Here is a 48,241-nt window from a genome sequence, read left to right as displayed (position 1 = left end):
CCCCGACGGAGTCCCTGCCCGGAGCGATGCCACCTTCCTCTGGCGTCCCTCAACCACATCCACCCACAAAACCTCAAAAACCCCACCGACTGCATCCACTCCCCGGACCGATGCCACCTCCCTCTGGCGTCCCTCTCCATCCCAACAAAAAAAACGGCACCCGGCAGTTCCAACACTGCCAGACACCGGAACCAAAATACCCGTCAAACAGACATATACAATATATAATCAACATTCGCTATCCGCTCAACTCAATTACCACCAGAAAGTTCTCTCAGCAACTCAAGATCGCTGGCCTGCACTTTAATATTCGTAGTCAGCTTCTCACCCTCAGGGCTAATATACGTCACCTCAAGAATGCTCCCCTCACGAATCCCACGCCGGGAAACCGCACTACAAAATGCCGGAAACTTCGGATGATTCTGTTTAAATGTATTCCATGCATTCATAACCTTCATCATATTTCCAATATTTCCAATATTTCCAATACCCATAACCAACACCAGCCTTTCCCTTACTATCATCTATGTTTTTTATCTATTAACCCAAACACAGCCGCCGTACAAACCATACAGCGGCTGACCACATGATCCTATTCAAAATAACCTGCCGGAAACTCACAACCCTCTGATAAAAGAAATCGCATCCCGGATCCCAGCCACATAAACCAATTTAATTCCTTTAATACTCTCTGTAGCCGTCCGGTTCACCTCAGGAAGTATCACCGTCTCAAATCCAAGCTTTTTCGCTTCCTGCACACGCTGTCCGGCCATACTCACTGCACGAACCTCGCCACTCAGACCAATTTCACCAAACGCCATCACAGAATCCGGGATCACGATCTCCTTCGCACTGGAAATAATAGCAAGACAAATACCCAGATCGATCGCCGGCTCTGTCATCTTCATGCCACCCGCAATATTCACATAAGCATCCGAAGCAGCAAGATGAACTCCCGCCTTCTTCTCCAGAACCGCCATCAAAAGATTCACACGATTAAAATCCGTACCAACTGCTGTTCTTCTCGGAATTCCAAAATTACTCTGACACACCAGAGCCTGGATCTCCACCAAAATCGGTCTCGTCCCCTCCATAGAACATGCAACAACAGACCCCGAAGCATTCTCCGGTCTTCCATTCAAAAGGAACTCGGAAGGATTCTTCACTTCTTCAAGTCCGGAATTCTGCATCTCAAAAACACCAATTTCATTGGTAGAACCAAAACGATTTTTCACCGCACGCAGGATCCGGTAAGAAGCATGCCTGTCTCCCTCAAAGTAAAGCACAGTATCTACCATATGTTCCAGTACACGAGGACCTGCCACATTTCCCTCCTTGGTCACATGACCCACGATAAAAATGGACACTCCCATACCCTTAGCGATCTGCATCAGTACATTGGTAGATTCCCTCACCTGAGAAACACTTCCCGGTGCAGACGAAATATCTTCATGAAACATCGTCTGGATAGAATCCACAACAGCTACATCTGGTTTCGTCCGCTCAATGATCTCCCGGATATTTTCAAGATTCGTCTCACAGAGCAGTTTCAATTTATCATTAAACGTTCCAAGCCGATCTGCCCGGAGCTTGATCTGTCTAAGAGACTCCTCACCAGAAATATACAAAACAGAAATCCCCTGTGAAGATAAATTTCTGCACACCTGCAACAACAATGTAGACTTGCCAATACCAGGATCTCCACCTACCAAAACAAGGGAGCCGGGGACGATTCCGCCTCCCAGCACCCTGTCAAGTTCACCGATTCCGCAGCTCTGACGTTCATCTGAAGAAAGACTGATATCTTTCAGAACTACAGGCTCCGTTTTCTTTTGTGTAGTTTTAATACTCCCTGAGGAAGATTTTTTGGAAGAAACCGTTTCCTCCACAAAAGTATTCCATGCCTTGCATGCCGGGCACTGCCCCATCCACTTGGCTGATTCATACCCGCATTCCTGACAAAAATAAACCGTTTTTTTATTTTTTAGCATTTTACAATTTTAACTTCTGCTTTGGTGTTCGCATCCAGTTCAACACTGAAAGAAAGCTTGCCGCCCAGGTTTGTGGTCATTGTACCTGTACTTACATCATCAATAAATACCTGATACTCTGTCTCAGCTTCCAGTTCAACAGTAATCTGAGAATCCTCAAAGCCCTGAACCTCAAAACTCATTGCTGTTCCATCCTGCTGAAGATGGAACACACTGGTTCCCGGAACAGACTCATATACGAACATTCCATTACGCTCAAGTTTGGTGATCTCCTTATATGTTTTTACTTTATACATATCTCCCTGATACTGATAATCCGACAATTTGGATTTCTGATTTAATTCATAATCTCCAAAACTGATAGTCCCATTATCTTCTGTGCGGATCAATTCCTGTACCACTGCCATGATCTTATGTCCTCCTGAAATCTTTCGTTGTATAGTTTTAATTTTGTTAATTATAACTTATTTCTGTTTTTTTGGCTATAGAAAGTAATAAAATTCTTACGCTTTCTCCGCATCTTTTACTTCAAAGTAGATTTTCTTGTCTTTGACCTTCACCTGTACGGTATCACCGGCTTTGATCCGACCTTCAAGGATTTCTGTTGCCATCTCATCCTCAATCTTTGTCTGGATCGCACGACGCAACGGTCTTGCACCGTATTTACTGTCAAAGCCTGCATCTGCGATAAGATCTTTAGCTGCTCCGGTAACTTTCAGTATGATATCCAGCTGTTCCTGACAGCGTTTTTCCAGGTTTTTCAAAAGAATAGTAACGATCTTCCTGATATTTTCTTTATTCAGAGAATGGAATACCATGATCTCATCGATCCGGTTCAGAAATTCCGGTTTAAACATCCGCCGCACTTCTTCCATCACTCCGGACTTCATACGTTCATAATCACGCTTTTCCGTATCTCCGGACATAAATCCAAGATGTTTCGGTTCCATGATCATCTGCGCACCTGCGTTGGAAGTCATGATAATGATCGTCTGCTTAAAATCCACTTTTCTGCCTTGAGCATCTGTAATATGACCATCATCAAGTACCTGCAGAAGAATATTAAACACATCCGGATGAGCCTTTTCAATCTCGTCAAAAAGAATGACACTGTATGGATTTCTGCGCACTTTTTCGCTGAGCTGTCCACCTTCTTCATAGCCTACATATCCGGGCGGCGATCCGATCATTTTAGAAACACTATGTTTTTCCATATATTCGGACATATCTACACGGATCATTGCCTGCTCACTTCCAAATACAGCTTCCGCCAGCGCTTTGGAAAGCTCCGTTTTTCCCACTCCGGTAGGTCCCAGGAATAAGAAAGAACCTATAGGCCTTGCCGGATCCTTTAATCCTACTCTTCCCCTTTTTACCGCCCGGGCAACTGCAGAAACTGCCTCATCCTGTCCGATCACACGTTTTTTCAGAACCTTTTCCAAATTTGCAAGCCTACGGGATTCCCCCTCTGTCAGACGCTGTACAGGTATTTTTGTCCAGTCAGACACAATACCGGCAACTGCCTCTTCATCAACTGTAAATGGATTTTTCCGATTTTTCCGCTCCGCCTTTCTTCGGATCTTTTCCAATTCTGCTTCCGCCTCATTTTGCTTTGCCTGTGCTGCTTTTGCACCTTCAAGATCTGCATTTATGACTGCCTGTTCTTTTTGTTTCAGAATATCGTGGATCTCTCTTTCCAGTGCTTCTGCTTTCGGAGACGGACGATATCCCGCCAGCTGTACTTTCGACGCTGCTTCATCAATAATGTCAATGGCTTTATCCGGAAGAAACCGGTCATTGATATAACGAACGGACATTTTTACAGCCGCCTCAAGGGCCTCATCCAGAATCTCTACACCATGATGTTTTTCATAATATGGGCGCAGCCCCTTCAGGATTTCAACAGCCTCCTCTTCTGTAGGCTCTTCCACGATGATAGGCTGAAAACGCCGTTCAAGCGCTGCATCCTTTTCAATGTATTTCCGATATTCTTCCAGTGTCGTTGCTCCGATCAGCTGGATCTCTCCACGGGAAAGAGACGGTTTCAGGATATTGGAAGCATCCAGTGCACCTTCCGCTCCACCTGCTCCGATGATCGTATGGATCTCATCAATAAAGAGCAATATTCCCTGCTGTTCGCTTACCTCATCGATCACATTTCGGATACGTTCTTCAAACTCACCGCGATATTTACTTCCTGCGACCATTCCGGAAAGATCCAGAACTACAACCCTCTTATCCTTCACAGTATCCGGTACCATTCCTGTGACGATCCGCTGTGCAAGTCCCTCTACGATAGCCGTTTTTCCTACTCCCGGCTCTCCAGTCAGGCAGGGATTGTTCTTTGTTCTTCTGCTCAGGATCTGGATCAGTCTGGCAATCTCTTTATCCCTTCCCACTACAGGATCCAGCTTACCTTCTTCTGCCATGGCCGTCAGATCTCGGCTATACTGATCCAGAGTTGGTGTTACACTGCTGTTTCTTCCCTTTGAAGCTTTTACAGCCTGGAATTCTTCCGCAATGGCATCGCTGTCCATTCCCATAGCTGTCAGCACTGCCGCATAAAGCTTCTGGATATTGGCACCCATTGTGTACAGCAGTCTGGTACCCACACAGTCTGTTTCTTTCAACATTGCCAGCAGAATATGTTCTGTCCCGACTTCCTCAAAACGCATGGATTCTGCTTCTGCATATGCACCCTCCAGAACTCTTCTGGTTCTCGGACTGAATCCCGGTCTCTGTGAAACAGCCGTATTTCCCGGAGGTGCGATCAGTTTATCGATCAGAGCCATCGCTTTATCAGCCTGGATCCCAAACTCCTCCAGAACTCTTCCTGCTGTGCCCTCCTTTTCTTCTACAAGCCCGACCAGCAGATGCTCCGTGCCGATATAACTATGTCCGCAGGAGCTGGCTGCCTCTTTTGCCAGAGCAAGAACATTCTCTGCCTGTTTTGTATATCGTTCCTGCATGATGTCTCCTCCTATCTGTCTGTGTCATACTCGTCAAAAATCTCGTCCACCAGCTGATGGACTTCTTCTCTTGTTACATTTTTACAGCATCCCCATGCCATTGCTACTGTCAGATTCTGTTTCATTTCTTCCAGTGCTCTGACCTTATCTGCATCTATGGAGATCACCGCTCCCTTTCGCCTGTCAATAGTCACAAAGCCTTCCTGACGAAGCAGCGCATATGCCTTATTCACAGTATGCATATTGATTCCTGCAATGCTTGCAAGCTGCCGTACAGAAGGCAGAGTATCCCCTTCATGAAGCCTTGATGTAGCGATCCCCATTATGATCTGATTGGTGATCTGCATATAGATTGCCTCATCACTGTTAAAATCGATTTCTATCACCATAGGGTAATCTCTCCTCTACAACAGCAAAAGGCTGCACAGTTTCATCCTGGCAGCCTGCTGTGATTTTTGTTTTTATTTACTGATCCCTGCAATCTTCTCTATCTGTTCTTTGTTAAGAACCAGATTAAATCCCATTGGATTTACCACATAAGCGTTTGCCTGCGGAATCATCAGGCTCGGAAGTTTGTCTATAGTCACTTTCGCAACACGGAGATTCTTGCCTCTTCCAAATTTCTCAAATTCCATAACATCTGTAAACACAGGCTGCATGATCTTATCCTCTTTATTTTTCAGATACGGAATATGGAGCTTTCCATCTTCTTCCTGCTCTGCATTGATCGCGATCAGGAATTCTGCCTTACGCAGGTTAGCTATCAGCTCTTCTTCCAGCTCACGGATATTTTTGTGCTCTTCCTGTTTTACCGGACGACGCAATTCCTGCATAAAATAGATTCCGGAAAGTTCAAGAGACGGGTTCAGAAGCGGTCTCTTTGACGGCTCGATCTTACTCATATCTCTCTGGTTTGCGATCTTTCCGATCTCAATCTCGATCTTCTCTTCTCCGTCGATCCAGATCACACTGTTCACTCCGATCGCGTACAGCGTACCATACAGTCTTGGATAGTCTTTTTTCTCATATTTCATGCCCATAAGAAGGATCTTATCCTCAAGGAGCTGTTTACCATATTCTTTGATCTCTTCTTCTGTGGCAAAAATCCTTGCCTGGTCATTAAATGTTTCTTCATCACAGGTCACATATGGAAGTCTGGTTGCCTGTGAATATGCAACAAATACTTCCTCCCTGTTTCTGAGCTCATGGATTGCTTCTTCTACACTGATTCCCATTTTTCTGTCCTCTCTGCCTCATCACTTGGATGCGACACCTCATCAAGGAAAATGGTTGGTTCCTGTTGTGCCCTGTCAGCATCCAGCTTTTCATGTTCGTAACTACTCACTGTGTTTCATAGTTGTTACTATTGTACAATGAAATCCCTGTTTTCGTCAAGCTGTGCCTGTGAAAAATGACCAACTTAAGCCTCGTCGATAGCTTTTCCGATATCGTGACGCATATACTTATTTGCAAAGCTGATCCACTCTGTAGCAGCATATGCATTCTTTCTGGCTTCTTTTAATGTCTCTCCTTTGGCAGTGATGCCAAGAACACGCCCACCGTTCGTAACGATTTCTCCATCTTTAAATTTGGTTCCCGCATGGAAACAGTAGTATCCGTCTTTGTCCTTAAAATTCTCAAATCCATGGATCGGGATACCTTTTTCGTATTTTACCGGATATCCATCACTTGCAAGAACAACACAAACTGCTGCATTGTCCTCAAATTTCAGATCGATCTGATCAAGTTTGCCGTCTACACAGGCTTCCATTACTTCAATGATATCATTCTCCATACGCGGAAGAACAACCTGTGCCTCCGGATCCCCAAATCTTGCATTATATTCCAGAACCTTCGGGCCATCTGCAGTAAGCATCAGTCCGAAGAAAATGATTCCCTTAAACGGACGTCCCTCTGCTGCCATGGCATCTACTGTTTTCTGATAAACATATTTCTTACAGAATTCATCTACTTCCGGAGTATAGAACGGACTTGGAGAAAATGTTCCCATTCCGCCTGTATTCAGTCCCTGATCCCCATCCTTCGCACGCTTGTGATCCTGCGCGGATGTCATGGTACGGATCGTCTTTCCATCTACAAAAGAAAGTACGGAAACCTCACGGCCAGTCATAAATTCTTCAATTACCATGGTATTTCCGGCATTTCCGAATTTTTTGTCTTCCATGATCTCTTTTACGCCAGCTTCTGCCTCTGCAAGATCCTGACAGATCAGAACTCCTTTTCCAAGAGCAAGACCATCTGCCTTCAAAACGATCGGGAATTTTGCCTCGGTCCTTAAATATTCCAGAGCTTTTTCCGGATCATCAAAATTCTCATAAGCAGCTGTAGGAATGTCGTATTTTTTCATAAGATCCTTGGAAAAAGCCTTGGAGCCTTCCAGAATAGCAGCATTTTTGCGCGGTCCGAACACACGCAGTCCCTCTGCCTCAAATACATCTACGATTCCGCCCACAAGAGGATCATCCATTCCCACGATAGTAAGATCGATTTCTTTTTCTTTGGCAAAGACTGCCAGTTTTTCAAATTCCATTGCTCCGATATCTGCACATTCCGCATACTCTGCGATTCCTGCATTTCCAGGTGCGCAGTAGATCTTGTCAACTTTCGGGCTTTTTGCAACACTCCATGCAATTGCATGTTCTCTTCCGCCGCTTCCTACGATTAATACTTTCATCTGTTTACTCCTTTGTTTCATCTGTCTGCTGATTACTTTAAAGAAACAATTCCATCTGTCACTGTGATCTTGTCATTGGCGATAAGATTGATTGCTTCCGGAAGGATCTTCCACTCTGCTTTTTCCATTACACGTCTCTGAAGCTCCTTGGATGTATCTCCGTCTTTTACCTTTACTGCCTTCTGAAGGATGATCGGACCTGTATCCGTTCCGGCATCTACGAAATGAACCGTAGCGCCTGTTACTTTCACGCCTCTTGCAAGAACTGCATCATGGACCTTAAGTCCATAAAAACCTTTTCCGCAGAAAGACGGGATCAGAGATGGATGGATATTGATGATCTTGTTGGGATACGCTTCCACCATCATCGGAGGGATTGCAACCAGATATCCTGCAAGAACGATCAGATCCACCTCTTTTTCCTGAAGCTTCGCCAGTAATGCTTTATGGAAAGCTTCTCGGTCCGGATAGTCTTTCGGTGCGATGCATACCGCCTCTATATCATGCTTTCTGGCTCTTTCCAGAGCATAAGCGGAGGCATTATTACTGATCACAATATCCACTTTTGCATTTGTGATCTCTCCTGCATCAATAGCATCCAGGATCGCCTGAAGATTCGTTCCCCCACCGGAAACAAGAACACCGATCTTTAACATAAGGTCACTCCCTTTTCTCCCTCTTCAATGGATCCTACCACATATGGCTTATCGCCGGTTTTGCGGATAGCTTCCATTGTTTTGTCAACATCTGCAGGATCTACTGCCAGGATCATTCCAAGACCCATATTATATGTATTATACATCATATGCTCATCAATATTTCCTTTTTCAGCAAGGAGCTTGAAGATCGGAAGTACCGGATAGCTGTCTTTTTTGACAACAGCTCTGGTTCCCTCTTTCAGCATACGCGGGATATTCTCATAAAATCCACCACCTGTGATATGGCTGCATGCATGGATCTTCACGCCAGACTCTCGGATGCTCTTCAGCGCTTTTACATAGATTCTGGTCGGTGCGATCAGTGCCTCTCCCAGAGTTGTTCCAAGCTCTTCATAATAAGTATCCAGAGACTCTTTTGTCATGTCAAATACTTTACGTACAAGAGAAAATCCATTACTGTGAACTCCTGTGGAAGCCATACCGATCAGGACATCTCCTGGTTTCAGGGCCTCTCCTGTAAGAAGATCTTTTTTGTCAACGACTCCTACTGCAAATCCGGCAAGGTCGTACTCATCTTCCGGCATAAGTCCAGGATGCTCTGCTGTCTCACCACCGATCAGAGCTGCCTCAGACTGTACACAGCCCTCTGCAACACCTTTTACGATCTCTGCGATCTTTTCCGGATAATTTTTGCCGCAAGCAATGTAGTCCAGGAAAAACAATGGCTCGCCGCCTGCACATGCAATATCATTTACACACATGGCTACAGCATCGATTCCGATGGTATCATGCTTGTCCATAACCATGGCTACCTTAACCTTGGTTCCACATCCGTCTGTTCCGGAAACCAGAGTAGGCTCTTCCATATCTTTGAATTTCTCCATGGAAAATGCACCTGAGAATCCACCGATTCCTCCAAGTACCTCCGGTCTCATTGTCTTGGCAATGTGCTTTTTCATCAGCTCTACTGATTTGTATCCTGCCTCAATATCTACGCCTGAAGTCTTGTAATCCATAATGTCCTCCTTATGACAACACCTTTTTATTTTTATGGTAAAAGATTTATTTAGTAATTTTTGTATCCAACTTCCTGAAGCCTTGCGTCTTTCTTCTCAACCTGCTCCTTCAGATCCTGACTGTAGGCTTTCAGTCTGGAAAGAAGCTCTGCGTCGGAAGTTGCAAGGATCTTGGCAGCAAGAAGTCCCGCATTGGCGCCACCATTGATCGCTACTGTAGCAACCGGGATACCGCTTGGCATCTGTACGATTGAGTAAAGGGAATCTCTTCCTCCCAGAGAGGTTGTATGCATCGGAATACCGATCACCGGCATTGGAAAGATCGCTGCGCACATTCCCGGAAGATGAGCTGCCATTCCTGCGCCTGCGATGATAACTTTGAAGCCTTTTTCTTCTGCTGTCTTTGCATACTCGAAAAATACATCCGGTTCTCTGTGTGCGGAAATGATCTTCATTTCATAATCAATCCCCAGTTTCTCCAGGATATCTGCTGCTTTGCTCATAACCGGCATATCCGAATCACTACCCATTACAATTCCTACTTTTGCCATTGTGTTCTCCTTTCATGGTACACTAACTGAATATTAGCCTGTGTCCTTTGACTATTGTTATGGTTATTCTACGTATATTCTCACTTTCTGTCAATACGATCGGAAAAACTGTAAATTTACTAATTAACTTATATTATTATTTAATGGAAGATTCTCAAAAGGACGGTTTAATTCCTCTGTTCCCGGAAGAACAAACCTTCCGTTTTCGATAATGGAAAGCATTTCTCCCTCATCATCGATCACACGGATACTTCCAAGCTCATCATAGGGAATGGTAATATCTGTATGACAGCCATAATAAGCAAGGCTTACGTCATCTTTTCGCATCTCGGAAATCTCATTATCCCTGGCGATGATCTCTTTTCCATCCGGATTATATACCGGTGTATCCTCTGCCCAGCTGTAACAGGTATCGCCCACAGCAAAATGCGGTCCCATTTTTTCTGCGATCAGGATCGGAAACTTATCCGCAATTCCGTATTTCAGCGCCGCCACATAAGCTGTGGTATTTGTACCGATGGCAAACTCTCCCATGGGGATCTTCGGATGGTGGTGGAGGATATTATCTTCAATATATTTCCGGTTCTCTTCTTCGGTTTTAAAATTCGAGCAGGTGTAATCAATAACCTGGCCGCAGTCAAATACCAGCTTCAGATCCCGGAACTGAAGACCGTTCAGATATACTTTTTTCACATGAAGGATTCCGCCTGTGCCTGCCAGCTGCGGAGATGTAAAGACTTCGCCCACCGGAATGTTCACATCTGCCACGCAGTTCTCAAAATTTGTCTGTTTCTTCGGATCTGTCAGTTCATGAAGATGGATCAGAAGATCCGTCTCATTGTCTCCACGTCCTTTGACTTCCACCCACTCACAGGTATCCAGGGTATTGATGATCGTCTGCTGGATTTCCTGATAGAGATGGTAATCCAATGTATTGATCTTTACGATCTCACGGAAAATTTCCTCATAATTTCCACCAATCTCAGGAACCGGATATGCAATGATCGTAAAACTTCTCTCATCACCTTTGATGTATCGGTTTACGATCTGTCCGGATTCATTGTCAAGTTCTGTCTGAAGCTTCTGCTGTGTCTCGCTTAATGCATAAGCTTCCGGTTTACTTATCGGAGAGAAAGGATTTTCTCCAAATGTATCAATGCAGGCCGGACCGCCATGTACTTCTGCCAGTTCTCTGTACTTCTCATAGGAGGTCTGCATAGCACGAAGTTTTCGCTGAACAAAATCCCCATCCAGGAACAATGCACTGTCCTGACGATGATCGTAATCGTACTGCGGATTGGCAACGCCGCCTGTATAGCCTACTCTCACGGCGCCTCTCTTATTTACCACATGCGTTGCATGGCGATAGATCACCGGCTTCAGACCCATTTTTTCAAACTGGAGGATCGCTGCTTTTACCATCCGTTCAAAACCAAGACTATATCGGATATTTACTGTTTTCTTTTTTGTGATATCCTTCCGTCCGGTGATAAATCCGATCCGATAGCCTTCTGTATAGGTAGAAGCCATCTTATCGATCTCTTCCTGAGAAAGGGAGTTCAGAAACTCTGCAACTCCTGTTTCATTCTCTGAAACAAACTCGCCATAGCGATACAGATATCTCAGATCCGAAAGATCCGAATTCATGATGATATCTGCTGCAAAGTCAAGCTCCGGATCTACACCTTCCCGTATCCTCTGCTCCATCATATCCTGGCAGTAATCATTTACATAGGAACGGAGAATCCCCTCCACTGTTGCCGCCTCCGGAAGTTCTTCCTCACAAAATGCAGAATATACTTCCAGAAACAGTTCCATGGATACAGTCATATCCCACAGCCTTTTCTCATGAGCATAAGCTACAGTTCCTGCGATCTCTGCATACAGAAAACTGAAGGCTTTTCCATATTCTCCCATCTGCTGTACTGCATACGCCGGATTTCCATAGCTGCTTTCATAATTTTCCGGGAGGATATCCTGATAAAAGCAATGATTTCTCTCTTTCAACACCTCCATCGTAAGCTCTGCTGCGCTCTCATCCATCACATCTGCTGCCATGGAAAGAAACTTTGCCCTGTTTCTGAAAAAATCTCCAAACGGTTTTTTTACGGTTTCTTCTGTTATGATCTCACGGATCCGTTCCTTCGCAAGTCCATAACGTTCTTTCATGCATTCTTCCAAGACTTCATCTCCCATCTTTTTCATCATCGATCACATGCCCCAGGGCAATGTGTTTGTCAACGAGTTCTTTCATATATTCCCAGATCACTTCAGAACCCTCTCCTGTTTTCCGGTTTCTCTTATAAATCTGACTTTTCTTCACCTGATGCTCTTCCCAGCTTTTTCCGTTGGAAGCATCATTTAGAAACAATGGCTGACAATTATCTAGCACATGGGCAAATTTCGCCTCCGGGGTTTCGTAAGCCTCAAACTCCTCCCATAATGCTTTTAACCACTGTCCCTGATCTTCCGGCAATAGTCCATAGATCCGTTCTGCTGCCTGCTTCTCCCTGTATTCCTTGGTTGTCGCTCCTTTTTCATCATATGCATAGGTATCACCTGCATCGATTTCTACCAGATCATGCGCCAGTACCATAGGAATCACCTTCGAAAGATCCACTTCCTCATTGGAATATTCCTTTAAAAGCACCGCCATCAACGCCAGATGCCAGGAATGCTCCGCATCATTCTCTTTCCGCTTTCCGTCTGCAAGATATGTCTGTCGGAAAATATTCTTGACTTTATCTATCTCCATAATAAAGTCCAGCTGTTTTTTTAAGCGTTCTTTTTTATCCATCTGTTATACCCCCGATAAAAAAAGTCCCAGCCAGATAACCAGGATCACTCCGTTCAAAATAGACCCGACCATGCTCGTCCTGTGTTTCCGGTTTTCTTCCGAAAAGCTGGAAAGCCCCAGTGTAAAGCCATATGCAGAAAGCAGCATGGCAAAAAGCCCGGTTCCGCCGATCAGGCCCCCGAGCTTTCCATCAAAAAAGAGTGCAAGCACAACTGCCGCGATAAACAGCACGAGGGAAGCCGCCGCAAGTCCTACAGACCATTTTCCCTTGGAAGCTTCTCTTTTTTTTGCAAATGCATATCTATATCTTCTTGCCATTAATTTTTCTCCTAATCCTGTCGCAGACTGCATAAATCCCATATCCAAGCGCTGCGCCCAGAGTATTCAATATCATATCATCCACATCAAAGCAGCCAACTTTTGTAAGCAGCTGGATCACTTCTATCGTCAGACTGATAAAAAAGCCGGATAATATGATAAAAAAGCCATTTCGCATTTTTCCGGTTATTACCGGAAGAATAAATCCGTATGGCACAAATCCCAGCACATTTCCAAAAACATTTGTGAAAAGCGCAAATGTACCCACTATTTTTCGATAAGTCCAGAAACGCCTGATCTCCACAAACGGAACAAGATTGTAACGGTATTCTCTTTCTGCATCCGCCACTCTTCCGTATCCTTCGGAAAAGAACAGAAGATACACAAGAACAAGAACATACAATACAAAAAAAGCTGTCCCGAGTTTTTTTACTCTGCGTTTTGTCCCTTTTTCCAATATTCTCCCCTGCTTAAATAGTCCGAAAAGCCACACGGAACAACGTGCGGCTTTTCAGATCATATTAGATTAATATCTCTGATTTTCTTCTGAGCAGTCTCGCACCGTTCACGATCATCAGAATTCCTGTGACAAGTCCCGTCACCAGAACGACAATACCGAGTGCAAGGCTTCCCGCCCCGCTGCTCGCCATAGTTTTATAAATTTTTTCATTCATAAGGCTGCGTCCTCCCAGTAAAAGCGGACCTTCGGAATCCGCCGCTCTTTTATGACCTTTTATAACAATATTATTCTGCGCCGTACTGGTCATAATATGCATCAATGGCAGCTTTCAGCTTATCATCGATCACAACACGGCCTTTGTATTCTTTGTTGTAGAGATGCTCAACAACCTCCGCCATAGTTACAATAGCTGTAGTCTGAAGGCCGTAGGTTTCCTCGATCTCTTTGAGCGCACTCTTTGTTCCCTGGCCGCGTTCCATACGGTCAACAGAAACCACAAGACCTATCGGATTTACATCTCCCTGCGCTTTGATGATCGGAAGTGTTTCTTTAATGGATGTTCCTGCAGTCGTAACATCCTCAATGATCACTACCTTATCCCCATCCTGGATCGGGCTGCCAAGAAGAATTCCTTTATCTCCGTGGTCTTTCACTTCCTTACGGTTGGAACAGTAACGGATATCCTTTCCGTACATTTCACTGATCTCCATAGTTGCTGCTACAGAAAGCGGAATTCCTTTGTATGCCGGTCCAAACAGCACATCAAAATCCAGTCCGAATTTGCTTTCTATCGCTTTTGCATAATACTGTCCCAGCTTGCGAAGCTGCGCACCGGTACGGTAAAATCCTGTATTTACAAAAAATGGTGTCTTTCTTCCTGATTTCGTAGTAAAATCTCCAAATTTCAGGACATTACAGTCAATCATAAATTCAATAAATTCCTGCTTATACTGTTCCATTTATCTAATCCTCCATGTTTTTCATATATACGACAAACCCAGGATCCACACTCTGCTGCAATCCCAGTGTAAAATCCCTTTATTTATCCTGTTAATTCTAACATATGAACAACAGAATTGCAAATACGGCAATCCTCCGTTATTTCACTACTCCGATCAGCTCATTGATGTCTTCCACTTTCTGTTTTTCAAGAAATGCCTGAATACCATCTGCGATCTCCACAGTAGCATAAGGGTTAAAAAAGTTTGCAGTTCCCACAGACACTGCAGTAGCACCTGCCATAATAAATTCCAGGGCATCCTCAGCAGTTGCGATTCCTCCCATACCGATGATAGGAAGGGATACTGCATTTGCCACCTGATATACCATACGGACAGCTACCGGTTTTACTGCAGGACCGGACATTCCACCAGTTTTATTTGCCAGTGCAAATGTACGTCTGTTGATATCGATCTTCATTCCTGTCAGGGTATTGATAAGAGAAAGAACATCTGCGCCGCCAGCTTCTGCTGCTTTCGCCATCTCGGTAATATCGGTTACATTTGGGCTCAGCTTCATGATCACCGGCTGTTTTGCATATTTCTTTACTTCTTTTGTGATCTCTTCAAGAGCTTTCGGATTCTGACCGAAGGCAATTCCGCCTTCCTTGACATTCGGGCAGGAAACATTAATCTCCAGCATATCCACAGGCTCATTTCCAAGGCGTTCTACAACCTCACAGTAATCCTTTGCAGATTTTCCACAGACATTGACGATGATCTTTGTATCATATTTTTTAAGGAACGGAATATCTCTTTCACAGAAAACATCAATCCCCGGATTCTGAAGACCAATGGCATTGAGCATTCCGGATGCTGTCTCTGTCACTCTCGGTGTAGGATTTCCCGGCCACGGTACATTTGCCACACCTTTTGTCACAACTGCGCCAAGTCTGTTCAGATCCACAAATTCACTGTATTCCGCTCCGGAACCAAATGTTCCGGACGCTGTCATCACCGGATTCTTAAGTTCTACGCCGGCAAGATTTACATTCATTCTGCTCATAGCTCTACCTCCGTGCTCAGGAATACAGGTCCGTCTTTACATACTCTCTTGTTATGGACATGAGAATGAGAATCCACATCTTTGGATTTGCACACACAGGCAAGACACGCGCCTACGCCACAGGCCATACGCTCTTCCATGGAGATCCAGCACGGAATTCCTTTTTCAAGGGCATATGCCTTGATGGCACGGAGCATCGGGGCAGGTCCGCAGGCAAAGATCGCATCTGCCTCAAGATCGTTCTCACGGATGGCATCCATAACATTTCCCTTTGTTCCTGCAGAGCCGTCTTCTGTTGCCACATAGACATCTCCATAAGCTTCAAATTCCTTATTTAAAAACAGCTCATCTCTGTATCCGAGAACCATGATCTTTTCTGCGTCCAGCTGTTTAGCAGTTTCCAGCATTGGCGGGATTCCGATTCCTCCACCCATGAGAAACACTTTTTTGCCTTTTACTGCATCCAGCGGAAAACCATTTCCCAGAGGTCCCATAGTCTCAATGGGGACCCCTGCATGAAGTCTGGAAAATTCCTCCGTACCGGTTCCTTTTCCTGTAACGCGATATACCAGTCTCAGTTTTCCTTCTGCTTTATCGATCTCACAGAGACTGATGGGTCTTGGCAGAAGCTTACCGCCATTGCGGCTGTAAAGTGATACAAACTGTCCCGGCACTGCATTTTTTCCAATCTCACCTGCATCCAGCCACATACTGTAAATATCTGTACCAATACATTCCTGGCTGAGTATCTTACAGGGCTTTTTTGTTTTTTTACTTTCTGATGTACTCATAAAATGCCTCCTGTATTATCTGTTCTCCAGCGCACCGCTGATATCCGCGATCATATCTTTTACTGCCGCTCTGGAAGCATCTGCGTAATTTTCAGCGCCAAACTCTTTATATTTCTCCTGCTTATATGCAGCGATGATTCCTCTGGAAGAGTTTACGATAGCACCAAGTCCATCCTCATTAAAGAAATGGACAAGATCTGCGCCCTTTCCACCCTGAGCACCATATCCGGGAACAAGGATAAATGTCTTCGGCATGATCTTTCTTAATACCTTTCCCATTTCCGGATAGGTCGCACCTACAACAGCACCAACATAACTATATCCATCACCCATAAGCTCATCGCCCCACTGTGCAACCTTCTCACCTACCAGCTCATAGAGCGGGCGACCGTCGATGACACGATCCTGGAACTCACCACTTGATGGATTGGAAGTTTTGACCAGAACAAAGATACCCTTTTTCTCTTCCTTGCATACATCCATAAAGGGTTTCACACCATCAGAACCAAGGTATGGATTGACTGTTGCAAAATCCTCATCAAAACCTGCATATTTTTTTGAGCCTACCTGAACCTGTCCCAAGTGACCAACTGCATATGCTGCAGATGTGGAACCGATATCACCTCTTTTGATATCACCGATCACAACCAGATCTTTGGATTTACAATACTCAACCGTTTTCTTGTATGCGATCAGTCCCGGGATACCAAACTGCTCATACATGGCGATCTGTGGTTTCACTGCCGGGATCAGATCAAAGGTCGCATCCACGATTCCTTTGTTATACTGCCAGATTGCTTCTGCAGCGCCCTCCAGAGTCTCCCCAAACTCTGCAAAAGCCTTTTTCTGGATATGCTCCGGAATATAATTCAGCATAGGATCCAGTCCTACAACGATTGGTGCATTTGTTTTGCGGATATTGCTGATCAGTTTGTTAATCATGATTCTTTCTCCTCCTGGTTATTAAATACAATTTTTCCGTCACAGATGGTATAAAGCACTTTTCCCTTTACTTTCCAGCCATCAAACGGTGTGTTATGTCCTTTGGAAACAAATTTATTTTTATCGATAGCATACTCCTGCTCCGTATCCACGATGATCACATCTGCCGGATGGCCTTTCTGGAGAGTTCCTCTGTCAAGCCCGAGGATTTTCGCCGGGTTCAGGCACATCTTCTCAACCATCTGTTTCAGTGTGATCACATCTTTTTCCACCAGCTCTGTATAGGTGAGCGGAAGGCTTGTTTCCAGACCTACGATCCCAAATGGTGCATTCTTCATAGAACCTGTTTTTTCCTGTGCACTGTGCGGTGCATGGTCCGTGCTGATCACCTCGATGGTACCGTCCTTCAGGCCCTGTTTCAGTGCTTCCACATCCTTCGGTGTACGGAGCGGCGGATTCATCTTGTAATTCGGGTCATCTGTTTTAATATCATCGGATGAAAGGATAAAATGGTGCGGGCATACCTCAGCTGTGATATTGTCGTATCCTTTCTCTTTTACGATCTTCATCATCTGGGCATCCCCATAAGTGGAACAGTGGCAGAGATGAAGATGGACTCCTGTCTCCAGCGCCAGAATGATATCTCTGGCTGTAATGGTATCTTCCACTGCATTGCAGATTCCGGGAAGCCCCAGTCTTTTGGCGTTCTCATCCTCATTCATGCATCCATCTCCACGCAGATCGATATCTTCACAATGGTCAAAAAACGGCACGCCACATTCTGCTGCGATCCTCATTGCTTCTTTACAAAGTGCTGTATTCATCACAGATTTACCATCCTCGGACACTGCCGGGATCCCTGCTTTCACCATTCCGGCAATATCTGCAAGTTCAGTCCCCTTTTCTCCCATGGTGGCTGCACCTGCCTGAAGTACATGAATACCGGAAACCTGCGCCGCCTTGTTATGTACATAGTTTACCCGGTCCGGATTATCAATAGTGGGAGTTGTATTTGGCATAGCAACTACAGTTGTCACACCACCACGTGCTGCCGCAGCAGCACCACTCTTGATATCTTCCTTGTGTGTCTGGCCCGGATCACGAAAATGGACATGAAGATCGATAATTCCCGGCATGACCAGCTTTCCTTTCGCATCGATCACACGGTCGCCGTCTTTCTTTTTCAGCTTCTGGCCTATTTCCGCAATGATTCCGTCTTCCAGATAAATATCGCCTGTTTTATCCGTATCTGTAGCCGCATCCACGATCCGGCCTCCTCGAATCAGAATCCCCATTTCTGTTCTCCTCTCATCCTGTATTTTCAAAGCAGATCCTTCAATCCGCTTGTATTCTCCTATATCATACACGAAATCTCTCTATTTATAAAGATTTTTTTTACAAAGCAATTTCGCCCCTTTTTACACCCCGGAATTGTTGGAATTTTCTCCTTGACATTTCAAAACACGGGTTATATAATCAGAGCATGGCAAAATATTTAATGTAAAATCACTAGTTTTTAGAGATTATATTTACATGAATATAGTCTGTAAAATCTGGTGATTTTTTATTATCATCAGAAGGCTATTTTAATTTTTTTTATTTTTATGGAGGTAACACAAAATGAACAAGGGAACTGTAAAATGGTTCAACGCAGAAAAAGGTTATGGTTTTATCACAGGTGAGGACGGACAGGATGTATTCGTACACTTCTCCGCTATCAACGGTGAAGGCTTCAAATCTCTTGAAGAAGGACAGGCTGTATCCTACGACTTAACAGAGGGCGCTCGCGGAATGCAGGCTGCTAACGTTACAAAGTTATAATTCTATAACCATAAAAAACGTATAAGTCAAAACGGGGCTGCTTTATGGCAGACCCGTTTTTTATTGCATTATATTTATCCTGTATATAAAAATCCCCGGGATGCTTCAACACATCCCGGGAACCCATCATTTCATATGTGTTTTCTATTCCGCACTGTCTGAAGATAATCCGGAAATATAATCTGTCAATGCAGAAGTATCCATCACAGTATCCACCTTCACACTGGCTTCCTTCGCCTGGATCTTGGCATATGCGGAATATCCGATCCAGCCTACAAGCAGAACCGCGATGAGGATCCATGCCGCCATCTCAAGTACAAATTCTGCGCGTTCCTTCTTCAGGGCACTGTTTCGCGAGTATTTGTTGTTTTTATATTTGTCAACTTTCTTCTGGCTCATTGTCTTTCTCCTTTGCCGCTTCAGTACTTCGTTCATTATAGCACACTTGTTTTCAAAAGAAAAGCGGCAACTCCCTGAAGAAATGTGATAATTTTCTGAACTGGAGATTTTCTCTGATCAGACTGCTACGATAACGCCACCATCGTTGGCATACATACTGCTGACACCGGCAGTATCCATAACTACGATCTTTGCTGGGTGCAGTTTCTCACGGATAGCCTCCTCCAGCATCTTCGCTCTTTCCGGACAGTTGCAATGAGTGATGGCAACTGTCTTTTCCGGGATGTTGATCCCCTTCTCTCCAATGTGATCCACCATTTTTACGATTGCTTTATTCATGCCTCTGGCCTGATCCAGCTGACAGATCGTTCCTTCCGGAGTAGCTCCCATAACCGGCTTGATCTTCAGTGCACTGGCCACCAGAGCTTTCACTCTGCCCAAACGTCCGTTCTTGCGCAGAGTTTCCAGATTCTCCAACACAAAAAATGTGTTCATCTCTTCAATATATTTCTCTACTTCACTTACTACTTCTTCAAAAGAAAGTCCCTTTTCTTCACACTCCACGATCTTCATGGCAATCAGACTCTGACCACCGGATGCAGATTTGGAATTAAATACATGAACCTTTTTCTCCGGCTGCTCTTCCAGGAACAGGTTTTTTCCAAGAATCGCACTGTTATAGGAACCACTCAATTCTGCCGATAGCGTCACCGCATAAATGTGTTCCGCATCACACTCATATGCCTTCATATAGCGTTCCGGAGAAGGGCATGCAGACTTGGGGCATTCCGGGCAGGCCGCAACCTTCTTTAAAAAATCTTTCTGATCGAAATTCTCATCATCTATAATATTCTCACCGCCCACCGTCAGCGTCAGTGGTATGGATTCAATCCTGCCGTCATTTTTCCATTCATCTAAAAGCTCCCCACAGCTATCTATCGCAATCTTATAGCTCAATTATATCGTCCTCTTTTCCATTATATGTAGTATTCAATACCACATCTATCGTATCACATAAACAGATATTTGAAAAGAGTTTTTTAAAAAGTCTGTCCTTTTTTCTTTATCTGAGATATAATGTCTACACGCGATCACATAAAAGAAAGGAAGTGCGGCATGCTTGCATTAAAGATCACAGATATCCGGGATTTCACAAACAAACTTTTTATAGGAGAAGTATTTGACAAATTCTGTCTGTCCGAAGCGACTGTGACTACTTTTAATACTTTTACCATTGATGGCAGGCTTCAGAAAGATTTTTTTGATACAGACAGCATGAACAGACTCACAGAGCACGGCCGGACACATTCTCTCTGGAAGGACATCAGACCTTTCTGCTGGTCTGTGATCCGCGGTAAGCGTACGCCCTTAAGCTTCAGGATCGTGCTGCATTTAAGTCGGAGTGGAGTTGAAGCTGCAATGAGAAATACAGATTTCGGAATTTCCTCCGAACAGATAGACGGACTATTCTTAAATCTTCAATTTAAAAATAACAGCCTTCTTTGTACTACCGGAACCTCTCTTAAAACATTCTCTATGGATAAACGCCCGGAGCAGCTCTGGGATGATATGATCCTGAGCTTTCTGTCCAGGAATCAGATTCTTTTTGAAAGGCTATAGTCAATTCTCTTCTTCTATTTCCCTCAGGTAATACGCAAGCATATCAATAAATTCACTGTTGGTAGGCTTGTATTCCAGAGGATATCCTGCAATCTCATCCAGCAGTTTTTTATTTCCTTCCCAACACACATTTACCATTGTTCTGATATCATGCTCAATATTGGTAGGTGTTGATCTGTACTTCCGCGCCAGGCATGGATAAATGTCCTTTGTGATCCGCAATGGTTTATACTGATCCCCCATGGAAATCTTTACCGCTTCCGCAACGAAAAAATATCCTTTGTATTTCGAATTTGCACCAAGTCTTCTGATCAATCCATACACCTTTTTCATACATTTGTTCCTCCATTTCATTTTTTTCTCTTTTTAAAAGCACTCCCTTATGTATAATACGACAGTTATCTATATTTTTCGCTTTCTTCTGAAAATTTATTTTATACATATTAGATACTAATTTAAATTTTTAGTCATATTTTACAGGTTATTTTTATTTAATATCTATTATTTTATTTAAAATTCCTATAATTGTGTTAAAGATACACATATTGTTATAAAAAAAGCAAAGGCTTCGCCCCATTACGGGCAAAGCCTTTCGATCATTTTATATGTCGTTTTATTTTGTAAGGACCATAAGGATATCGTTGCTTCTCTTTACAAATTTTGTCATTTCTTCAGGAGAAAGCTGTTTATGGCTCATCATTGCAAGATCATAAAGCTGTTCACAGATCACCGGAACATACTCTGATCCCTGATTTTCTGCTATAAACCTTACAAGAGGATGATTTGCGTTCAGTACAAGTACTTCCTGACCACCGAACATATTCGGATCCATTCCATACATATTGTACATTTTCATCATATCCTGCATACGGCGACTCTCCTCAGGAAGAGTGATCATCGCTGCAGTTCCCTCATTTTTCAGCTTCTCTACTTTTACTTCAAGTTTATCCTTGCCAAGATTCTTACGGAACACCTCAGTAAGTGTCTTGACTGTTGCTTCATCCGCTTTTCCGTCTTCACGAAGCTCTTCTGTCAGATCTGCATCAATTCTCTTGAACTGGATCGTCTGATCCTGCTGTTCAAGATGGGAAATAAACTGTGAATCGATCACATGCTTCAGCAGTACAGCATCTTTACCCGCTTCACGGAACATATTAATGTACTGGCTCTGCTGTACCTCATCGGTCACATAATAGATCACCGTTTTTTCCGGTTCCTCATTCTGGGATCCTTCAGAAGCTTTCTCCTCTGTCTTCTCCTCTTCAGCTGCTTTTGTTTCTTCTTTTTTATTTTCCTCAATGCAGTCTTTCAGGGTAAGATATTTGCCGTCCAGATTCTTAAAGAGGATATAATCGTTCATCTTCTCACCAAATTTCGCATCCTTGATGCATCCAAATTTGATAAACGGGCTGATATCATCCCAGTACTTCTCATAAGACTCTCTGTCTGTCTTGCACATTCCGGTGAGCTTATCTGCTACTTTCTTGGTGATGTATTCAGAAATCTTTTTCACAAAACCATCATTCTGCAGTGCAGAACGAGAAACATTCAGTGGAAGATCCGGACAGTCGATCACGCCTTTCAGAAGAAGAAGGAATTCCGGGATCACCTCTTTGATGTTATCTGCAATAAATACCTGATTATTATAAAGCTTGATGGTTCCCTCAATGGAATCATACTCTGTCCTGATCTTCGGGAAATACAGGATACCTTTCAGGTTGAACGGATAGTCCATGTTCAGATGAATCCAGAACAGCGGTTCCTTGTAATCCATAAATACCTTACGGTAAAATTCTTTATACTCTTCATCCGTGCACTCATTTGGATGCTTCATCCAGAGCGGCTGTGTATCGCTTAAGGATACCGGCCGTTTATTGATCTTTACTTTATCTTTGGCAGGAGAAACTTCCACAACTTCTTTCTCGCCTTTATCATTCTCCTTTTCCTCTGTCTTGGCATCCTCATGGATATGTTCAACTACCACATCATCTTCACGGAGATCTGCCTCATCGATGGTTTCATACTCCTGTTCAGCATTTGCTTTGGAAAGATAGATATTTACCGGCATGAAAGAACAGTATTTCTCAATAACCTCTCTCATACGATATTCATTGGCAAACTCCAGGCTTTCCTCATTGAGGAAAAGAGTGATCTCTGTTCCCGGTTCTGTTTTGTTTCCGTCTGCCATCTCATACTCCGTACCACCGTCACAGGTCCAATGTACTGGTGTGGAACCCTCCTTGTAAGAGAGAGTATCAATATGAACTTCATCTGCAACCATAAATGCAGAATAAAATCCAAGTCCGAAATGACCGATCATCTGATCATCCGTTGTTTTATCCTTATATTTCTCAAGAAACTCTGTGGCACCGGAAAAAGCGATCTGTGTGATATATTCCTCTACTTCATCTGCTGTCATACCAATACCGTTATCGATAAACTTCAAAGTTTTCTGATCCGGATCAACGATAACATTTATAGCCGGTTTGTAACCTTCCGGGAATGTATAATCTCCCATAACTTCCAGCTTTCTCAGTTTGGTGATCGCATCGCATCCGTTGGAGATCATCTCTCTTACAAAAATATCATGGTCGGAATATAACCATTTCTTGATGATCGGAAAAATATTTTCACTGTTGATTGATAAACTGCCATGTTTTGCTGACATATATGTCACTCTCCTTTTGTTTTTATTTTTATTTCTGATGTTCCGACAGAGCCGGAAACCTGTTGTTTTTTTCAATAAATATATACTAATACGACTTTTTACAAAAGTCAAGGGAAATTTAGCACTCATCATTATAGAGTGCTAGTAACAGCATGTAAAACGGATCTCTATGTGCAAAAAAATCCCTCCGTACATTTTTTGTACGGAGGGTGCTGTAAAACTATCTTCTACATTCTGTTCTTATTTTTTCTTTCTACGATATACAAGGATTCCTCCAATACATACCACAGCCACGATCAAAATGATCACAAATGTCATGATCGGTGTACTGTCTCCCGTCTGCACTGCAGATTTCTGATTTGTCTGTGTCACTGCCGGACTCGGAGTCGCAGTAAGAACTGCTGCCTGTGATACCGTAAAAGTAACCGTACTTTCTGACTGTGTACCGGTATCCTTCCAGCTAGAGCCGTCGTATTTCTGCTGTCCAAAGGTAACTTTCAAAGTATATTTTCCCGGCTTGCTGACACGGAATGTTGCAGTATAAGGCTCTCCATCCCAGGTACGGGTCTCTGTGATCTTCCAGCTCTTCGGCTGATATCTGGTATCTCCCTTACGCGGGTTTGTATTATCCATCCCTGCACCAGCTGCTGTAAAGGTGATCTTTGTATTGGTATCATACTTGCCATTGGAATCAATGCCTGTGATCTTATTGTCCGATGCAGCGGCTTCCGTGCCCTGATATCCGTTTACTGTAATACTTACTGCGATCACTGTACTGATCTTGTTGGGATTCTTAACCCCCTCCGGAAGAATGACAGTACCTTTTACATTAAATATCTGACGTTCTGCAGAAGACGGATCATAAGAAGATCCCTTAACATCCCATTTAACAGATGCCTTCTGCTCTCCCTTTGTTGTAGTGATCTTTACTGTTCCCGGAAGCTTCAGGGCTTTCTGGGTTTTCTGGGTTCCATTGGGAAGATCTTTGATATCGGATGGCTTTTTGATACCTGTAAGGTTATTCGCCTTCTTACTGTTATCTGTTTTTTTCTTTGTAACGCTGAAATGGACATTTACATAAGCTTCCACGTTTGCATCATTGGCGATCACAATGTCTTCCAGATATTCCCCCTGTGAAAGTCCGCTGACCGGCTGTACGCTAAAGGTTGCATTATCTCCTGCTTCCAGCTCTGTGGCGGAAAGTGTACCAATTGTATATGCATTTGATGAAGGCTGTTTCAGAACAATTTTTGTATTTCCGGTGTTGGTAACTGTAACTGTCTTCGCATCAGGAAGTTCCTTATAACCTTCCTCTTTGGTTCCAAACTCCAGACTGTCTGTTACCGAAAGACCGGGATTGGGTTCCGGTTCCGACTCCGAAACTGTAAATTCCAGCCGGACTTCAGCCAGTGTGTTTCCGGTATTCTGATCTGTCACAGAAATCGTATCGCTGTGATCTCCGGCCTGAAGACCGGTCTTGGGCTGTACAGTAAAGGTTGCCGCCTTATCTCCGGGATTGAGCACTTCCGCAGAAGGCTCTCCCACCTCATAATCCTCCGGAGCAGAAAGCTGGATCCGGATAGCTTCTGTACCTGTATTCTCTACGGTTACAGGCTGTGCATCCGGCGCAGTCTCATAGCCCTGTTCCAGTGTTCCAAACTTCAGAGGACCTTCCGGTTTCACTGTTGCAGTAACTGTTTTTGGTGTTTCTGTCTTTACCATAACCGAAGCCGTCACTATAGCAGATGCTTCAGTGCTTTCATCAGAGGCAAATACAAGCTCTTCCACGTATGGATCATCTTTTGCAGAGAGTCCAAGCTTAGGCTGTACGGTAAAGGTCTGCTCTCCTCCCTGCGCCAACTGGATATTTCCGCTGCTCTCCACTTCACTGACCGGCGCAATATCAAAAAACTCCGACTCAGGCTGTACTAACGTCACAGCTTCTGTACCTTCGTTTTTGATCGTGACTGTACTTGTTGTTTCTACCTTTTCATAACCGGCAGTCAGATCATCAAAAGGCAGTTCTGTCGGATCCGCAGTTAGCTTATATATTTTTTCCGCTGCAGGGTCCGATGTTTCCCCGGGATCTGTCTGCTCATTATTTTTATTATCTTCGGCTTTTTTATTTTCCGGTTCTTTTACTGTAAAATCCGCTTCAAAGAAGACATCGGCACCTTCTTCTGTCTGATACGTGATCAGATCTTTGTATTCTCCAGCCTTCAGACCTTCTCGTGGTTTTACCCACACAGCAACACTTTCACCACTCTTTAATGGCGCATCGTTAATATCCGCAGCCATGAAATTCTCCGGGGCGATCTCTTTAAAATTAAGATCTCCGGTTCCGTTATTTGTGATAGTAACCATCTGTGCTTCCGGAATTTCCGTATATCCTTCTTCCACGGAACCAAAATCCAGAATTCCACTTCCATCTTCCGTGTATGCAGATGCCGAATATGTCGGTTCCTCATTTTTTTCGGAAGCGTCTGCTGCTGTATCTGCGGAATCCGGTGTCTCTGTCTGACTATCTCCGGATGTATCTGCCTCATCGGTATTCTGAGGCCCTGACTGTTCTCCGTTTACTTCTATAACAGAGTTTTCAGCAGGCTCCTGGGTATCTGCAGGTTCCTGTACATCTGTATTCTCCTGCACATCCGCAGACTCCGTTTCTTCTGCCGGCTCTATGGTTTCCTCAGGCTGAGCACTATCAGGCTCCTCTGACGTTCCAGCTTCTGTATCCGGCGTGTTCTCTGAAGACTCCGAAGCTTCACTTTCCTCCGCATCCGGATCTTCTCCTGCTGCTTTGGCTTCTTCCTTTTTCTTTTCTGCCAGTGCTTTGGCTTCCTCCTCTGTTTCGGAAACCTCCTGGGTCGTCACCGTAAGCTCACCACTGACTCCCGTCTCTTCTTTTCCGGTGATCTTCAGAACGATCGGAAGACCCAGATCTTTTTCATCGATTTTATAAGTCTTGTCAGTTCCTACCTCTGTAAGAAGGTCTCCGTCCTTTAATGACCAGGAAAAACTCACATTATCATCTGTGATCCCCTCCGGCTTGACCTTTGAGTAATCTGCACTTAAAGTAGACCCGATCGCAAGTGTTCCTTTGACCTTCAACTTTCCATCAAGAGTTCCAGATGGAACTGCAGTGGCAAATACCATCGATGGAAGCAGCGTTACCATCATAAGCACAGCCATGACGACTGCCAGCACTCTGCTTTTTTTCATATCCCATCCTCCTTTACATCATTTTATTTTCCCCACATTTACCCTTTCTACGCAGGGCTTTCTTTTTGCTGATGCAAGTTTATCATATTTAATTTTCAGAGGTGTAATCCCTGCTTTCCGTCAGCCTTCTACGATCATATATTTTCCGTCCGGGAGTTTAAATACTTCGCTTTCTTCTTCCAGCTCCTTCAGGGAAATCCCCTCCACATCTGCGCCCATTCCATCCAGATATTTTTTAACATCCTTCAGGGAATCCAGCACAACTGCCATGCAATCCTCTAGAAATTCCTCTGCCTCCTCAAAATCCTCTGCTACCGGCTCATCAAAAAGCTGACCCTGTTTTTCCAGAAATGTCTGGACATATTCTTTCTTGTACATATTAAAGTACCTCCTTTATATCTCCGCCCGCCGCGATCAGTCTGCGAAGTACTGGTTCCACCTTCTCTGTCTCGTAGAAAGCCGCCGCCTTTACCCCTGGCTTCGCATGCTTCATGGCAAAGCTGTATTTTACAGATTTCATCATTTCAATATCATTGTATTCATCCCCGAACGCTATGCATTCATCCGGTCCGATTCCCAAAAGTTCCTGGTATTTACGGATCCCTTTTGCTTTGTTCGTGGTAAATGGAACAAAATCCACCCACGCAAATCCGGATGTCACAACAGTACATCTGTCTTTGAACCGTTCTCTCCAGTACCGGATGGATTCCTCCGTCATTCCTTCTCTCTCATAAACTGCAACCTTCATACAAGGCTCTGTGATCTCATCAAAACTCTTTATGATCTTACACTGATTTTTTACTTCTTCGATCATCAGATGGCGATAATGTTCTGTCTTGGGCATGATATAATAAAAATCCTTTGTAGAACAGGAAAATTCCGCTCCGGGCTTTTCCCATATTGCCTGAATGATCTCTCTGACCAGTTCTTTGTCAAAGCTGTCGCAGTACAGAAGCTTCTCATTCTGGACAGCGAGCCCGCCATTTTCACTGATAAATGCCATCTCGTCCTTTACCGGCGCAAAAAGATTCCTCATATTGGCATACTGTCTGCCACTGGCTGCCACAAAGAGGATTCCCATTTTTTTCAGTTCCTTTACCAGCGGAAAGATCTCTTCCGGCAGCGTCTGTCTTCCACCGATAAGCAGCGTTCCATCCAGATCACTGGCAACCATCTTAATCATGCTGCTTCTCCTCATAAATAGTAAACAGATCACCAGGTACAGCTGCTACAATATCTGCACCGTTATTTTCAAGCTCTTCTCTGTCACGGAATCCCCATAGTGCACCAACGGTATACATTCCGGCAGCACTTCCTGTCTGCATATCTGTCTTTGTATCTCCGATATACATACATTCTTCCGGCTTTACGCCGAAATCTTCTGCAATCTTCAGCGGACCATCCGGCGCCGGCTTTCTGCGGATTCCTTCCTGCTGTCCCATCACCTCATCAAACAGATCGCCATAGATCGCCTTTACCACTTTCTGCGCCGCAACATGAGGCTTATTGGAGCATACAGCCATCTTAAGGCCTGTATGTTTCAGCTTCTGAAGGGTTTCCGGCATATCTTTATATGGCACAACTTTATACAACGGATCTTCATCAAATTTCCTGCGATAAAGTTCCCTGACTTCTTCGTAGTGTACCAGCTCCGGATCTCCTGCATCGATCAGGCATCTTCTGATCAGCATATCTGCACCTTCACCGCTGTAATAACGAAAATTATCTGCCGGCTGTGGTTTCAGGGAAAACTTTTCCATGATCTCATTCGCCACATATGCCATAGATTCCAGTGTATCCGCAATTGTTCCATCCAGATCAAATATACAAGCTTTTATCATTTTGTCTTTCATCCTCTCAGGTTCATTCCCAGTTTTTTTGTCTCATAGATCAGTCTTGCCACAGGCAGTCCCACCACGTTGTTATAATCACCACGGATTCCCTTCACATAGGCTCCCCAGGCGCCCTGGATCCCATAGCTTCCGGCTTTGTCCATTGGGTCTTTGCTGTTTACATATTCCTTTATTTCTTCCTCTGTCACCGGATAAAAGCTCACATCTGTGCACTCATGGAAGGTATGAGCTTTCCATCTCCCTTTTTCTCTTATCAGCAAAGTTACACCGGTATATACCTGATGTGTATTCCCCTGCAGCATAGCGAGCATCTCTATTGCAGCTGTCTCATCTGCCGGTTTACCTAAAATCTTACCCTCATAAGATACAACGGTATCTGCACCGATCACAACCACATCTCTCAGATCTCGGTTCTCCTCTTCCTCCAGCGCGTATGCCGTAAACATAGCTTTCTGACGAGAAAGTTCCTCCACCACTTTCGCAGGCTCTGCACTGGTGATCCGTTCTTCCCCGCTGGCAGGCTTCACTTCAAAGGCGACTCCTACCTGGCTTAAAAGTTCCCGCCTCCTGGGAGATGCGGAAGCAAGCACGATTTTCTTCATGTGTAATTCCTCTCTTTCCTGTGTTATCAGTATAACCGTTTCTGTAAATGGGCGCAACCGAAATCGTTGCAGGAGCATTTTGTACTTATCCATTTATTCCTGATGACGATAAAACAAAACAAGCAGTACACCCTGATACCTGTTCACGGTGTACTGCTGTCATATGTTTCGTATTCTTTTTGACAGTTTTTATGCTTTCGGTAATTTGAAAGAGCTCTTCAGAGATACAATGCGGTTAAATACCGGTGCTCCCTCCCTGGAGTCATGGATATCTGCGCAGAAGAAACCGTTACGTACAAACTGATAGCTGTCATAACCTTTTGCTTTCAGAAGCTCCGGCTCTACATAAGCACTTGTTACTGTAAGAGAATTCGGATTTACATTAAGAGAACCATCTTCTTTATTGTAAACACCTTTTTCTTCATCTACGATATTCTCGTAAAGTCTTACCTCAACTTTACCTGCATTGGATGCTTCCACCCAGTGGATCGTTCCTTTTACCTTACGTCCGTCCGGTGCATTTCCGCCCTTGGTCTCCGGGTCATAGGTACAGTGGACTACACGGATCGTTCCGTCGTCATCTGCCTCATAACCTGTGCAGGTTACAAAATATGCATTCATAAGACGAACTTCATTTCCAATATAGAGACGTTTGTATTTCTTAGGAGGCTCTGCCATAAAATCATCACGTTCAATATAAAGTTCTCCACTGAACGGAATCTTTCTGGTTCCAAGCTCCTCATTCTCCATATTATTCGGAGCTTCAAGATACTCAACCTGTCCTTCCGGATAGTTATCGATCACGAGCTTGATCGGATCAAGGATCGCCATCATACGCGGACGTTTCAGCTTCAGGTCCTCACGGATGCAGTACTCGAGCATTGCATAATCTACAGAACTGTTCGCCTTTGAAACACCACAGAGTTCTACAAATTTACGGATAGACTCCGGTGTAAATCCACGGCGGCGAAGTGCGGCGATGGATACTAGTCTCGGATCATCCCATCCATCTACGATGCCGTCCTCAACAAGCTTCTTGATATAACGTTTACCTGTAACAACGTTGGTCAGGTACAGCTTTGCAAACTCGATCTGCTTCGGTGGGTGCGGATATTCCAGTTCCTTTACCACCCAGTCATAAAGCGGTCTGTGGTCCTCAAACTCCAGAGTACAGATAGAATGTGTCACACCCTCAATGGCATCCTCGATCGGATGAGCGAAGTCGTACATCGGATAGATGCACCATTTATCTCCTGTATTGTGATGTGTCATGCGGGCTACACGGTAAATGACCGGGTCACGCATGTTCATATTCGGTGATGCCATATCGATCTTGGCACGGAGAACCTTCTCGCCATCTCCGTATTTGCCCTCACGCATCTCTTCAAAAAGCTGAAGATTCTCTTCTACAGTACGGTTTCTGTACGGGCTCTCTTTACCTGGCTCTGTAAGAGTTCCTCGGTACTCACGGATCTGGTCTGCAGTCAGGTCGCAGACAAAGGCCTTGCCTTTCTTAATAAGCTTCACTGCTGCCTCATACATCTGATCAAAATAATCAGATGCAAAGAAAAGTCTGTCTTCCCAGTCTGCACCAAGCCATTTCACGTCAGCCTTGATGGACTCTACAAATTCGAATTTCTCCTTTGTAGGGTTGGTATCATCAAAACGGAGGTTGAATTTTCCGTTGTATTTCTGAGCCAGTCCATAATTTAAAAGAATGGATTTCGCATGTCCGATATGAAGATAGCCGTTAGGTTCCGGTGGGAAACGTGTATGCACGGTGTCATAAACGCCTTCTTCAAGATCTTTGTCTATAATATTTTCAATAAAGTTTTTGGAAACTGTTTCGTTCTCCATTGCTTTCCCTCCTAAATATCATCCTGATGTTTTATCTTATCATAAATCCGGAGTTTTTGAAACCCGCAAAACCTGTATCTAAACAAAAAATTGTCTGTTTTTAGACACAAAAAAAGCTGCTGACGGGAATCGAACCCGTGACCTCCGCCTTACCAAGGCGACGCTCTACCGACTGAGCCACAGCAGCTTGTTTCGCGACGTTTGTGCCGCTCACAGTTGTTTATATTATCAGATGATTGTCATATTGTCAATACATTATTTTTATTTTTTAAAAATTCATATTTTCATGATTATAGCACAAAAAATCCTGTGTGCTGTCGCTCGCAGACACAGCACGCAGGATTCTCTTTTTACTCTTCTGTCTTTGTCTCTTCTGCTTCTGTCTCTTCTTCCGCTTCGGCCTCCGATTCATCATCTGCAGGTGTTTCCTCTTCTGCTTCTGTTGGTGCCTCTTCAGCATCATCTGCCTCTTTGGAAACTTCTACAGTCTCAGATGCAGTCTTGTCCCAGTCCTGGAAGACTTCTTTCTCTTCTTTTTCTTCCTTCTTCTCGTCATCCTTGAAATCATCAAGATCTTCGAAATCATCCTCAAAGTCTTCTTCGCATACAGATCGTCTGGATACAAGTGCTGCGATAGCTCCTGCTGCGGCAGCGGTAAGCGCTCCTACTGCAACAAGTCCCCAATATTTATTGATCTTTGCCATAATTTGGTCTCCTTTCTTATTCTGCTCCTTATGAATATTATTTTAATACTTTTATATTCAAAAGGAAAGAGGTATTTACTCTTCTCAAAAATAGCTTTTAATTTTCCCACGGATCCTCTGCAGTGCATTATCAATGGATTTCGGTGTTTTTCCAAGGATCCGGGCAATATCCATATATCCATTTCCATCCAGATACAACTGCAGTACCCTGTTTTCCAGAGGGCTCAGGCTCTTTTTCATTTCATTTTCGAGAGCCGCCACATTTTCCCGGTCGATCAGGATCGATTCCGGATTATCATGCTCCACACAGGAATCTCTGAAGTTTTCCTCCGCCTCTCCGTCGCTTAAAGACACATAAGTGTTCAGTGGCTGATGTTTCTGGCGGTTTGAACTTTTAATTGCAGTATATATCTGTCTGTCAATACATATATTTGCAAAAGACTGAAAAGACGACTCCCTGTCTGGCTGGTAATCACGGACTGCCTTAAACAGTCCGATCATCCCCTCCTGTATCAGATCATCTGTGTCCCCACCTATCAGAAACATGGCACGGGCTTTTTTTCTGACCAGACCTTTATACTTTTCCATCAGATAATCTGCAATTGCAGATTCCCCTGCACGAAGTCTTTCGATAAGAGCTTCATCCGTCATCTCATTATATCGGCACATTTTTTCTCCGAACAGCTATGGCTGTATTTGATGTATTTATTTTGACAGTCTCTGTCTCACGATCTCAAAAGCAAGCACCCCTGCTGCTACAGAAGCATTAAGGGAATCGATATCCCCCTTCATCGGGATCGCGGTAGTAAAATCACATTTCTCTTTTACAAGGCGGCTTACACCATTTCCCTCATTTCCGATCACAAGGCCAATAGGTCCTGTCAGATTCTGACGGTACATCACCTCTCCGTCCATATCTGCACATACGAACCAGATGCCTTTTTCTTTCAGTTCATCAATAGTCTGTCCCAGATTAGCAACCTTGGCAACCGGTGTATAATTCAGTGCGCCTGCCGACGTCTTGGCAACCGTAGCAGTCAGTCCTACTGCTCTGTGTTTGGGAATGATCACACCATGAGCACCTGCGAGATTTGCGGTACGGATGATAGCTCCCAGATTATGAGGATCCTCAATATTATCAAGAAGAATGATAAACGGAGGCTCTCCTTTATTTTCTGCTTTTTTCAGGATATCTTCCACTGTAGAATAATCATAAGCCGCAACCTGTGCGATCACACCCTGATGTGCACCTGTCTCGCTCATGGAATCCAATCGTTCCTTTGGAACAAATTTTACAATGGTATCATGTTTTCTGGCTTCTCTTGCGATGGTGCGGACCGGTCCGTCCTGACAGCCATCCAGAATAAACAGTTTATCAACACATTTACCGGAACGAAATGCCTCAAGGACCGCATTTCTTCCTTCTATCATTTCAGTCAATTTAAACTTCCTCCTTCTCAAGTCCTGCATGGACCAGCTCCAGTATCCTTGAAAAATCCTCTTTCAGGTAAAGATATCCCATCAGCGCCTCAAACCCTGTGGCACGCCGGTAATCCGCCATGGTGGCATGTTTGGCCATGGTAGCGGAATGCGCATTCCTTCCTCTTCGATATACACTTTTTTCTTCTTCTGTCAAAAGTGGTTCGAGAATCTCCATCATACCCGACTGCGCAGATGCTTTTACAAGGCTACTGGCTTTTTTGTGGAGACGATTTACCGGACAATTCGCTTTTTTCACAAGAATAGTACGGATCACCAGCTCATAAACACCATCCCCGATATAGGCCAGCGTCAGCGGCGAATAGGTCCGAAGGTCTGCGTCTTTCAGATCAAACAGCTCTTTCAGTTTCTTTAAGCTCTCTGCCATTTCACACCTTCTCTTGTATCTTTAAGGATGATACCTTTTTTCAGGAGCTCATCTCGGATCTCATCTGCTCTCTTGAAATCCTTTGCCTTTCTTGCAGCCTGGCGCTCCTGGATCAGATCCTCGATCTCTTTGTCAAGAATCTCTTCTTTTTTCTCGATTTTCAGTCCCAGCACATCACTGAGCTTAAAAAGTTCCTCATAAAGACCACCGGCAAACTCCCTTGAGCTGTTCTCGTCTACGTTTGTGTTGGCAAATTTTACAAGCTCAAAAATTGCCGCAAGTGCATCTGCAGTATTAAAATCATCATCCATGGCAGCTTCAAATTTGGTAACAAAACCTTCTGCTTCTTTGAGAAGCGCAAGCTCTTCCTCTGTAATATTCTCTGCCGCCCCATTGTCTTTACGGTCGCTGAGCTTGCCTGCCGCCTCAAGGATACGCTCCAGAGAGTTCTTTGCTGCCTCCATCAGATCTGCACTGAAGTTCAGCGGACTTCTGTAATGTGCGTTCAGCATAAAGAAACGGAGAACCTGAAGATCATACTGTTCACCGATCTGACGAACGGTACGGAAATTTCCGAGAGATTTGGACATCTTGCGGTTGTCGATGTTCAGGAAACCATTATGCATCCAGTATCTTGCAAAAATCTTACCATTGCAGCACTCACTCTGTGCAATCTCATTCTCATGATGCGGGAAGATCAGATCCTCACCGCCTGCATGGATATCAATCTCTTCTCCGAGATATTTCTTGGACATAACAGAGCACTCAATATGCCAGCCAGGACGTCCGTCGCACCACGGTGACGGCCAGGACGGCTCGCCCTCTTTCTTTGGTTTCCAAAGCACGAAGTCTAACGGATCTTCCTTCTGATCCTCACCGGATACCTTAAGAGAACGGAATCCTGACTGGAGATCATCCAGATTCTTATGAGAAAGCTTGCCATACTCTTTGAATTTCTTTACACGGAAATAAACGGTCCCGTCAGCTGCCGGATATGCATATCCTTTATCAATAAGAGTCTGGATCATGTCGATCATGCCCTGGATCTCCTGTGTAGCCTGGGGTGCAGTTGTAGCAGGTTTTACATTCATATCTGCCATATCCTTCTTGCACTCTTTGATATAACGGGTAGAGATTTCCTCTGCGGAAACGCCCTCTTCAATGGCCTTCTTGATGATCTTATCATCTACATCGGTAAAGTTGGATACATAATTTACTTCATATCCTTTATATTCCATATATCTGCGCACCGTATCAAAAATGATCATAGGGCGGGCATTTCCGATATGGATCAGATTGTATACCGTAGGTCCGCAGACATACATTTTTACTTTTCCTTCTTCCAGAGGTACAAATTCCTCTTTTCTGCGTGTCAGTGTGTTAAAAATCTTCATGTTACTCTTCCTCCAATTTCCCGATTCTGTACAGGGAGCAGATCGCCTGTGAGGAGATTCCCTCTCCCTGTCCTGTAAATCCAAGGCCTTCCTCTGTGGTCGCCTTGATATTCAGCTGTGATATTTTAATCCCAAGTGCTTCTGCGATATTTTCTCTCATCGTCGGAATATGTGGTGCCATCTTCGGTTTCTGAGCGATGATGGTGGCATCGATATTTCCGATCGCATAGTCATTCTCCTTCAGTAATCCGGCAACATGCACCAGAAGTTTCACACTGGAGATTCCCTTATATGCAGGGTCTGTATCCGGAAAATGCTTTCCGATATCTCCAAGAGCCGCAGCTCCCAGAAGTGCATCCATGATCGCATGGATCAGAACATCTGCATCCGAATGGCCCAAAAGACCTTTTTCCCAGGGAATATCAACACCACCAAGGATCAGTTTCCTGCCCTCAGTCAGTTTATGTACATCATATCCCATTCCTACTCTCATCAAACCGTTCATCACTGCCTTTCCTGAAATTTATGTCAAGTCAAAAGAACCTTTTATGAGCTGTTCCTGCTCAGTATGTGAGCATCTTCCGAAGTCTCAGAAGGCTCAGCCTTCTTCTTGTATACGGTGCAAGTCTGAGACTCTCCTCGATCGCTTTTCCCGGCAGTCCGATATCCCGGACTCTGCTCACGCAGCCGACGATACTCATCATCTCCTGCATATCTGTAACTGCAGGAAGAAGATCTATGATCTTAAGGATTTCCGGAAGTGCACCGGAAAGTGTTTCTGTGCTTACATCGTCCAGAAGTTCCGGAGTGTTTTCTTTTTCAAGTGCTCCAAGAATCCCTTTTCTGCCGAAGGTCTCCTGCAGGAGTTCTCTGTCTCCGTCTGTAAAGGCATGCACTCTGCAGGCTCCTCTTCGGATAGCATCTGCAAGCTTTTTATATTCCAGAAGGACCAGCATGGTTGCTGCAGAAACCTTCTCCCCGTGAAGAGCATCCAGGTGACCATTGACCACTTCCATATCCCAGAGGTGGACCATATGGTGCTCCGCCCCGGATGCCGGTCTGGAGTTTCCTGTCATCTGCATGGCCAGTCCGGAAAGGATCAGCGCATACATCAGCTTCTCACATGCATCTTTCTCTCCTGCTGCAATTTCTTTCAGATTATCCTTAACAGTCCGGATCGCTTTTGTTTCCAGCTCTGTCACCGCTGTACAATAGTATTCATCCATAAGAATACTTGCTATCTTCCAGTCTGCCAGCGCAATGTATTTTCCCAGAATATCCGACACCCCGGCTGCTGTAAGCCTTGCAGGCGCCTTGGCAAAAATATCCGTATCCGCAAAAACAAAAAGTGGCGCAGATGCCTGAAATACTTTTTTTACACCATTCCAGGTCATGTCTGCTACTGTGGAAGTAAATCCGTCTGAACTGGCTGCGGTGGGCACAGAGACAAAAGGGATCCGGTACTGATGGGCGACAAAACGGCTGAGATCATGGATCGTCCCCGCTCCAACTGCAAGAACAAGATCGATGTCCTCTTCCATATAATTCTCCACGATCTCCACGGCACGCTCATCTGCCTCAAGACCTTCAGCATCCAGGATCAGTACCTGACACCGGTCGTAGATATCCTCCATCAGTTCCTCTGTAGCTTTGTAACTGTTCGTGTCACAGATCAGAAGCGGGGAAATACATTCTTTCAGATCACCGTCTGACATTTCCTTTTCCAGTTTCCCGATAGCTCCTGATTCAATTACAATTTCTCTAACGTCTATGTGGTGCTCCCTCCCGCAGCTGCAAGGTCGGGCAAAATCGTCCGCATCGACTCGCATGTACTTATGTCCTCCTGACTTCTTTTAATGATTCACAGCGTATTTCTCTGTCCGCTGAATGATACAATATTACAGTTTGGTATTATACAGGATTTTTTTTTATTACGCAATGATAGAGTTCAACTTGTTTCATCATATAGCAAAAATCCTTTATTTTCAAGGATTTCCGGTGTTTCTACGCCAAACAATGTTTCGTCTGGTTGCGTCTATTTTCTTTTGTTTGTCACAAAAATTGTCATAATAAAAAGCCACGCCCAATAAAGGGAATGGCTCTGATTATTACATTACATTTTCAAGCTTTTTCATTTCATTCTGTAAACGTGTAAATTTTTGCCCTAAATGTTCTGCTGACAAAAAAGCTCAAAAGCAATATAACGACCGGAAACGCAAAAAGAATCCTACTATTACAGAGATTTGATTAAGGGAAAGAAAGTTTCTCCTTGCCCTAATGACTATAACTCTTCTATTCAAACTCAAAAGCAGTATGAAGAATGGTTAAAACAAAAACATCAAGAATTGACAAAAAGGCCAAAGAAACACCCGGTACATTAATTTGCACCGGGTATTTTTATATGTTCCATTCTGTTCTAAGTTGTGTTATACTGACTGCGTTGTCCAACCGAGACCCGGCAACGGGGGGAGGTGAACACATGGAAATAGTCATATCTTTTTTGGTGGCTGTTGCGGCAGGTGTGACTTGCCATCTCATTTGCAAATGGTTAGACAGTCATAACAAGGACAACGAATAGCCTAGTGGATGCTCAACCACTGAAATAAAAAGAGAAGAACCCTCGCATGTATTGGTGGTACATACGGGGGTTCGTTCTTTGTTCACATGGAACATCATCATATCTTTTTTGCCTACTGGCATTATAGCATATGCCGATCGTGAAATCAATATGCTTCGTCTTTGTAAATCCGTGATTTTTCCGCCGTTTGTCACAAAATTGTCACAAAATCATATTTTCAAAGCATCCCACACATCCAGAAATGCTTTAAAATCAACACTTTCCAGACTTCACAGTATAAATACATTGCTTTCTTTTTTATTACGCAATGACGTGCTTTGACTTGTTTCATCTTATACCAAAAATCCTTTGTTTTCAAGGATTTCCAGTGTTTCTACGCAAAACAATATTTCGTCTGATCGCGTCTATTATCTTTTATCTACTCTGAGCTGAAAGCTAATTATATTTCTTGCATATCTGTTTATTTTTATACATATAAGCATCTGCAGCATCCAATAACATCTGCATTGTACACGACATATCATCGGAGGATAATGCCCATCCGCATGCATAGTCGATTGGTATTTGATTTTCATAACTATTTAATCTGTCTTTTTCTCTGTTCAAGGATTTTAATATTTCCTTAATTTTCGCCTCGCTTGTATGATAAATGACTGCTATAAACTCATCTCCGCCATATCTTCCAACAAAATCCTTTTCTGGAATAACACTGCGCAAAAGTTTTGCGAAATTTATTATTAACTGATCTCCTGCGGAATGTCCCATTGTATCATTTACAGTTTTTAAATTATTTAAATCAAACATTATGCAAGCTGTAGGATCTGTAATTATATCTTTTTTATTAAGAAGATCATTACAGGCATTTTTATTTGGCAGCCCAGTATGGGCATCTATGAATGCTTTCTGTTCCAGCAGTCTGTTTTGCATTGCCATCTGCATTGCCCTTAGAGTCTGCATAATAACCAATATCACCAGACTCAACATATCAAGTGCCGACAAAAGCTCTATAGTACGAATCTTTACAGCGATCTTTTCTGAATAGCTTTCTGCGGAAGAGACAGTTTCATCTGCCATCGAAAAATATATTTCACTCATATTAACAATGTCTGTATTTTCGTATCCCTTGTTTCTTGCTGCTTCAATTTCTGTTTTCAATTTATCCCAGTAATCACTCTGGATTTGCAATTTTTCCTGGTATTCTTCATCATTGAGTTTTACCAGATCATAATGTCCATCCTGATATCTCAATCCAAGAAGAATATCATCCAAATATTTAATTAATTCTTCATCTTGGTTTCCTGTAATTTCTAATTTTACTTCACGCTGTGTAGCTCCACGTACCAGACCTGCATAATTTATTACGCGTGCTGTCCCCTGCAGCCTACTAATCTGAATCATCATAAAAATAATAAGAACTACTAATATCAATATAAGGAAACTCTGTATAATACCTATTATATTTTTACTTTTCTTGTTTGTCTGCATTTCACAATTTATCCCAAACCTTAAATAATATTCATTTACTTTCCTACAGGAAATCAAATGACATACTTTTGGTCAGCGAACTTTCATTAAGAATATTAATCTTTGAAGATGGAATGACAGTTGCAGCAGTTTTCTTGTTGCTTTATAACTTCCGCTAACATCAACAGCAGCTTATCAATCCACTCATGTCATTGATGTTTGGATCATAAACTGTCTGTGTACAAATATCGGGAAGATCATCTCCTGTTGATAAATCATTCCTCAAAAAAAGCACTGCCAGCCAGACAGTGCACCTCATTTTATGCAACTGGCTGCCATTTTACAGGCCCTGTAGCTTTGCGTCCCAGACTTTCATCTGGTTTGCCGATTTCCTTATTATAGCTTTTACACGTATACAAAAAAACTGGTTTTATTATACTATAGTGCTCTACTATATACAAGAAAAACATTACCGTTTTAACGTCCAAAAATAAAAAAAGAACAGCCGATATATACATCGAACTGTTCTCCTACTTCCGAAGTCCGCGCATCATTGACATTACCGTTCTATATATTTTGTGATGACAGATATTAAAATCCTCATATCAACCGGCTTCGCCACATGATCATCCATTCCGGCATTCAAAGCAGCCTGTACATCCTCTGCAAATGCATTTGCTGTCATTGCAATAATAGGGATCTCCTTTCCGTCCGGACGCTCCGACAGATTTCTGATAGCTTTTGTCGTTTCATAGCCATTCATTTCTGGCATCATGATATCCATCAAAATCAGATCAAAGGTCCCCGGAGCTGTATTGCAAAACTGTGCCAGGGCAGATTTTCCATCGGCAGTCCTGGTTACGATCATCCCTTGTTCTTCCAGCAAAGCTGCTGCTATCTCTGCATTTAAATCATTGTCCTCTGCCAAAAGGACATGCAGACCATGTAAATCCATATCTTTCCTTAACTTTTCTTCCTTTTCAGTTAGTATCTGTTCTGCTATAAGCAGGGGAATTTCTACCGTAAATGTTGAGCCAATACCCTTTCTGCTGCTGACCTCAATTTTTCCACCCATAAGATCTACATACTGTTTGGCAATGGCCATTCCCAGTCCGGCTCCCTTATAGCTGGTTCTTGCCCCACCATTTTCCTGACTGAACTCATCAAATATTCTGGTCTGGAACTCCTCACTCATACCAATTCCGGTATCTGATATACGATAGCGTACAATTATATGATTCTCATCATTACCCGGAGCGTTTTCTGCAGCGAATGAAATGGTCCCTCCGTCTTTTGTAAATTTGACTGCATTACTGATAATGTTGAGCAATACTTCCCTGATTCTGAGTTCATCTGCCATCACATAAGGAGTTTTTAGTTTTTCTCTTGAAACATACAAATTAAGGTCACGATTTTCCATATATCCCTTTGCGATCGACAAAACAGTATTTATCATATCCCTGAGATCTGTCGGTACCGGTTTATATTCCAGTTTACCACTTTCAATGCGGCTGATATCCAACACATCGTTGATCAGTGTCATCAGATATTCTGAACTCTGCCTGATCTTTTTCAGACAATTCTCCACCTCTTTGTCCGGTTTCCTCTTCATGGCAATATCTGTAAATCCAACAATTGCATTCATTGGTGTCCTGAGATCATGAGACATATGGTTCAGGAATGTCGTTTTTGCAATATTCGCCGCATTTGCATTCTGTGCTTCTTTCAGGGCTTCCATCTGTTTTTTTCTACTCACGAAAAGAGAATAAACCAGAAGAAGCAGTACAAAAATAATCACAAACGAAACTCCGATAACTAAGCCTGCATGCTCAGCAAGGATATCCTTCAAGGTCATTTCCTTTTCTGAAACAGAATTCTGTGCAAGGACAACACCATTTAAAACATTGGATGACTGCTCAATTGCTTTGTTGATAATGGTAGCTGCTCTTCTGTTTTCTCTCGTCGTGAACATTCCTAATTCCTGCCGTTTTGCCATCTCTGCAAATGACAGACTTTGGGTCAGTGGACTTTCATTAAGAATATTGATCTTTGAGGATGGAACGACAGTTGCTCCCACTTTTCCATTTGCTACAGCCTCCAGGCATTCTTCCTGTGTATCATATTGTTTGATTTCTGCATCCGGAAAAAGAAGGGACACCATCAATCCAGAATACAGTGAAGTCTCTGTCACTGCGATCGTAGAGAGACTGCTGCTATATTCTTTTCCCTTGTAAATAACAACCGGCGTAATATCAAAGATTGCATCCGTCAAAACCACTTGAAACTGTTCCTGTGTATAAAAATCCTGAATGATAGGACCTGCAATATCTATTTTGCCAGATTGCAATGCCTCATTCATCTCTACTCCCGTGGAACATGGAACTGCCTTGATCGTAATTTTATATTTTTCCTGAACAGTATCCAGAACAGTTCCAAGAATTCCTGTGAGTTTCCCATTTTCTTCACCACCAAAAGGAAGATTATCCTTTAGATATCCCACGCGGATCGTATTTTCATGTGCATCCAGCCATTGTTTTTCTTCCTTGTTGAGTGCATAATTTATGACCGCTTTTCCTTCATAACGGGCATACAGCTTGCTGCTGTAGTCCGTTTCTGTATTGTTGATTTCTTCCATGGCAGAATTTAATTCCTTTAACAGATCTGGTCTGGATTTTGATACACCGAAATAACAGTCACTTGCACCGATATTGGCAATGGCAATAAAATCGCTGTTGACAGACAGCACTGGGATCACAAGTGCATCCAGTTTTTCTATCATTTCATCATAGCCTTTACAAACAACCACCTCTGCCTGAATCTGATTGCTGTCCAGCCATTTTTCCAGAAGTTCTTTCTGATAGCTTCCATCTGCTACACCAATACGACAGCCATTCATCTGCTTTGGATCACCATCCATAAGATCTGTATGATCTTCCCGGGTATAGATCCAATATCTTTCTGTTCCTGCGGCATAGGTTGAGTAATCTATAGATTCTGCTCTTTCCGGTGTGTAACTGACATTTCCAAGTATATCTATTTCTCCATCTGCCAACATATCCAGACACTCTTTAAATGAGCCATAGACATATTCATACTTCCAGCCGGTTATATACGAAATCTTCTGGAGATACTCATAGCCGGCTCCCTGCTTGTGTTCCCCATAGCCGCCTTCCTGAAAATTGGCATATGGGAAATAGCCAACTCTCACGGTTTTATTTTCTTCCTCTATTACCTGAGTTGTATTCCCATCACTTTTTGTTTCCGACGCATAAACAAAAAACGGTACAAAAAGCAGCATGACAAATGCAAAAATGCTCAAACATACTCTATTATTCTTACTCTTTTTTCTTATCTGTTTTTCTATCTTTCTGTTCATTCATTTCCTCTTTATCATCCAGTAAAGCGGACATTCGCAATCCGCTTTCGCTACTTGCTCATGAACGCAGTCTGTTTGCGTTCATGCTGTTGTCCTTCCCAGTCTGTAAGTTTTCCTGTTTTTTCAATACAGAAAGAATGACCACTCCATTCAGTATAACACGAAATTATTAGTTTTCTTACTGCCTTAAAACTTCCGCTAACATCGACAGCAGTTTATCAATCTGGATCGGCTTTGCAATATGACCATTCATTCCAGCTGCAACAGCATCCCGCTTATCTTCTTCAAATGCATTTGCCGTCATTGCAACGATCGGTATGCATGCCTTATCCTTATCCGGTAAGTGCCTGATTGCCTGTGTTGCTTTATAACCGTCCATTCGGGGCATCTGGATATCCATGAGGATCATATCATATGTTCCCACCGGCATTTTTGTTATCTTATTTACACACTGAATGCCATCCTCCACACGTTCTGTTTTAAGGCCGGCACGCTCAAGTATTGCTTCTGCAATCTCTGCATTCAAATCATTGTCCTCTGCCAAAAGGATATTCCTGCCTTCAAGGATTTTACTGGCTGTTCCAGAGCCTTCATCGTGTTTTTTTACATAATAGCTTTCATCCGCTATCCTGTGTTTTAATGTTACAGTAAAGGTGCTGCCCTTTCCAGGCTCACTCTCTACATCTATTGTTCCGCCGAGCAGATCAACATATCTCTTTACGATTGACATTCCCAATCCGCTTCCTGTGATTTTACTCTTTGTAGTGTTTCGCTCACGCGTGAATGCATCGAAAATCTTTGTCAGATAATCCTGGCTCATACCGATTCCGGTATCGCTCACCCTGGTCCTTACCATCATGTACCCGGACTCATCACATACTAATTCGTCTACGTTTATCATAACAGAACCACCGGGTGGGGTATATTTTATGGCATTGCTCAGGATATTGACAAATATTTCTTTTACCTTGGTAGTATCTGTCAGTATATGTTCATGCTCTACATTTATTGTGTAATGAAGTGCAATATTCTTTTTCTTTGCTTCATCACCAAATATTTCAAATAAAGTCTGCCGGATATCTTCAATCCGGCCATAGTTCTCATCAATTTCCATCTTTCCGCTCTCAATCCGAGCCATATCAAGTACATTATTTATGATTGACAGAAGAAGATTTCCAGACTGCTGCAATTTTTCCAGATGATCTGAAGTTTCAGGCAGATCCTTTTCTTTTAGTTCTTCCTCCATAAGCTGTGCATAACCCAGAATTGCATTCATAGGAGTACGGATGTCATGTGACATATTGTTAAGAAAACGAGTCTTTGCCAGACTGGCATCCTCTGCTTTTTTCAAAGCGATTTCCAGTTTGTTATTGAGTTTTTTTGTATCCTTTGCCGCAAGCTTTGCGACAGCTTCTGCTTTCCTTGCCTTCCGCAAAAGTACGAGGATAATACCAATGATGCTGAGTGCCAAAAATCCTACCGTAGCCAAAAAAACAAGCAGATTGTCTTTTATGAAATCAGAAAATGTTACTTTATCTGCAGTACTGTCATAGATAGCAAGTGCACTTGTAAGCATATCAGACGGCATGGCCTTTAAAGTTTTATTCAGTATTGATAAAAGGCTTCCCTCTCCCTCTCTTACAGTAAAGCATGCCTCCATTGTTTTTGTAAGTGGAACACTCTTGAAATTTTGACTGTTATCATATATCAGCGCCTGGCTTGCTCCCATGAGGAAACAGTCTGCTTTTTCTTGGATGACCATATCTGCTGCATTGTCAAGCGAATCACAATCTACAAGCTTCCATTCGGGATAACTGAATGCAATATGCTGTTTTAGGGCATATTTTTCCTTTGGCACAGCTACAGTATACACCTTATTCTCATCAAATTTTTCCTCATCAGTTACCGCCATCAAACTGTAAGTCCAGGCTGTGTTTGTAAGTGCATATCCGTTTTGTTCTGCAAAATATGGATTCCTGCCTACATAAAAAATCATGTCAATCTCACGATTCTGCAGCGCCTGAATCATTTCATCATAATCATCATATGCATGTATATTAAATTCCAGTGTCTGATTTCCCAGACAATCTTTGGCATAGGAGATATATTCCGCCAGCATACCGGTAAGTTTTCCAGTCTCTTCATCCATGGAAAAGATTGCCGGATCATTGTTCAAAAATCCTATCTGGATACCTCCATGCTCTTCCACCCAGACCTTTTCTTTACCTGTAAGAACCTGAATATAATCAAGTGTAAAATACTTCTTATACAGATCTGCCTTAAAAAAGGGACTATCCTGTTCCAGTTGACGCATAGCATAGTCCAGCTCCGTCTTGATATTGCTGCGTTCTTTATTTATTGCAAAATATATGCCTGATTTGCCAATCGTGGTAACGGATGATATTCCCTGTTCAGACCAGGTCGATTCCTCCAGAGATACAAAACAGTCGATCTCATGATTTGCTAATTTCTTTTCGACATCATCATCATTATTCACATTTACATGTTCTGTATGTATGCCATTCTTATTTTCCCATTCTGTCAGCATGATCTCAGGTTCTGTATCCATGAGCACACCTACACGTTTCCCATCCAGAGACTTGAAATCAGACATTCCAATATCCGTATCCGATAAATCAGCATAAAGGATATATTTTTCCTCCCCCATCGGTTCATCCGGGAAAAGCATCTTTTGTGCACGTTCATCGGTGTAAGAGATATCACCCATGATATCGATCTCACCATTTTCAAGCTTATCAAAACAGTCAGACCAGTCACATTTCACATACTCAAATTTCCATCCGGTATAACCTGCCAAAGCCTGCATGAGTTCGTATCCATATCCTCGTCTTACACCGTTTTTATCGACATAATTAAAAGTATCCTCAAATGAGCCGACACGGATGATCTGTGACTGCTTTTCATCGTTATTCGTCTCAGCAGCCCGGCAAGGTACTGTCAATACCATCCATATTCCCAGAAACACAAATATACCTGCACATAGTACGGTTGATTTTTTCCTACTTTTATCCATATTTTTTATTTCCTTTATTTGTGCGGTTTTTCTAATACTCCGGACACCTAATCCAGGTTCTTCTGCAGGATGCTGATCAATTCCTCTATGACAATTGGTTTGGACAAGAACCCATCCATACCACATTTCAGTGCTTTCTTTCTGTCCTCATCAAAGGCATTGGCAGTCATGGCAAGAATAGTAATTCCAGCCAGTGCCGGATTTTCTTTTTCATTAGGATCCTCCTTCTGAGCTTCCTTTGCATTTTTCTATTTTACAATATCAAAATATCCAACGATCCCAATGTATCCATCCTTCTTTAAAGGCGACCACAATGTATGCAATTTCAGTTTGTACATCTGGCGGTCATTTTCCATCCTTGCTTTTATCTGCACAGAGATTTCTTTATTTTGTACAGATGTCTGATGTAATAAACCCTGAATATGATGAACATCTTCTTCATTTACTCCGAATTCTTTGAACAGATCAAAATCCGGATTATTTCTCTGATATAATATCTGCTGTTTTCTGTTTAATATAGTCAGCTGACCGGAACTTGTATTGTAATCAATTGAACCCATGCCGCTGTTCGCTTTGAAGAAATCAACCTTTTCCTTCATGACCCTGAGAATACTCTGTGAATAATTTGGGTTCGGTAAAGATCTGTCGCTGAGTATTTCATTTGAAAGTCTCTGCACTTCATGGTAATAGCTATTGTCATCCTTCTCTTTATCAAGCATTTTCGAAAGCTGAAGACGCAGCTCTTTCAGGCACTTAAGGAGGATGGGGTTAAATTGTCCGCATTGCCCATCCAGGATCATCTGGATCGCTGTGTCATGATCAAATGCTTTCTTATAACATCTTTCACTTGTAAGTGCGTCATAAACATCAACGATCGACACCACCTGTGCGGAGATTGGTATTTCTCCTCCTTTCAGTCCATCCGGGTAACCTTTTCCATCCCATCTTTCATGATGCCATCTGCAGATTTCCCATGAAGCACGTACCAATGAATTGTCTTTTGGGAAATGCATATCCTGGATCATATCTGCACCAAGTTCACTATGAGTTTTCATAATCCTGAATTCTTCATCGGTAAGTCTGCCAGGTTTGTTCAGGATTTCTTCCGGAATACGGATCTTACCGATATCATGAAGAGAAGATGCTGTTGTGATCAAAGAAATATCTGCCTCTGTCATAGGATAAGCATTTGTTATTTTTACCAGTTGTCTCAGCATCAGTTCTGTTGCTGTTTTAATATGCAGGATATGTTCTCTACTCTCACTGTTACGTGATCCCAGTACATTACTCAGGATCCGGATCATAATATTATTATTTTCTTCTTTTTCGTAAACCTGATCATAAACCACATTGATCAGATGCTTTTGCTTCATATAGAGTCCCAGGGTATTCTGAACTCTTTTCTTTACAATCACAGAATCAAACGGTCGTGTGATATAATCCGTGATTCCCAGTTCATATGCTTTACGCATCGTATCAACAGCATCTTCCGAAGATATCATGATCACCGGAGTTTCTTCTATACACTGGCTTCTTTTCATTATTTCCAAAACTTCAAAACCATTCATCTGTGGCATATTGATATCTAAAAGCATCAGATCAATTCCTATATTTTCTCCTATCATCTGAATTGCCTGATTTCCATTTTCCGCTTCCAGGTAATTATAAGTTTCTCCGAGGATCTCCTTTAACATATCTCTGTTAAATTCTGAATCGTCTACAATCAGGATCTTTTGTCTTTTATCCATATTTTTTTATTTCCTTTATCCAATGGGTTTATGATGTTCCAAGCACCTGGTCAAAGATCGAACGTCGTGTCGCATCACTTAATTCGACAGTCCCTTCTTTATTTCTTCAATCATCCTCTCATATACTTCTGTTACTTTTTCCATTGCCTTCGATATCCCAGGCTGCGCTCCGGTTCTATCTCTCAAAAGTTCTGTTAACTCATTACTAACCTCATACAGACGGTCAAAAGAAAGATTCTGACAAACCCCTTTCAGTGTGTGTGCACTGCGGAAAGCATCTTCATAATTTTTATTTTCCAATGCCTGTTTTAACTGTAGATAACTCTGGTCTTCAAGGAACTTTAATGTAAATCTCCGAATCAGTGCTTCGCTTTGAAGACGTCCCAAGACATCTTTATAGTTTCCTCCGATCGCTTCATAGCATTCCTGTATTGTCATGATTTTGTCCTCCTATCTATATTTCACTGCTTATTTGTCACTGCCATATCCATTATATTTCACCAATTTATGAATTACTTTTATCAGTAACCCCACATCAACAGGCTTAGCAATATGTTCATCCATCCCTACTTCTTTTGCTCTTATTCTGTCCTCCGTGAACGCATTTGCTGTCATTGCAATGATCGGTATTTCTTTTGCATCCTCTCTGTCCAGAGACCTGATCATCTTTGTAGCTTCATAACCATTCATGACCGGCATCATAATATCCATAAGACGGATATTCGCAATCCGCTTCGCTACTTGCTCATAGCCGAATAACATCTTGACACTCCCCACGGCTAAAGCAGGGGGATTCTTGCTTCTCCCACTACTGCATTGGCAAACACCTTACGGTACTGCA

Annotated in this window: 45 protein-coding genes, 1 tRNA gene, 1 pseudogene and 1 riboswitch; of the genes and pseudogenes, 2 read left to right on the top strand and 45 right to left on the bottom strand. The window is 43.1% G+C overall.

The annotated features are described in order from the left end of the window. Nucleotides 1-251 precede the first annotated feature (251 nt). The 20 genes from LI091_RS13790 to LI091_RS13695 all read right to left on the bottom strand — a co-directional run bounded on the left by LI091_RS13790 (nt 252) and on the right by LI091_RS13695 (nt 18,488). On the bottom strand, nt 252-524 hold the full coding sequence (locus LI091_RS13790) for a hypothetical protein (protein ID WP_265191266.1): 273 nt from the start codon (nt 522-524) through the stop codon (nt 252-254). A gap of 93 nt (nt 525-617) precedes the next feature. Then, the gene (gene radA, locus LI091_RS13785) at nt 618-1,991 is read right to left on the bottom strand and encodes a DNA repair protein RadA (protein WP_021650957.1); all 1,374 of its coding nucleotides are present in this window, start codon (nt 1,989-1,991) and stop codon (nt 618-620) included. Beyond that, nucleotides 1,985-2,398 carry a hypothetical protein gene (locus LI091_RS13780; RefSeq protein ID WP_015525913.1) on the bottom strand — a complete coding sequence of 138 codons (414 nt, stop codon included), beginning with the start codon at nt 2,396-2,398 and terminating at the stop codon, nt 1,985-1,987. The genes radA and LI091_RS13780 overlap by 7 nt, the downstream gene beginning before the upstream one ends. A gap of 96 nt (nt 2,399-2,494) precedes the next feature. Beyond that, nucleotides 2,495-4,960, bottom strand: a complete 2,466-nt coding sequence (locus tag LI091_RS13775; protein ID WP_287084785.1) for an ATP-dependent Clp protease ATP-binding subunit — start codon at nt 4,958-4,960, stop codon at nt 2,495-2,497. 11 nt (nt 4,961-4,971) lie between these two features. Continuing rightward, a complete protein-coding gene (locus tag LI091_RS13770; protein ID WP_015525911.1) occupies nt 4,972-5,349 on the bottom strand; it encodes a GntR family transcriptional regulator in 378 nt (125 codons plus the stop codon). Between the two features lie 72 nt (nt 5,350-5,421). Then, a complete protein-coding gene (locus tag LI091_RS13765) occupies nt 5,422-6,195 on the bottom strand; it encodes an SseB family protein (RefSeq protein WP_015525910.1) in 774 nt (257 codons plus the stop codon). Nucleotides 6,196-6,380: 185 nt separating this feature from the next. Continuing rightward, nucleotides 6,381-7,655, bottom strand: coding sequence for a phosphoribosylamine--glycine ligase (gene purD / locus LI091_RS13760; protein ID WP_265191265.1), 1,275 nt, complete (start codon nt 7,653-7,655; stop codon nt 6,381-6,383). Nucleotides 7,656-7,687: 32 nt separating this feature from the next. Continuing rightward, nucleotides 7,688-8,311, bottom strand: coding sequence for a phosphoribosylglycinamide formyltransferase (purN, locus tag LI091_RS13755; RefSeq protein WP_015525907.1), 624 nt, complete (start codon nt 8,309-8,311; stop codon nt 7,688-7,690). After that, nucleotides 8,305-9,330 carry a phosphoribosylformylglycinamidine cyclo-ligase gene (gene purM / locus LI091_RS13750; protein ID WP_015525906.1) on the bottom strand — a complete coding sequence of 342 codons (1,026 nt, stop codon included), beginning with the start codon at nt 9,328-9,330 and terminating at the stop codon, nt 8,305-8,307. Before purM ends, purN begins: the two co-directional genes overlap by 7 nt. Before the next feature lie 50 nt (nt 9,331-9,380). Next, a complete protein-coding gene (gene purE / locus LI091_RS13745) occupies nt 9,381-9,881 on the bottom strand; it encodes a 5-(carboxyamino)imidazole ribonucleotide mutase (protein ID WP_015525905.1) in 501 nt (166 codons plus the stop codon). A 123-nt stretch (nt 9,882-10,004) separates the two neighbouring features. Then, a complete protein-coding gene (locus LI091_RS13740; protein WP_418215257.1) occupies nt 10,005-12,086 on the bottom strand; it encodes an aminopeptidase in 2,082 nt (693 codons plus the stop codon). Further along, nucleotides 12,067-12,678 (bottom strand): HD domain-containing protein, encoded by a 612-nt coding sequence (locus LI091_RS13735; RefSeq protein ID WP_021650961.1) that lies wholly within the window; start codon nt 12,676-12,678, stop codon nt 12,067-12,069. The genes LI091_RS13740 and LI091_RS13735 overlap by 20 nt, the downstream gene beginning before the upstream one ends. Nucleotides 12,679-12,681: 3 nt before the next feature. Continuing rightward, the gene (locus LI091_RS13730) at nt 12,682-12,996 is read right to left on the bottom strand and encodes a hypothetical protein (protein ID WP_015525901.1); all 315 of its coding nucleotides are present in this window, start codon (nt 12,994-12,996) and stop codon (nt 12,682-12,684) included. Continuing rightward, nucleotides 12,980-13,453, bottom strand: coding sequence for a VanZ family protein (locus tag LI091_RS13725; RefSeq protein ID WP_022426214.1), 474 nt, complete (start codon nt 13,451-13,453; stop codon nt 12,980-12,982). Before LI091_RS13725 ends, LI091_RS13730 begins: the two co-directional genes overlap by 17 nt. 64 nt (nt 13,454-13,517) lie before the next feature. Beyond that, complete coding sequence (locus LI091_RS13720) at nt 13,518-13,670, bottom strand: hypothetical protein (RefSeq protein ID WP_022426215.1); 153 nt, start codon at nt 13,668-13,670, stop codon at nt 13,518-13,520. 70 nt (nt 13,671-13,740) lie between these two features. Continuing rightward, complete coding sequence (gene pyrE, locus LI091_RS13715) at nt 13,741-14,415, bottom strand: orotate phosphoribosyltransferase (protein ID WP_015525899.1); 675 nt, start codon at nt 14,413-14,415, stop codon at nt 13,741-13,743. Nucleotides 14,416-14,554: 139 nt separating this feature from the next. Continuing rightward, entirely contained in the window at nt 14,555-15,460 is a 906-nt protein-coding gene (locus LI091_RS13710; protein WP_015525898.1) for a dihydroorotate dehydrogenase, read from the bottom strand. Continuing rightward, nucleotides 15,457-16,251, bottom strand: coding sequence for a dihydroorotate dehydrogenase electron transfer subunit (locus LI091_RS13705; protein WP_021650964.1), 795 nt, complete (start codon nt 16,249-16,251; stop codon nt 15,457-15,459). Before LI091_RS13705 ends, LI091_RS13710 begins: the two co-directional genes overlap by 4 nt. Before the next feature lie 15 nt (nt 16,252-16,266). After that, nucleotides 16,267-17,193 carry an orotidine-5'-phosphate decarboxylase gene (gene pyrF, locus LI091_RS13700; RefSeq protein ID WP_021650965.1) on the bottom strand — a complete coding sequence of 309 codons (927 nt, stop codon included), beginning with the start codon at nt 17,191-17,193 and terminating at the stop codon, nt 16,267-16,269. Continuing rightward, on the bottom strand, nt 17,190-18,488 hold the full coding sequence (locus LI091_RS13695) for a dihydroorotase (protein WP_015525895.1): 1,299 nt from the start codon (nt 18,486-18,488) through the stop codon (nt 17,190-17,192). The genes pyrF and LI091_RS13695 overlap by 4 nt, the downstream gene beginning before the upstream one ends. Nucleotides 18,489-18,813: 325 nt before the next feature. On the opposite strand from LI091_RS13695, the gene LI091_RS13690 reads away from it, so the two are divergent. Further along, on the top strand, nt 18,814-19,014 hold the full coding sequence (locus LI091_RS13690) for a cold-shock protein (RefSeq protein ID WP_015525894.1): 201 nt from the start codon (nt 18,814-18,816) through the stop codon (nt 19,012-19,014). A gap of 144 nt (nt 19,015-19,158) precedes the next feature. On the opposite strand, the gene LI091_RS13685 is transcribed toward LI091_RS13690, so the two are convergent. Both LI091_RS13685 and LI091_RS13680 read right to left on the bottom strand, forming a co-directional pair. Beyond that, on the bottom strand, nt 19,159-19,413 hold the full coding sequence (locus LI091_RS13685; protein ID WP_015525893.1) for a hypothetical protein: 255 nt from the start codon (nt 19,411-19,413) through the stop codon (nt 19,159-19,161). Between the two features lie 117 nt (nt 19,414-19,530). Next, the gene (locus LI091_RS13680; RefSeq protein WP_021650968.1) at nt 19,531-20,370 is read right to left on the bottom strand and encodes a DegV family protein; all 840 of its coding nucleotides are present in this window, start codon (nt 20,368-20,370) and stop codon (nt 19,531-19,533) included. 159 nt (nt 20,371-20,529) lie between these two features. Here LI091_RS13680 and LI091_RS13675 point away from each other — a divergent pair, with 159 nt between their 5' ends. Next, nucleotides 20,530-21,033 carry a DUF5721 family protein gene (locus tag LI091_RS13675; protein WP_022426217.1) on the top strand — a complete coding sequence of 168 codons (504 nt, stop codon included), beginning with the start codon at nt 20,530-20,532 and terminating at the stop codon, nt 21,031-21,033. Here the strand turns inward: LI091_RS13675 and LI091_RS13670 are convergent, their stop codons facing one another. The 23 genes and pseudogenes from LI091_RS13670 to LI091_RS13560 all read right to left on the bottom strand — a co-directional run bounded on the left by LI091_RS13670 (nt 21,034) and on the right by LI091_RS13560 (nt 48,177). Continuing rightward, nucleotides 21,034-21,366, bottom strand: a complete 333-nt coding sequence (locus LI091_RS13670) for a sporulation initiation factor Spo0A C-terminal domain-containing protein (RefSeq protein ID WP_265191264.1) — start codon at nt 21,364-21,366, stop codon at nt 21,034-21,036. A 280-nt stretch (nt 21,367-21,646) separates the two neighbouring features. Then, a complete protein-coding gene (gene htpG, locus LI091_RS13665) occupies nt 21,647-23,701 on the bottom strand; it encodes a molecular chaperone HtpG (RefSeq protein WP_265191263.1) in 2,055 nt (684 codons plus the stop codon). A 240-nt stretch (nt 23,702-23,941) separates the two neighbouring features. Further along, nucleotides 23,942-26,923 carry an LPXTG cell wall anchor domain-containing protein gene (locus tag LI091_RS13660; protein WP_265191262.1) on the bottom strand — a complete coding sequence of 994 codons (2,982 nt, stop codon included), beginning with the start codon at nt 26,921-26,923 and terminating at the stop codon, nt 23,942-23,944. A gap of 120 nt (nt 26,924-27,043) precedes the next feature. Further along, nucleotides 27,044-27,301, bottom strand: a complete 258-nt coding sequence (locus LI091_RS13655; RefSeq protein WP_015525887.1) for a hypothetical protein — start codon at nt 27,299-27,301, stop codon at nt 27,044-27,046. A gap of 1 nt (nt 27,302) precedes the next feature. Next, nucleotides 27,303-28,106, bottom strand: a complete 804-nt coding sequence (locus LI091_RS13650; RefSeq protein ID WP_021650974.1) for a Cof-type HAD-IIB family hydrolase — start codon at nt 28,104-28,106, stop codon at nt 27,303-27,305. Beyond that, a complete protein-coding gene (locus LI091_RS13645) occupies nt 28,099-28,764 on the bottom strand; it encodes an HAD family hydrolase (RefSeq protein WP_044961208.1) in 666 nt (221 codons plus the stop codon). The genes LI091_RS13650 and LI091_RS13645 overlap by 8 nt, the downstream gene beginning before the upstream one ends. A gap of 8 nt (nt 28,765-28,772) precedes the next feature. Then, nucleotides 28,773-29,378, bottom strand: coding sequence for a Maf family protein (locus LI091_RS13640; protein WP_022426223.1), 606 nt, complete (start codon nt 29,376-29,378; stop codon nt 28,773-28,775). A 189-nt stretch (nt 29,379-29,567) separates the two neighbouring features. Beyond that, nucleotides 29,568-31,235 (bottom strand): glutamine--tRNA ligase/YqeY domain fusion protein, encoded by a 1,668-nt coding sequence (locus LI091_RS13635; RefSeq protein ID WP_265191261.1) that lies wholly within the window; start codon nt 31,233-31,235, stop codon nt 29,568-29,570. 114 nt (nt 31,236-31,349) lie between these two features. Next, a tRNA-Thr gene (locus LI091_RS13630) sits at nt 31,350-31,422 on the bottom strand. Between the two features lie 163 nt (nt 31,423-31,585). Beyond that, nucleotides 31,586-31,939, bottom strand: coding sequence for a hypothetical protein (locus LI091_RS13625; RefSeq protein WP_147603663.1), 354 nt, complete (start codon nt 31,937-31,939; stop codon nt 31,586-31,588). An 84-nt stretch (nt 31,940-32,023) separates the two neighbouring features. Continuing rightward, the gene (gene sigH / locus LI091_RS13620) at nt 32,024-32,608 is read right to left on the bottom strand and encodes an RNA polymerase sporulation sigma factor SigH (RefSeq protein ID WP_022426224.1); all 585 of its coding nucleotides are present in this window, start codon (nt 32,606-32,608) and stop codon (nt 32,024-32,026) included. A 36-nt stretch (nt 32,609-32,644) separates the two neighbouring features. Further along, nucleotides 32,645-33,370, bottom strand: a complete 726-nt coding sequence (gene rlmB / locus LI091_RS13615; RefSeq protein ID WP_243874521.1) for a 23S rRNA (guanosine(2251)-2'-O)-methyltransferase RlmB — start codon at nt 33,368-33,370, stop codon at nt 32,645-32,647. 10 nt (nt 33,371-33,380) lie between these two features. Beyond that, entirely contained in the window at nt 33,381-33,806 is a 426-nt protein-coding gene (locus LI091_RS13610; RefSeq protein WP_022426226.1) for a Mini-ribonuclease 3, read from the bottom strand. Then, entirely contained in the window at nt 33,791-35,200 is a 1,410-nt protein-coding gene (cysS, locus tag LI091_RS13605) for a cysteine--tRNA ligase (protein ID WP_021650981.1), read from the bottom strand. The genes LI091_RS13610 and cysS overlap by 16 nt, the downstream gene beginning before the upstream one ends. A gap of 1 nt (nt 35,201) precedes the next feature. Further along, nucleotides 35,202-35,693 (bottom strand): 2-C-methyl-D-erythritol 2,4-cyclodiphosphate synthase, encoded by a 492-nt coding sequence (gene ispF, locus LI091_RS13600; protein WP_044961210.1) that lies wholly within the window; start codon nt 35,691-35,693, stop codon nt 35,202-35,204. A 70-nt stretch (nt 35,694-35,763) separates the two neighbouring features. Further along, nucleotides 35,764-37,029, bottom strand: coding sequence for a sn-glycerol-1-phosphate dehydrogenase (locus tag LI091_RS13595; protein ID WP_265191260.1), 1,266 nt, complete (start codon nt 37,027-37,029; stop codon nt 35,764-35,766). A 1,184-nt stretch (nt 37,030-38,213) separates the two neighbouring features. Next, complete coding sequence (locus tag LI091_RS13590) at nt 38,214-39,263, bottom strand: GGDEF domain-containing protein (protein WP_265191258.1); 1,050 nt, start codon at nt 39,261-39,263, stop codon at nt 38,214-38,216. Between the two features lie 299 nt (nt 39,264-39,562). Next, nucleotides 39,563-39,638, bottom strand: a riboswitch (cyclic di-GMP riboswitch). Between the two features lie 163 nt (nt 39,639-39,801). After that, nucleotides 39,802-42,618 carry a response regulator gene (locus LI091_RS13585; protein WP_265191257.1) on the bottom strand — a complete coding sequence of 939 codons (2,817 nt, stop codon included), beginning with the start codon at nt 42,616-42,618 and terminating at the stop codon, nt 39,802-39,804. Between the two features lie 178 nt (nt 42,619-42,796). Further along, on the bottom strand, nt 42,797-45,652 hold the full coding sequence (locus tag LI091_RS13580) for a transporter substrate-binding domain-containing protein (RefSeq protein ID WP_265191256.1): 2,856 nt from the start codon (nt 45,650-45,652) through the stop codon (nt 42,797-42,799). A gap of 47 nt (nt 45,653-45,699) precedes the next feature. Beyond that, a pseudogene (locus tag LI091_RS18645) lies at nt 45,700-45,897 on the bottom strand (response regulator); the annotation flags it as partial. Nucleotides 45,898-45,900: 3 nt separating this feature from the next. Further along, on the bottom strand, nt 45,901-47,400 hold the full coding sequence (locus LI091_RS13570; protein WP_195657083.1) for a response regulator: 1,500 nt from the start codon (nt 47,398-47,400) through the stop codon (nt 45,901-45,903). A 78-nt stretch (nt 47,401-47,478) separates the two neighbouring features. Beyond that, the gene (locus LI091_RS13565; RefSeq protein WP_092069413.1) at nt 47,479-47,838 is read right to left on the bottom strand and encodes an Hpt domain-containing protein; all 360 of its coding nucleotides are present in this window, start codon (nt 47,836-47,838) and stop codon (nt 47,479-47,481) included. Between the two features lie 30 nt (nt 47,839-47,868). Beyond that, nucleotides 47,869-48,177 (bottom strand): response regulator, encoded by a 309-nt coding sequence (locus tag LI091_RS13560; protein ID WP_265191255.1) that lies wholly within the window; start codon nt 48,175-48,177, stop codon nt 47,869-47,871. Nucleotides 48,178-48,241 lie beyond the last annotated feature (64 nt).

It is taken from the genome of Blautia sp. MSK20_18 (assembly GCF_020553125.1).
In the GTDB taxonomy this organism is placed as follows: Bacteria; Bacillota; Clostridia; order Lachnospirales; family Lachnospiraceae; genus Blautia_A; species Blautia_A fusiformis.
This window is presented reverse-complemented; position numbering and strand designations above follow the sequence as displayed.

Excerpts from the sequence above, each read along its gene's own strand:
- LI091_RS13790 (WP_265191266.1), bottom strand. The coding sequence starts at position 524 with ATGATAGTAAGGGAAAGGCTGGTGTTGGTTATGGGTATTGGAAATATT.
- radA (WP_021650957.1), bottom strand. The coding sequence starts at position 1,991 with ATGCTAAAAAATAAAAAAACGGTTTATTTTTGTCAGGAATGCGGGTAT.
- LI091_RS13780 (WP_015525913.1), bottom strand. The coding sequence starts at position 2,398 with ATGGCAGTGGTACAGGAATTGATCCGCACAGAAGATAATGGGACTATC.
- LI091_RS13775 (WP_287084785.1), bottom strand. The coding sequence starts at position 4,960 with ATGCAGGAACGATATACAAAACAGGCAGAGAATGTTCTTGCTCTGGCA.
- LI091_RS13770 (WP_015525911.1), bottom strand. The coding sequence starts at position 5,349 with ATGGTGATAGAAATCGATTTTAACAGTGATGAGGCAATCTATATGCAG.
- LI091_RS13765 (WP_015525910.1), bottom strand. The coding sequence starts at position 6,195 with ATGGGAATCAGTGTAGAAGAAGCAATCCATGAGCTCAGAAACAGGGAG.
- purD (WP_265191265.1), bottom strand. The coding sequence starts at position 7,655 with ATGAAAGTATTAATCGTAGGAAGCGGCGGAAGAGAACATGCAATTGCA.
- purN (WP_015525907.1), bottom strand. The coding sequence starts at position 8,311 with ATGTTAAAGATCGGTGTTCTTGTTTCCGGTGGGGGAACGAATCTTCAG.
- purM (WP_015525906.1), bottom strand. The coding sequence starts at position 9,330 with ATGGATTACAAGACTTCAGGCGTAGATATTGAGGCAGGATACAAATCA.
- purE (WP_015525905.1), bottom strand. The coding sequence starts at position 9,881 with ATGGCAAAAGTAGGAATTGTAATGGGTAGTGATTCGGATATGCCGGTT.
- LI091_RS13740 (WP_418215257.1), bottom strand. The coding sequence starts at position 12,086 with ATGAAAAAGATGGGAGATGAAGTCTTGGAAGAATGCATGAAAGAACGT.
- LI091_RS13735 (WP_021650961.1), bottom strand. The coding sequence starts at position 12,678 with ATGGATAAAAAAGAACGCTTAAAAAAACAGCTGGACTTTATTATGGAG.
- LI091_RS13730 (WP_015525901.1), bottom strand. The coding sequence starts at position 12,996 with ATGGCAAGAAGATATAGATATGCATTTGCAAAAAAAAGAGAAGCTTCC.
- LI091_RS13720 (WP_022426215.1), bottom strand. The coding sequence starts at position 13,670 with ATGAATGAAAAAATTTATAAAACTATGGCGAGCAGCGGGGCGGGAAGC.
- pyrE (WP_015525899.1), bottom strand. The coding sequence starts at position 14,415 with ATGGAACAGTATAAGCAGGAATTTATTGAATTTATGATTGACTGTAAT.
- LI091_RS13710 (WP_015525898.1), bottom strand. The coding sequence starts at position 15,460 with ATGAGCAGAATGAATGTAAATCTTGCCGGCGTAGAACTTAAGAATCCG.
- LI091_RS13705 (WP_021650964.1), bottom strand. The coding sequence starts at position 16,251 with ATGAGTACATCAGAAAGTAAAAAAACAAAAAAGCCCTGTAAGATACTC.
- pyrF (WP_021650965.1), bottom strand. The coding sequence starts at position 17,193 with ATGATTAACAAACTGATCAGCAATATCCGCAAAACAAATGCACCAATC.
- LI091_RS13695 (WP_015525895.1), bottom strand. The coding sequence starts at position 18,488 with ATGGGGATTCTGATTCGAGGAGGCCGGATCGTGGATGCGGCTACAGAT.
- LI091_RS13690 (WP_015525894.1), top strand. The coding sequence starts at position 18,814 with ATGAACAAGGGAACTGTAAAATGGTTCAACGCAGAAAAAGGTTATGGT.
- LI091_RS13685 (WP_015525893.1), bottom strand. The coding sequence starts at position 19,413 with ATGAGCCAGAAGAAAGTTGACAAATATAAAAACAACAAATACTCGCGA.
- LI091_RS13675 (WP_022426217.1), top strand. The coding sequence starts at position 20,530 with ATGCTTGCATTAAAGATCACAGATATCCGGGATTTCACAAACAAACTT.
- LI091_RS13670 (WP_265191264.1), bottom strand. The coding sequence starts at position 21,366 with ATGAAAAAGGTGTATGGATTGATCAGAAGACTTGGTGCAAATTCGAAA.
- htpG (WP_265191263.1), bottom strand. The coding sequence starts at position 23,701 with ATGTCAGCAAAACATGGCAGTTTATCAATCAACAGTGAAAATATTTTT.
- LI091_RS13660 (WP_265191262.1), bottom strand. The coding sequence starts at position 26,923 with ATGAAAAAAAGCAGAGTGCTGGCAGTCGTCATGGCTGTGCTTATGATG.
- LI091_RS13655 (WP_015525887.1), bottom strand. The coding sequence starts at position 27,301 with ATGTACAAGAAAGAATATGTCCAGACATTTCTGGAAAAACAGGGTCAG.
- LI091_RS13650 (WP_021650974.1), bottom strand. The coding sequence starts at position 28,106 with ATGATTAAGATGGTTGCCAGTGATCTGGATGGAACGCTGCTTATCGGT.
- LI091_RS13645 (WP_044961208.1), bottom strand. The coding sequence starts at position 28,764 with ATGATAAAAGCTTGTATATTTGATCTGGATGGAACAATTGCGGATACA.
- LI091_RS13640 (WP_022426223.1), bottom strand. The coding sequence starts at position 29,378 with ATGAAGAAAATCGTGCTTGCTTCCGCATCTCCCAGGAGGCGGGAACTT.
- LI091_RS13635 (WP_265191261.1), bottom strand. The coding sequence starts at position 31,235 with ATGGAGAACGAAACAGTTTCCAAAAACTTTATTGAAAATATTATAGAC.
- LI091_RS13625 (WP_147603663.1), bottom strand. The coding sequence starts at position 31,939 with ATGGCAAAGATCAATAAATATTGGGGACTTGTTGCAGTAGGAGCGCTT.
- sigH (WP_022426224.1), bottom strand. The coding sequence starts at position 32,608 with ATGTGCCGATATAATGAGATGACGGATGAAGCTCTTATCGAAAGACTT.
- rlmB (WP_243874521.1), bottom strand. The coding sequence starts at position 33,370 with ATGATAGAAGGAAGAAATGCGGTCCTTGAGGCATTTCGTTCCGGTAAA.
- LI091_RS13610 (WP_022426226.1), bottom strand. The coding sequence starts at position 33,806 with ATGGCAGAGAGCTTAAAGAAACTGAAAGAGCTGTTTGATCTGAAAGAC.
- cysS (WP_021650981.1), bottom strand. The coding sequence starts at position 35,200 with ATGAAGATTTTTAACACACTGACACGCAGAAAAGAGGAATTTGTACCT.
- ispF (WP_044961210.1), bottom strand. The coding sequence starts at position 35,693 with ATGAGAGTAGGAATGGGATATGATGTACATAAACTGACTGAGGGCAGG.
- LI091_RS13595 (WP_265191260.1), bottom strand. The coding sequence starts at position 37,029 with ATGCGAGTCGATGCGGACGATTTTGCCCGACCTTGCAGCTGCGGGAGG.
- LI091_RS13590 (WP_265191258.1), bottom strand. The coding sequence starts at position 39,263 with ATGCAGACAAACAAGAAAAGTAAAAATATAATAGGTATTATACAGAGT.
- LI091_RS13585 (WP_265191257.1), bottom strand. The coding sequence starts at position 42,618 with ATGAACAGAAAGATAGAAAAACAGATAAGAAAAAAGAGTAAGAATAAT.
- LI091_RS13580 (WP_265191256.1), bottom strand. The coding sequence starts at position 45,652 with ATGGATAAAAGTAGGAAAAAATCAACCGTACTATGTGCAGGTATATTT.
- LI091_RS13570 (WP_195657083.1), bottom strand. The coding sequence starts at position 47,400 with ATGGATAAAAGACAAAAGATCCTGATTGTAGACGATTCAGAATTTAAC.
- LI091_RS13565 (WP_092069413.1), bottom strand. The coding sequence starts at position 47,838 with ATGACAATACAGGAATGCTATGAAGCGATCGGAGGAAACTATAAAGAT.